The sequence below is a fragment of the Arcobacter arenosus genome, from assembly GCF_005771535.1.
Classification (GTDB): Bacteria; Campylobacterota; Campylobacteria; order Campylobacterales; family Arcobacteraceae; genus Halarcobacter; species Halarcobacter arenosus.
Genome location: NZ_VANU01000001.1, coordinates 230,687 through 288,357, shown reverse-complemented (window position 1 = coordinate 288,357; position 57,671 = coordinate 230,687). Strand labels below are relative to the sequence as shown.

Sequence of the window (57,671 nt, the reverse complement as noted above, 5' to 3'; positions counted from 1 at the left end):
ATATTGGTGATAAGTATCAATTAACTAGACACAACATAGGATTTTTAGTTATCGATGAGATAACTAAAAATCTAACAACTTCAAACATAAATAAATCAAACTTCAAATCAGACCTTTTTAAATCAGGTTACAATCTTTATTCAAAACCTAAAACTTATATGAACCACTCAGGAGAGGCTGTTCATTCAATCAAAGAATATTATAAATTAGAAAATGAAAATATTATAGTTATTCATGATGATTTAGATTTACCTTTTGGAAGTGTTAAATTTAAAATTGGTGGTGGTCATGGCGGTCATAATGGTTTAAGATCAATTGATTCTTATATTGGTAAAGATTATATTAGGGTAAGAATTGGAATTGGTAAGCCGCAAGATAAGACACAAGTGGCAAATTATGTATTATCAAACTTTTCAAAAGAAGAATTAAATAAATTAGAAGATATAATCTCTCATACTATAAAAGCAATAGACGCACTAAAAGTTGAAGATATTGATGTAGTAAAATCAAAATTTACATTAAAATAATATGAGCATATTAACAAAATATATTTTAAAAAAATACCTATTACACTTTTTTATTGTTTTAATTTCCCTAGAACTATTTTTTGTAGGTATGGATTTTTTACAAAACTCTAAGAATCTTCCAGATTCTGCAAACTTGCAATTTTTGTATTTAATGTATAACACGTTATTTTCACTTTTCTTAACACTCCCCTTGTCTTTAGTTTTTGCATGGGTAGTAACCTTGGTAATTTTTATTAGAAATAATGAATTGGTTGCTTTTAGTTCATTGGGAGCTAAAAGACTTAAAATTTATATTCCAGTTATACTTAGTGCTTTTTCATTAATACTTATGCAGATAATGCTTCAAATGACACCTGTTGCCTATTCTTATGAACAAAAAAATAAGATTTTAGATGGAAATTACTTCAGTAGTATGAAATCAGATATTTTTTTAAAATATAATGACAATTTTATATATTTTGAAAATCTATATCCTTTGAAGAAAGAAGCTCAAAATATTCATATATATAAAGTTGTTGATGATGATATCGTTGAAACAATAATTGCTAAAAAAGCAATTTTCCAAAATGATAAATGGTATATAATAGATGCAAAAATTGTAAAAAAGCCAAAAGATTTAGATTTTCAAACTTCTAAATTAGAGGTTAGATATGAAAAATTTTTAAATACACTTGAAGGGTTTAAGCCTAAAATTTTAGATAATGTGTATGAATCAAAATCAAATTTTTCTATACTTGATGCTATTTCAGCATTAACTTTATTAAGTGAGCAGGGTGTTAATACTGATAAGATTAGAGCTGCAATATATTATGAAACTTTTATTCCTTTTTTTATTATCCCTTTAATGATGATGATATTTGCTTTTAGTTCTTTAAATAGAAGATTTTTTAATTTAGGAACCTTTACTTCTTTTTCTGTATTTGGAACCTTAGTTATTTGGGGAATATTTTTTATGTTACACAAATTTTCAAATAGTGGAGTAATAAAACCAGAATTTTCTTTACTTGTTCCACTTTTATTATGGTTTGTTATTTCATTTATAATTTATAAAAAAAGAGTTGGTATAGATGCCTAAAGAGTATGCTTATGGTGTAATCCCTTATAAAATAAAAGATGGGAAAATTAAAATATTACTTTGCAAATCAGTAAAAAGTTATGACAAATGGGGCTGTTTAAAGGGTGTTCAAGATAAGAATGAAACCGCAAAAGAATGTGCTAAAAGGGAGTTTTTTGAGGAATCATCTATAAGAGTTGATATAGATGATTTTGAGGAGTATTTTTCCCAAAAGAATGAATCTAAAGATATTGGAGTTTGGCTTATTAACTCAAAAAATGTTTTAAATATTGATAGCTTCTTTTATAATGATACTTTATATAAATATCTTTTATCTTGGGAAAATTCTAAGGTAAAGTTTTTCGATATTGAAGACTTACCTAGAATCAAAAAGAAACAAAAAAAATTAATTAAAGAGGTTAAGGATTTTTTGCGAAATAAGCATCGATTCCATTAGCAATACCTAAAGCTAAACCTTTTTGATATTTAGAATAAAATAGTCTTTTCCCCTCTTTTGGGTGAGTTATATATCCAACTTCGATTAAAACTGATGGCATTTGAGCTCCAACAAGTACCCAAAATGGACCTTCTCTAACACCACTATCAACTACATCTTTATATATTTTTCTTGCACTATAAAGCATGTTTCTTTGAATATCAATTGAAAGTTTATGGGATGCTGTTATTCTTGGTCTGTTTAATGATTCCAAGAAGGCTTGTTTTGTAGAACCACTCATATTTCTAACATCAGATTTATTTTCTAATGCTGCAACTCTTTTAGCCCTTTCACTTCTTGCAGGACTTAGGAAAAATGTCTCAACACCTTCCATCTCTCTTGCTTTTGATTTTGGAACAGCATTAGCATGAATTGAGATAAATATATCAGCTTTCTTTTTATTTGCTAGTATTGTTCTATTATTTACTTTAATAAATCTATCAGAGTTTCTAGTAAGGTATACTTTGTATCCTCTTTGTTTTAAGTATGATTCTAAGTATTTTGTTATTTTAAAAACAACCACTTTTTCATATTTATTTTTTCCACCAACTGCACCAGAGTCCTTCCCTCCATGTCCAGCATCTAAAACAACAATTTTCCCTTTTCCTGGAAGATATATCTTTTTCTCTTTCGCTATTTTAGCAATAGGTTTTTTAGTAGAACTTTTATCTAGACCAAGTACTGTAATTTTGATAGTGTCTTTATTTACATGATAAACAGTTTTTAAATTTTTTCTATCTTCAAATAAAATCTTTAAAGTGTTTTTATCTTCTTGTTTAATAACTATTTGTTTTACACCATCAATTTTTAATTTAGTTGGAAATGCATCTTTAAAATTACCCTTTAATTCATAAATATCTTGTGTACCATTTTTTATCTTTTTTTCATAAAACTTCACATAATCTTTAGTGACATTTGTGTTAAAAGTTATAATAATTTGATTGTTTTCGTCAACTACAGATTTAATTGAATATATTGAGTTATTAACATTGTGCTTAGATATTTTTACATTTTTAATGGGTTTAATTTTTTTATCAACTTTAATAGGTTCGATTTTAATAGGTTCAATTTTTTTAGAATTTTCAATTTTAATAGGTTCAATTCTTATACTCTTAACCAAAGAACCATTATATTTTTTTAATTCTTTTTCATATTTATTTACATTAAGGTTTAGTTTTTTTCCCGTATTTATAAGGGTTTGTAAACTTTGTATCTCTTTGTCTTGATTATTATTAAGAACAGCTTTTAAATAAGCTATTCTTGCTGAATTATACTCTTCCCTTAGATTATCAGAAGCGTATATTATAGTAGTAATAAGAAATAGTAGAAGAATAAATTTTTTAAAAATTTTATTCTCCTTTAGTTAGTTTTTCCATTAATTCATGTACAGAAATAATTTTGTCAATCTTGTATCCATTTGAACCTGAAAAGAATAATCCAGTATCTTCATCTCCAAGATAAGCTGCTCCAAGTCTATCTGCAATACAATATCCAACTGCTTTTGCCTCAACTCCTCTATTACATGGAGCTACACAGTTTGAAATACATTGAACTTTTGGTGCAGTATTATTTTCTATTGACCATTGAAGATTAGTTCTAACTCCCCTTGCTGGTAAGCCAACTGGAGATTTCATAAGTTTAATATCATCATCATTTGCATTTAGAAGAACATTTTTGAATTTTTCATCTGCATCACATTCAAAGGTACCAATAAATCTAGTAGCCATTTGAACACCCGCACAACCCATATCCATAAATTTGTCAATATCTTTTTTATCCCATACTCCACCTGCAGCAATAATTGGAATATCTCCCCATTTTTTTGCTTCTTCGATAACTGGAGGAATAATATTTTCTAATTGGAACTCTTCTTTAAAGCAATCTTCATATTTAAACCCTTGATGACCACCGCTTAAAGGACCTTCAACAATGATTGCATCAGGAATTTTGTTATATCTTTGCCATTTTTTACAAATAAGTTTTAATGCTCTTGCAGAAGATACAATTGGAACTAATGCAACATCTGGATAATCTTTTGTAAATTCAGGCATATTTGTAGGTAATCCAGCACCTGTAATTATAATATCTGCTCCTGCTTCACAGGCATCTTGAACAACTCTACCATAATCATTAATTGCATAAAGTACGTTACAAGCTAATGGGGCATCACCACAAAGTTTTCTAGCATTGTTAAAAATCTCTTTTAGTGCATCTTTACTATAAAAGTTTGCCACATCTTTTGGTTTATCTTTTTTAGTAATTATGTTAACATTTTCACTTAAGTTTTTATAATAACCAGTTCCAACTCCAGAGATAACTCCTAGGCCACCTTCTTTACTAACACTACCTGCTAATTGATCCCAGCTAATTCCTACACCCATTCCACCTTGAATTATTGGATGTTTGATTTCATATTTTCCTATTTTCAAAATTATTGGCCTTATTTTATTTTATTATTATCTTAGCGAAACTTTTTTTACCCTTTTGTAAAATATACTCTCCAACTTCTAAATTTAGTTTTTCATCTGTTACTTTTTCTTGATTTATACTAACTGCATTTGCTTTTACATCACGTCTTGCTTGTGAAGTTGAATTAACAAGTTTTGCATCAACTAATGCCTGACAAAGCCAAATTCCTGCTGTCATTTCATATTCAGGCATATCTGTAGGGATATCTTTTTTAGCAAATATTTTTTCAAATTCAGCTTTTGCAATTTCCCCTTGTCCCTCACCATGAAATCTTTCAACAATCTCCATTGCAAGTTCTTCTTTTACTTTTTTAGGGTGTAAAGAACCATTTTCCACACCAGTTTTTAAATCTTCAATCTCTTTTAGTGATTTAGAAGATAATAGTTCATAATATCTCCACATTAATTCATCTGAAATTGATAAAGTTTTCCCAAACATATCGTTTGGATTATCTGTTACACCAATATAATTTCCTAAAGATTTAGACATCTTTTGAACACCATCTAAACCTTCTAAAATTGGCATCATTAATACAGCTTGTTGTTTACCTGTATTGTATGCTTTTTGTAAAGTTCTTCCCATAAGTAAGTTAAACTTTTGATCAGTTCCACCAAGTTCAATATCTGTACCCATTGCAACTGAATCATAACCTTGAAGTAAAGGATAAGTAAACTCGCTTACTGCAATTGGTGTATTTGAAGCATATCTTTTAGCAAAATCATCTCTTTCAAGCATTCTTGCAACTGTTAAGTTTGACGCAAGTGATATTAATCCACCAGTTCCAAGCTCTTTTAACCATTTTGAATTAAATTTCACTTCTGTTTTTTCTGGATCTAGAATTTTAAAAACTTGTTCTTTATAAGATTGTGCATTTTCTAAAACATCCTCTTCACTTAAAACTTTTCTTGTTTCACTTTTTCCTGTTGGATCTCCAATTGTTGCCGTAAAATCTCCAATTAAAAATTGTACAATTCCTCCAAATTTTTGGAATGTTGCAAGCTTTTGAATTAATACAGTATGTCCTAGGTGTAAGTCTGGTGCAGTAGGGTCAAATCCTGCTTTAACATAGAAGTTCTCACCGTTTTCATAATAGTTTTTTAGTAATTTTTCAATACCTTCTATATCAATTATTTCAGCTGTTCCTCTTTGAATTTCAGCTAGGGCTTCTTTAATCTTCTCTTCCATTTATCCTCTTTTTATGATTTATATGCATCGTTTTTAGAAAAAAATTCAATCACTTTTGCTTTTTTCTCTATAATTTTTCTAACCTCTTCAACGTTAGAATTGTTCATTTCAAATTCAATATCACAATATTGTCTATATGAATGTTTTTCTCTACCATAATCTATTTTTAATATATAACCCTCATACTGACTCATATGCATTAATAGTTTTGCTAATTCACCTTTTGTATTTGGTAGGCTAACAACCATTTTATATTGATACAATGTATCTTTTGTCCATTGACAATAAAGCATCTCTTCATTACTCATGATTTTTTTGTAAGCTTTATCACACATCTTGTGGTGAATCACAGCTTTGTTACCCTCTTTAAAAGCAACAATTTCATCATTGAATTTTGGATGACAGCAGTGGTCAAATGATACAGAATTAATACTAAAATTTGAATATATAATCATATTGTCAAATTTTAATTTTTTAATTTTACTAGTGTAAATTTTAAATCTTGCTACAAAACCTTGCCCACTAATGATATTTTTTTCAATCTCATGTTTTACATGTTTAAAGTAATCAAGAATATGTGGTACTTTATATAGTGAATCTACTTTGTATCTGCTTACAACATCAGGAATTATAGTTTTAAAAACAGAATTTATGATATTTCTTCCTGTTAATTCATCTATCTCTTTTAATCTTTGTGAACATAAAGCTCTAATTTGTTTTTTTGCTCTATTAGTTTTAACTAAATCAATCCAAGAACATCTTGGAATTGCATAGTCTACAGTTTTAATAGAAACTATATCTGAACTATGTAATTCAGTTAAAAGGGGTTTTTTAATTTTATTAATATTACATTCAACTGCATTTTTACCAACATCAGTGTGAACAGCATATGCGAAATCATAAGCTGTAGCACCCCTTGGCAAGTTAAAAGTATCACCTTGCGGAGAATAAACTGTAATCTCCTCAGAATAAAGGTCAGCTTTTGTATCATGATAAAATTCTTCAATATTATCGTTAGAATATTCTAATGATTCAAGCCAATTTAAATTTGGTTGTTGAGCTTCACCAATTTTGTATTTCCAGTGAGCAGCAACACCATATTCAGCAACTTTATTCATCTCATAAGTTCTAATTTGAACTTCATATATTTTTGAATTATAAAAAACTGTAGTATGGATTGTTCTATACCCATTCTCTTTAGGAGTTGCTACATAATCTTTAAATCTTGAAATTAAAGGTTTATATTCCATATGTAAATGACCTAAAACCTTATAACAATCAATATCATCTTCAACTAAAATTCTTATTGCAAGTAGGTCTAAAACTTCATCAATTGTTACACCTTTTCTTTGCATCTTTAGGTATATTGAGTAATAGTGTTTTATTCTACTATTTATTTGGATTTTACTTAAATCAAAGCCATTTTTCTCTAAAAGCTTCTTAGTTGAAGAGATAAACTTATTGAAAGTTAATTGAATAGCATGTTCATGCTCTTTTATAAAATTATCTATTTTAGTAAATTCATTTGGATAAATATATGTAAAAGCTAAATCTTCTAAGGTATTTTTTATTGTAGAGATACCAAGTCTATGTGCAATTGGTACATAAACAACCATAGTTTCTTCAGCAATTCTAAGCTGCTTATTTTGTGGTAAAGAACCAAGTGTAAGCATATTATGAAGTCTATCACATAATTTTACAACTAAAACTCTAACATCATCAATTGAAGCAATAAGCATTTTTCTAAAAGTTAAAGCTGATGATATTAGTTTTGTATTTGAGTTTGAAGGAACAAGTTCATGTTCTCTAATCTCATCAATTTTAGTAAGTCCATCAACCATATGGGCAATATCTTCACCCCATTTTTCTTTGATGAACTCAAGGTTAAATTTTGTATCCTCTACTACATCATGTAATAGTGCAGTTGCTATGATATCCTCTTCGTTTGAAAAACGTGCAGCCACACAAGCAACTAAAATAGGATGCGTTACATAAGGCTCTCCACTTTTTCTAAATTGACCCTCATGGGCTTCAATAGCAAAGTCAAGAATCTCTTGTAACTTTTGAGTAATTTTAGTTTCTGAATAAAGTAGTTCAATAGCATCTTTTAAATTATTGATACTTTGAATTTTTAGAATAAATGGATCCATAAATTATTGTAAATCAAAAAGTTATAAAAGATTTAATCTTTATAACTATTCTTTATCTACAAGCCCTTCAATTTTTAAAAGTCCACTTGCAATCTCGTCAATTGCAATATCAGTATATTTCATATTCTGAGTATTTTTATCTAAAAGTGGTTTTGCACCTTTACTTAATTCGTCAGCTCTTTGTCCAACAGCAATAGCTAAAATATATCTATCGTTGTTAACTTTTTTTAAAGCTTGTGACATTCTTTCTTCTAATCTCATTTACTATTTCCTTTTATTGGTTCCCAAAAGGGGAACCTTAATTATTTTTATTTAACAATCGAACATTTAGTGTAATCACCTTTGATTATACTAAGTAGATTACCTTTTTCATTCATATTTGCAACAACAATTGGAAGTTTGTTATCTTTTGCTAATGCAATTGCAGTATCATCCATAACTTTGATATGATCCTCTAAAGCTTGATCATATGTTATTGTTTCAAGCTTAACAGCATCATCATATTTCATTGGGTCTTTGTCATAAACACCATCAACTTTTGTTGCTTTGATTAACATTTGTGCCCCAATTTCTGTTGCTCTTAACGTAGCAGCAGTATCAGTAGTAAAATAAGGATTTCCTGTTCCTGCACTAAAAATTACTACTCTTCCTTTTTGTAAGTGTCTTGTTGCTCGTCTTACAATATATGGCTCTGCAATTTGTTCCATCTTAATTGCAGTTTGTAGTCTTGCACTTAAGCCTTTGTGTTCAAGTGCTTCTTGCATAGCAACACCATTTATAACAGTTGCAAGCATTCCCATATAATCAGCACTTGTTCTTTTAATAACACCATCAGCAGCAGCTGTAACACCTCTTACTATGTTACCTCCACCAATTACAATACCAACTTCAATATTATTATTAACTAACTCTTTGATTTCATTTGCAATGTAATCTAAAATTTGAGTATCAATACCATATCCATCTGCACCAGCTAGTGCTTCCCCCGAAAATTTTACAAGTACTCTTTTGTTCATTCCATTCCTTTTAATAGTATGAAAAAGAGTTAATACCCCAGCTCTTTAACTACTATAAATTGTGCGAGTTTATCTAAAATATCCTAAAAAAATCGTTAAATTGAATTAGCTTAATGCCCATTCATAAAAAGGTAAGACTGTTACTTCTAAATTTTGAATAAAAAAATGCTCATTATTTGATACTGTAATTACGTATAATTCTTTTATTTCATGTTCATTTGCAACTTTTTTTATCCTTTTTAATTGACTTTGCATTATTGTTGAATTAAAAAAAGGAATAGAAACAATTGCAATATTTTCATCTGGTATATAAAAGTCTATATAGTCCAGATAATAAAGCTTTTTGTATCGATTTAATAGTTCTAAAAAGATTAGATTAGTAAGTTCATTTTTAAATTTCTTTTTATGTGTAATACTTGAAAATAGGGCACAGTTATAGGTATATATTTTTTTAACAGCCTTTTCTTGCATAAATTTTGGAAGAAAATATATTATCTTTTCATTTTCTAATCTTTTACACTCTTCATAAAATTTATCTTTTGAAATTTTAATTTTTTCTTTTAAAGTTAAAAAAATCTGATTTAATGATTTTTTTTCATCCATATTAAATACTAAGATTTTTAAAATCTCTTCACAAGTTTCATCTTTATTTATTAGTTTTATTAAGTTTTGTAAAGATTCATAGATTTTATAATCAGGGGTTTGAAGAGTTTCAGGTAAATTCCCATATCTCAAGAAATTGTTAAATAAGTGTGTGATATTTTGATTTTTTTTATCATGAAGTAAGTATTCCTCAAAATCTAAAGGGTTTAAAAAAAGGTTTTTGAATCCTTTTTCTTTTCTTGCTTGTTTAGTTGTAATAATTACACTATCACAATATGGAATTTTAAATTGAAAATCAAAGTTTTCTAAAACTATAACTTTTATATTATTTCTTATTACAAACTCTTCTAGATTTTCTTCAATCTCTTGGTAAGTATTTCTTGTATCATTAAAGTCTATATAAATATATTCTTTAGAATCAAAGTTTGATAAATAATCGAAAATTAAAAAACTTTTTCCAGATTTAGGAGGGCCAGAAAGGATAGTTTTTGGGTGGGTAATTCTTATTTTTCTTTCAATAAAATTTATTTTTGAAAATTCTAATTCATGACAAAACTCAAGGCTTGTCATGATAGTTTATTTTCCTGTAGATTTACCGCTTCTTTAACCGCATTAATATAACTTTTATAGTTTAATTTTCTATCATTTTTATATGCAATATCAAAAGCAGTTCCATGATCAACCGATGTTCTAATAATTGGAAGATTTAGACTTACATTTATACTTTGATCAAAATATAATGCCTTTAACGGAGCTAATCCTTGGTCATGGTACATAGCTACAAAATATTTAAAGTTTTTCCTTGACATTGGAGAAAATGCAGTATCAGGTACTAGTGGTCCTTTAAATATCTTTTTATCTAAAGCTTTATTTGCATTTTTAATAGCTTTGAAAATCTCAACCTCTTCATTACCTAAAACACCATTATCACTTGCATGGGGATTTAGTGCTAATACACCAATATTTGGAGAGTTTACATTATTATAAAAGTCAATTAAAAAATTAGTTAGCTTTTTTTCTTCAATTGATTTTGCAACTTTTTTTAAAGGGATATGTTCAGTAAAAAGTCCTACAAATAATTTTTTACAACCTAACATCATAATGGCATCTTCACCAAAAAAGTCCCTTAAAACTTCTGTATGACCTTTATATTTTATATTTGCTTTATTCCAAGATTCTTTATTAATTGGAAGAGTTACTATTGCTTTAACTTTTTTCTTATTTGCTAAGTTAATAGCTTCCGTAAAAGAATCATATGAAAATTTACCACTTCTTTTAGATACTTGACCTGGTTTTATCTCAAATTCACCCTTTACACTAAAGATATCAAAATCATCAGGAATCTCTAGCTTTAAAAGATTCGCAGCTTCTTTTAACATCTTTTTATTTATGCAATATAGAGGTTTACAGTATTTAGAGATTTTTTCATGGGCTTTTAAAGCAATTTCAATACCAATCCCATTTAAATCACCAACTGAAACTGCTATTAAAGGTTTCTCTTCCATTGTTTTACTCATAATAGTTCTTTCATATCTTTTATAGCTTTTTCAAGTCCTGTAAAAACTGATCTAGCTATAATACTTTGACCTATATTTAATTCATCTATTGTTTTTAATTTTGAGATTTCTGTAACATTTTGGTAATTTAATCCATGTCCTGCAGCTACTTTTAAACCTAAATCAACAGCTTTTAAAGCAGATTTTTTTATCTCTTTTTTACTATTATGAAGTAGCTCTTTTAACTCTTCTCTACTTATTTCTAACTCTTTGATACTATGTTGAGAGTTTGAAAGGTTTCCATAAAGCATTGCATATAAATTTGCAAATGTTCCCGTATGAAGCTCTACCCATTCAACTTTTAAATCTTTTGATAACTCTATCATCTTTTTATCTGGGTCAATAAATAAAGATACCTCTATATCATTGTCATGAAGTTTTTTTACAGCTTTTTTGATTTTTGAATATCCTGCTTCTAAATCAAGTCCACCTTCAGTTGTAACTTCTTCCCTTTTTTCTGGAACAAGCGTTGCTCTATGTGGTTTTAATTCACAAACAATATCAATTATATCTTCATCAATTGCGCACTCTAAATTTACAGGTAAAGGGGAAAGTTTACAGATGTTTTTTGCATCATCATCGTTGATATGCCGTCTATCTTCTCTTAAGTGTATTGTTATTTGATCTGCACCGGCAATTTTACAAATTCCCAAAGCATCCATAGGATTTGGGTCATTGATTTTTCTAGCTTCTCTTAATACAGCAATGTGGTCAATATTTACTCCAAGTAACAAAGTAATCCTTTATGATAAATCTTTTAATGTTGAGATATTTGCAGCAAGTTTATTTTGAACTTCTAAATATTCAAGTTCAGGAATAGAATCTGCAACAACTCCAGCTCCTGCTTGGAAAATAATCTCATCTTCTTTAATTAATGATGTTCTAATTGTAATTGCAGAATCCATATTTCCATCAAAACCAAAATAAGCAATACTTCCCGAATAAAAATTTCTTTTAATCCCTTCAAATTGTGCAATTAATTCCATTGCCCTAATTTTTGGAGCTCCTGTCATTGTTCCTGCTGTAAAAGTTGCTGCAAAAAGGTCAAACATATCGTATTTATCATCAATTATTGCTTCTACATCAGATACCATATGCATAACATGTGAGTATTTTTCTACTCTCATTAAATCAGTTACTTTTACTGTTCCTGGACGTGCAACTCTCCCTACATCATTTCTACCAAGGTCAACTAACATTAGATGTTCTGCTTTTTCTTTTACATCAGATAACATCTCTTCTTCAAGCTCTAAGTCTCTATCTATATTTTTTCCTCTTTTTCTAGTACCTGCAATAGGTCTTAAAAGTAGGTGTCCATCTACAAGCTTAATCATAACCTCAGGAGAACTTCCTGCAATTGTAAAATCTTCATATTCAAGTAAAAATAGATAAGGACTTGGGTTTTTACTTCTTAATGCTCTATAAAAACTAAGGTGATCAACCTTTGCTTTTTGGATAAATCTATTTGACATTAGAATTTGGAAAACATCTCCAGATCTAATCATCTTTTTAGATTCTTCTACCATTTCAAAGAATTTTTCTTTTGAATAGTTAAATTTACCCTCGTCAATAATTTCTGCTTTTTTAAGTGGTGTAAATTCATATGGTTTAAAAAGCTCTTCTTCAATTTTTTTTAGGTCATTTTTAAATGATTCAACTGAAGTAACCATAATCAATTTTGATGTCTTATGGGAAAATCCTAAGATGATATTTGGTCTAATTAAGTCTAAATCAGGCATATTTAATTGGTCTTCTAAATTGTTCATTGATTCTTTTAATTTTGGCTCAAACTCTTTACCAATGTCATAACCAACATTACCTATAAAACCATCAACTAAACCAATTCCTAACTCTAAAGCTTTTTGTTTATAAAACTCTTTATCAAAATTTTTATAATATTTTTGTAGAAACTTTAAAGGGTTTGATTCAACTTCTGAAACTTCACCTTTTTCATTTTTGTAAAAACATGTGTTGTTTTCATACCAAACTCGTTCTCTATCTCCAATTACAATAAAAGAGTAGTTTCCATCACTTGAGTTTATTGTACTTTCAAAAAGAAAAGTAATTTCATCTTTGTATAATTTTTTAACTTTTTCATAGATCGAAACTGGTGTGAATTGATCTAGAAAAAGTTCTTTTGAATAAAATTGCATTAAATTAAATACCTTATTAGAATGTCAAAATAAATGCCCCTGAAACATTAAGATTTTTCTTAATATCATCAGTTGCTAATTTTGCTTGTCCTCTACTATTATATGGTCCAATTAAAACTTTATGGAACATTTTCCCATTGATAGAGACTTTATAAATTTTATATGAATAACCTTTTGCTTTAATATTGTTTAAATATTTTACACTTGGCATTTTTGAAAATGCTCCAATTTGAACAAAAGTTCCCTTTGGTTTAGTTGTAATTGTTGACGAAGTTGTAGAAGCTACTTGTTTTACAACTTTTTTTGGTTCAGGTTTTTTTACTACAGGTTTTGGTTCAGGTTGTTTTTTCTCTGGAACTACAATTTGTTCTTCTTTTTTTACTTCAAAAACATCAGGTTTAGTTTCAGGTGTAGTTGGTTCAACTACTAACTCTTTTTCCTCAATTTTTTTAAGGTCAAGGTTCTCTTCAACTTTTTCATCAATTGCTTGTGCTTTTTGATTTTCTTCTTTTATATTTTTTAGTTTTTCATTTATGATTTTTTGGTACTGCTCTTCTATATTTTCATTTTGAACAGATTCTTGTGAGTTTTGAGTTGACTCTTTAGTAAAACTATCATTTTCATTTGGTGAGTCATTTGTTAAAAGACGAATTATTATAACAGTTAATAAAAATAAAATTACTAAGACTAGTCCTAAAACAAGATATTTTTTCTTATTTTGTTCATTAGATTTTCCTTGACCTAACATAATATCTGAATACTCTTTTTCTTCTTGAATCTCAATCTCTCTATCAAGTCTTGAAGTGTTTATTTGACCAGGTTGATGAGGGGCTTGTCTTGGAGTATCATTATTGTTTTCATAAGCAGACTCCGCATCATTTATCTCATTTAACCTTTGTTCAATCTCATTTTTTTCTTGTTGTAACTGAACTTTTTTTATAAAATCTTCGCCTTTTATTTCCATAACTTATACCCTTTTTACTAGCTCCTTAAAAAAGGAGCTTAGAATTATAAAATCCTACGAAAAGCAAAATGCTTTAAAGATTATCCTTATTATAAAGGAAACTAAACTAAAATCTTAATAAGTAGATTGATTGTAAATTACAAAATCTCTTGCTAATTCTTTTAATTCTTGTTTGATTTGAGCCTGTAAGTCTGTATTATTGATATCATCTAATACATCACAAATTTTATTTGCAATAAATGTAAACTCTTCTTCTTTCATCCCTCTTGCTGTTAATGCTGGAGATCCAATTCTAATACCTGATGTTACAAAAGGACTTCTTGTTTCCCCTGGAACTGTATTTTTATTTACAGTAATACCTGCATTTCCTAATGCCGCATCTGCATCTTTACCTGAAAAATCTTTATTTAAGAATGATACTAGTACTAAGTGATTATCTGTACCATCACTTACAATGTCATATCCTCTTGACATTAAAACTTCAGCTAATACTTTTGCATTTGCTTTAACTTGTTTTGCATATTCTTTCCATTCAGGTGCTAAAACCTCTTTAAATGCAACTGCTTTTGCAGCCATAACGTGAACTAATGGTCCACCTTGTAAACCTGGGAAAATAGCTGAATTGATTTTTTTAGCAATCTCTTCATCATTTGTTAAAATAAGTCCACCTCTTGGACCTCTTAATGTTTTGTGTGTTGTAGTTGTAACAACGTCTGCATAAGGGAATGGAGACATATGTTCACCTGCTGCAACAAGTCCAGCGATGTGAGCAATATCAGCAAATAAAATAGCACCAACTGCATCAGCAATCTCTCTAAATTTTGAGAAATCAATCTCTCTTGCATAAGCACTTGCACCACAAACAATAATTTTTGGTTGAGTGATTTTTGCAATTTCCATTACTTTATCATAATTAATTCTACCATCTAATTCAACACCATAATAAAATGCTTGGTAGTTTTTACCTGAAAATGATGGTTTCGAACCATGTGTTAAGTGACCACCATGAGATAAATCCATACCTAAGATTTTATCACCTGCATTTATTAAAGCTGCATATACTGCACCATTTGCTTGGCTTCCTGCGTGAGGTTGAACGTTTGCAAATTTACATCCAAAAATTTCACAAGCTCTATCAATAGCTAATTGTTCAGCTTTATCAGCAAATTCGCATCCACCATAATATCTTTTATATGGATAACCCTCAGCATATTTGTTTGTAAATACAGAACCCATTGTTTGCATAACTGCTGGACTTGTAAAGTTCTCACTTGCAATCATCTCTAAGTGGTCAGTTTGTCTTCCTAATTCTGCCTCAACTAAATCAAAAATCTCTTTGTCTGCTTGTTCTAAAGTAGCATTTGAAATATAACTCATATAATTGTCTCTCCTATGTTTGTTTATTTATTTTATTTTTATTTTTTTAAGAAATGAAATTATTCATTTCCTTCTTCATTTTCTTCATGTAAATCTATCTCTTTAGCAATTGGTTTCATTGCTGGGAAAAGAAGTACATCTCTAATACTGTGTTGGTTTGTTAACATCATAACCAATCTATCTATACCAATACCTTGTCCTGCTGTTGGAGCCATACCATAAGATAAAGCATTTACAAAATCTTCATCCATCTCATGTGCTTCATCATCACCTGCATCTTTTGCAGCAATTTGACCTTCAAATCTTTCAAGTTGGTCAAGTGGGTCATTTAACTCACTAAAGGCATTTGCAATCTCTTTACCTGCAATAAATAACTCAAATCTATCTGTTAAATGAGGTTTTTCATCACTTCTTCTTGCTAGTGGTGAAATCTCAACAGGGTACTCAGTGATAAATGTTGGGTTAATTAATTTAGCTTCAACATATTCATCAAAAAGCTCACCTTGTAATTGTCCTAAGTTCATATTTTCATTTACTTCAAGATTTTTCTCTTTCATAAATGCTATGATTTTCTCTTTATCTTCTGTAATGTCAGCTGGAACACCACCAATTGCTGTAAGTGATTCAATTAATGGAATTTCAGAAAATTTTGTAAAATCAATCTCTAAATCACCATATGGAAGTTTTGTTGGTAAATCTAAATGCTCAAATAAAAAGTCAAAATACTCTTTAGTAAGTTCAATTAAATCTTTATAGGTTTTATATGCCCAATAAAATTCGATAGATGTAAACTCTGGGTTATGTGTTGCATCCATACCTTCATTTCTAAAGTTTCTATTGATTTCAAATACTGCTTCAAATCCACCAACTATAAGTCTTTTTAGATAAAGTTCGGGTGCAATTCTTAAAAATCTATCAACACCTAAAGCATTATGATGAGTTACAAATGGTTTAGCATTCGCTCCACCTGCAATTGGATGCATCATAGGAGTTTCAACCTCTAAGAAACCTTTGTTTTCAAAAAATCTTCTTGTTAAACTAATTACTCTAGATCTAATATGAAAAGTTTTTCTAACTTGAGAATTCATAATTAAATCTAAATATCTTTGTCTATATCTTAACTCTTTATCTGTGATTCCATGAAATTTCTCTGGAAGTGGAGAGATAGCTTTTGTTAAAACTTTTAAACTATCAACGTGTAAAGATAATTCACCTTTTCCTGTAATAAAAGGGTATCCTCCCACTTCAATTATATCACCAACTTCAATGTTCTTTTTAAAAGTTTCATTATAAAAACCTTCAGGTAAATTATCTCTAGCCACATAAATTTGTAAGATTCCACTTTCATCTTCAATCTTTAAAAAACTAGCTTTACCCATAAGTCTAAAAAATTTAATTCTACCAGCTACTATATAATGTCTATGTTCATCTCTTTTTTCTTCAGTTTGAAATAGGTCAGTATTTACATTCAAATATTTTGCAATTGTAGTATTTCTTGCACTATCATTTGCATAAGGATTTATCCCTTTTTCTCTTAAAGTGTTTGCTTTTTCTATTCTTTGTTGTATATATTTGTTTTCAAACAATCTTAAATTCCTTTATTTTTTTATTATTCTGTTTTTTCTGTATTTGTATCTTCTTGTGTTGGTGTTGATTCTGGTAAAGGATTATTTTTAATCTCTTTTGCTATCTCATCAACTTTTTTATTTACAGTTTTTTTAACTGCATCAACAACCTCTTCAGAAGATTTAATTGTAGCTTCTTTCATACCTTTTACTGTATCGCTTAACTCTTCTTTAATAGATTTTTGTTTTAATAAATCATCATCCTCTTCAATCACTTCATTTTCTTTTTTTGGAGTGATTTTTTCTTCTACTTTTTTCATAAAATCATTAGCATCTAATTTAACAATAAATCCACCAGTGCTAAGTAAAAATGGGAAAGTAACAGATTTCCCAACTTTTGTATCCATTAAATCTTTAAATGAATTAACTTGATATAAAGCATAAACAATTACTGAAAAAATTAAAAATATTTTTGCACTACCAAAGAAAAATCCTAAAATTCTATCAAATAAACCTAATCCACTTGCTTGGAATATTTTACTTAAAATAATTCCTAAAATATAAATAATCGCCCAAAATCCTACAAGTCCTATAACAAAACCTATAAGTTTAATTGTTGCTTGATTCTCTAAAGCTAAAAGTGGAGCTATAGCATTACCAATATCTCCTGCTAATCTTGAAGCAATAAAAATACCACCAATAATTCCTACTAAACCAAAAATCTCTTTAATAAATCCTCTTAAAAGGCCTTTAAGTCCAAGTAATACTGTGATACTAACGATAACTATGTCAAAAACTGTAAAATTTTGCATACATACCCTTCTTTATAATATGGCGCAATTATAGCTAAGATTTTCCAAATAAAAGTTTAATAGCCTTTTACGAAGTTTTTAATGTTTTTAAATCAAAGGATATATCAAAAGCTAAACCTTTTAATTTTTTATCTTTATAAGTAAAATTTTTATTAGAAATTGATAATTTACAATTCATATGTTTTACCAAGATTTCTTGTGTCATATACAGACCTATACCAGTTCCTTGTGATTGGTGTTTAGTTGTAAAATATGGTTCAAAGATTTTTTCAATAATTTTTTCATCAACTCCTCCTGCTGTATCTTTTATCCTCAAAGTATCTTTATTAAAAGTAATAAAAATGATTTTTTCTTTTGAATTATTTTTTATAAAAGCATCAATAGAATTATTAATTATATTTAATAAAGCTTGTTGAAATTCACTTTTAAAACTGTAAAGCTTTATCTTCTCATCAATTTTAATTACTGTAGTTATACTTAATGCTATTAACCTATCTTTTAAAAGATTTAAACTCTCATCAATAGATTTTTTTAATCCAAACTCTTCTTGATCTTTTTTCTCTTTAAAAAAATTTCTAAAATCTTCTATTGTTTGAGATAGATAATTTGTATTATTTAAAATCTTTTCACAAGTATAATTTATATCATTTTCTTCTACAAGTTTTAATTCTCCTTTTATTCTTAATCCACTTGCTAAACTTGAGATTGAACTTAATGGTTGTCTCCATTGGTGGGCTATATTATTTAACATCTCTCCCATTGAAGCCATTTTATTTTGTTGTAATAATATTCTATCTTTTTCAATTAATATTTTATTATTTTCAATTTCGTTTGTTATATCTGTTAAAGTTACAATAATATAAGGTATATCTTCTTTTATATCCGTAAGATTTACATTTAAAGTAAAATGGTAAATCTTATCAGCTTTTTTTATTGCTGCTTTAAATTTTTTATCATTATTACTAAGAATGTGTTCAGCCCAGTTTCTACCATCATAATCTTTATCAATTAAGTAGTTGTCATCATTCATTTCAATAAATCTTTCACAAATACAATCATATTTTTCTTTGAATTCATCTAGGCTTTTAAACTCATCAAAGAATTCAATTAATTGTGCATTGGCATTTTGTATTTTTATTCCATTGGTTATTACAATAATATTTTTTTGGGAATCTAAAATAGTTTGTACTCTTTTTTTCTCTATTTGAATCTGTCTTAAATACAAATAATAATTAATAGCTAAAAATATGATACCTATTAATATGATAAATAAAATTAAGTTTTTAATAGAACTTTTCTTTGCATCTACAATAGAACTGACATCAATATCTTTTAAATTCTTTGTTAGTATTATATAACCTATTATTTCGTTTTCAAACTCTATAACTTGTTGTGTAACAAGATAGTTTTCATTAATTATTTTATAATCTTTTATTTCAAGTATTTTTTCAATACTCTCTTTTTTTACTAAATCTATTAAATACTCTTTTGCATTGAAATTTGCAATATAATAATCACCCATAAATTTTTTTGTAAATGGATATTTGATTTTATTTTTGTATTTTTTATCAGCTAAAATTAAAGAATCAATTTTTTGTTTTTCTAACATTTTGGAAATAGAATTAAAGTGAGTTATCACTTCAAAGATACCAATTAACTCATTGTCTTTTAGTATTGGAACCATTGATTTAAAGGACATATCATATCTTCCAACACTAATTGAAGTTTGTATTTTTTTTGTTTTTAAAATTTTTTTGACATCAGGTCTAAATTTTAGTGAATCACTTTTATGATCACTCCAGCTTCTATAAAAACTATTTCCCTCTTTATCTAAAATTTGAAACCATACATTTTTAAACTTTGTGTATTTTCTTAGTTCTAAAGAGTATTTATTTAAATCTAGATTTAGTTTATTTTTTGTGAGTATTGAATTTATTATCTCTTTATTATCTATAAAAGATAGGGCAATAGACAAGGTTGCATTTTTTTTATCTGATATTAAAGTTAAAAGATTTTTTTTAATATATTCAGAACTTGTATAATATTTTTGAAGCAGTTTATTATTTTGTTCTTTTTGAATATAAAAATCAGTAATCATGTATATTAGAACAGAAACTAATACAAAAGAAAATAATTTTATAAATGTTTTTAAATTCATCCCTATTATCCCACATCCCTCAAGTAACTAATTATAGGATAAGTTATGTAATTTTTAAATAAAATAACGTCAATTTACTTGCAGAAAAATATTTATAACAAATTAATTGCAAAAACTTTACTAATAATTAATATTTTTTTGCTAGAATTCGCACATTATGAATAATGTAAAACGATATCCAACAAAAAAAATATATGTAGGTGATGTTGCAATTGGTGGAGATGCACCAATTTCAGTACAATCTATGACTTATAGTAAAACATCAGATATAGAAGCTACAGTAGAGCAAATCAGAAGATTACATTTTGCTGGAGCTGATATTGTAAGAGTTGCTGTTCCTGATCAAGAAGCAGCTGATGCATTAAAATCGATTAAAGAGCAAACTTCATTACCTTTAGTAGCAGATATTCATTTCAATCATAAATTAGCACTTATTGCTGCCCAAGTTGTTGATTGTATTAGAATTAATCCAGGAAATATAGGAAATAAACAAAGAGTTGCAGAGGTAGTAAAAGCTTGTAAAGAAAGAAATCTTCCTATTAGAATAGGGGTTAATTGTGGTTCCCTTGAGGCACAGTTTGAAAATAAATATGGTCAAACTCCAAAAGGTATGGTTGAGAGTGCTGATTATAATATTAAATATTTAGAAGATTTAGGTTTTGACGATATTAAAGTTTCATTGAAAGCTAGTGATGTTCAAAGAACAGTTGAAGCTTATAGAATGTTAAGACCAATGAATAATTATCCATTCCATTTAGGTGTAACTGAAGCGGGAACTATTTTTCACTCAACTATTAAATCTTCAATAGCATTAGGTAGTTTACTACTTGATGGTATTGGAGATACTATGAGAATCTCTATTACTGGTGAGCTTGAAAAGGAGATTGAAGTAGGACGCGCAATATTAAAAGATGCGGGTCTTACTAAAGAGGGACTGAATATAATCTCTTGCCCAACTTGTGGAAGAATTGAAGCTGATTTAGTAAGTGCAGTTGCCCAAGTTGAAGAAAAAACAAAACATATTAAAAAACCTCTAAATGTATCAGTTATGGGATGCGTTGTAAATGCTTTAGGTGAAGCTAAAGCTGCAGATGTTGCTATTGCTTATGGAAAAGGTGTAGGTCTTATTATTAAAAAAGGTGAGACAATTGCAAAGCTTCCAACAGAACAACTTCTTGATAGATTTTTAGAAGAGGTTGAGGCAGAAGCTAAAAAAGAGGATTAATTTTTAAAAAGATATTTAAAAAGTTTTAGAGCAGCTTGACCTGAAGTTAAAGGTTTAGCTGTCCCCTCCCAATATGCCAATCCTCGTCTTTGCAGTTTTTTATTTTGAAAAAATTTAATTAATTTATTCGTCATAAAATCGAAACTTAAAAATATTTTTTGCATTGTTTTGAAAAAATCAAATCTTTTACGAAATTTTTTATTCCATTCTTTTTCATAAAAATAGGGGTCTTCTTTTATTATGGCATTGGCTAAAATATCAGCAGATTTTATTGCATAATAGATACCTTCATATGTAAATGGTAAAACTTGTCCAGCAGCATCACCAAGTAAAAAAACGTTATTTTTAAAAAATATATCATCCTTTTCCCAAATTGGTATGAAAAAACCATTTACCTTTGTTTCATCATTTTTAATAATCTTTTTTTTGAATATTGGAAAAAGTTTTTTTGCATTTGTTCCTTCTTTTAATCCTGCACCAATAGAGAGTTTATTTCCGTGGGGGAATACCCAAGCGTATTCATTTGGGGCATAGTTTTTACCAAAATAAAATTCACAAAAATCAATATCCTTATTTGGGATATTACAGTAGTTTGTTAATATTGCATTTACTGTTGAATTAAATAAATCTTTTCTTACACTTGATTTAACACCATCTGCACCTATTAAATATTCTGTTTTTATAATTAGAGTTTTATTTTTTGTTTCTATTTTTACTAAATAATAGTTTCCTGTTTTTTCTGCTTTTTTATATCTTCCTTCTATTAAAATTGTTCCAGCTTCTTTTGCTAATTCTCTATTTTTTTTATCAAATTCTTGTCTTAATACAATTGAAATTGGTGTATTTGAAATATCAACTTTAACACTATATTTTGGTGAATGAAGTTTACATATATTGATTTTTTTATTTTCAAACTCTTTTGGTAAATCAAACTCCTCAAATACAATCGATTTTACTCCTCCTCCACAAGGTTTGTCATAATTGAGATTTTTTTCTACTAAAATATTTTCAATACTATTTTTTGATAACTTTCTAGCTAAGGTTGATCCAGCAGGGCCTCCTCCTATTATTAGACATTTTGTAGAAAGTTCATATTGATTGTTCATTTTTTACCTTATAAATTAAGTTTTTTATTCTAAAGCAAAGCATCTAAAATTAACTTGAAGATAATGACTCTTTAGCTATAATCTTTAGCTTATAAAAATGGAGATTTAATGGATAGTGTATATAGTATAAATATTGAAAGAGCAGTTTTAAGTTCAATTCTTTTTAATCCTGAAGAGTTAGAAGATGTATTAGGTGTTTTAAAACCAAAAGATTTTTATCTACCTGCTCATCAAAAGATTTTTGCAGTGATGATAAAACTACACGATTTGGCAATGCCAATTGATGAAGAGTTTATTAGAAAAAGAGTTGATTCAAAAGAGGTTGATGATTCAATTTTACTTGAGATTTTATCTGCAAATCCAATAACAAATACTTTAGCATATGTAAGAGAGATTAAAGATGCTTCTGTAAAAAGAGAACTTACAACTCTAGCAACCACTATTAAAAAAGTTTCCCTTGAAGAGGAAACAAGTGCAAATGATGCTTTAGATGTTGTTCAAAGCGAACTTTATAAAATCTCAACTGATAGTGCAACTTCAGAATTAAAGCATATGGAGACAATTACTGCTGATACTCTTTCTTATATTGAGAAGATGAAAAAACTAGGAAATCAACACCTTACAGGTAGAACAACAGGTTTTTTTGATTTAGATAAAAGAACAACAGGGTTTAATGAAGGGGATTTAATTATCTTAGCAGCAAGACCTGCAATGGGTAAAACAGCACTTGTATTAAATATGGCATTAGCAAATGTTGAAGCGGGAAATGGTGTTATCTTTTTCTCTTTAGAGATGCCTGCAGAACAATTAATGTTAAGGATGCTTGCCGCTAAAACATCAATTCCATTACAAAACCTTAGAAAAGGGGATATGGATGATAAACAATGGACTGATTTAACAAATGCTTTTGAGGATTTAAATCAAAAGAAACTATTTGTTGATGATGGTGGTAGTATTAATATTAACCAATTAAGAGCAAGGGTTAGAAAACTTGCACAAAATGAAGCGAATAATATCTCAATGGTAATTATCGATTATCTTCAACTAATGCAAGGTACTGGAAATAAAGATAGACACCAAGAAGTTTCTGATATTTCAAGGGGTCTTAAAATGCTTGCAAGGGAGATGAAAATCCCAATTATTGCACTTTCTCAGCTTAATAGGGGACTTGAAAATAGACCTGATAAAAGACCAATGCTTTCTGACCTTAGAGAATCTGGAGCAATTGAGCAAGATGCCGATATTATTATGTTTGTTTATAGGGATGATGTTTATAAAGAAAGGGAAGAAGCCAAAAAAGAAAAAGAGGCTCAAGATAAAGGGGAAGAGTATAAATCTAAGTTTGTTAATAAACCAGTCGAAGAGGCAGAAATAATAATTGGAAAACAAAGAAATGGTCCAATTGGAACTGTAAAACTTGATTTCCAAAAACAATTTACAAGATTTGTAAACAAAGATAATCCAAATGAAGCCCCAATAGAAGTGGTTTTTGAATCAATTTCAGATTCAGGGAAAGAGACACAAATAGATGTTCCTGAAATATTATAAAATATAAAAATATATTATTTTATTATCTTTATTTAAGAAACCTAAATATATAATTTAAAAATTTACTTTTTAAAGGATATATTATGAAAAAAGGTTTCTCTCTTTTGGAACTAATCTTCGCCATTGTTGTTATTGGAATAATCGCATCTTTTGCAATACCTAAATATTTAGATACAAGAGATGATGCAGTTGCTTCAACTATTCAAAGGGATTTAGCAACAGCTACTACTTCTATTCAAACTTATTATTTGACAAAAAGAAGTATCTCTGATATTTCAGATGCTGTTCAGTTAAATACTGCAAATTGGACTCTTGATAATACAAAGTTAATAATGACATCAAAAAATGGAAATGGATGTGCAAAATTAACTATTGCAAATGAAAAAATAACGATTAATATTGATACTAATGAAGATATTTGTTCTAAACTTTCTAACTTAGGAGTCACTGATGGTACAGAAATTAATCTAATCTAAAACTAAAGAGTATAGTTTTAGCTATACTCTTTACTTAAAAACCTTTTTAAAGACAAATCTATTATACAAACATAATAATTTATTCGATAAAATAATCACCTTACAGAATATTACAAAGAAAAGAGATATAGTATGATTTTAAGTCAAGCTGATAAAGAATTAATTAACAACTCAATTAGAGATGTAAAAGATTTCCCAAAAGAGGGGATTGTATTTAAAGATATTACTACTTTATTAAATAATAAAGTTGCTTTCCAAACCTTAATGAACCACTTAGAAGAAAGATATAAGAGTTATGATTTAGATTATGTTGCAGGTATTGATTCTAGAGGTTTTATTTTTGGAGCTGCTTTAGCTGATAGACTTAATATAGGTTTTGTTCCAGTTAGAAAGAAGGGTAAACTACCTTCAACAACAGTTTGTGAAAAGTATGAACTAGAATATGGTTTTGATGAGGTTGAGATTCATTTAGATGCCTTTCCAATTGATAATGCAAGGGTATTATTAATTGATGATTTAATAGCAACAGGTGGAACTGCAAATGCTTCTGCAAAATTAATTAAAGATGTAAAAGCAAATTTAGTTGAAACTTGTTTCTTAATTAACCTTACTTTTTTAAATGGTGTAAAAAGATTAGAAGAACATGCACCAGTATATACAATAATAGATATTTAAAAAGAGATTATAAATGAAAAAAGATTTTTATATACCAAAAACATCAACATTTGATCCAGATGCTAATGGACATTTTGGAATTTTTGGGGGAAGATATGTCCCTGAGACATTAATGCCTATTTTAAAAGAGCTTGAAATTGAGTATGAAAAATATAGACATGATGAAGATTTCTGGAAAGAGGTTGATGGATATTTAAAAGATTATGTGGGAAGAGAAAATCCCCTATATTTTGCTAAAAATATAAGTGAAGAGATTGGTGCAAAAGTTTATTTAAAAAGAGAAGACTTAAACCATACGGGAGCTCATAAAGTAAATAATGTTATTGCTCAAGGATTACTTGCAAAAAAACTTGGAAAGAAAAAGGTAATTGCTGAAACAGGAGCAGGTCAACATGGTGTTGCAACTGCAACTATTGCTGCTTTACTTGGTCTTGAATGTACTGTATTTATGGGTGCAAAAGATGTTGCTAGACAAGAATTAAACGTATTTAGAATGAAACTACTTGGTGCAAAAGTAATTGCAGTTGAATCGGGAAGTAAAACATTAAAAGATGCTATGAATGATGCAATTAGATACTGGGTTACAAATGCAAGAGATACATTTTATATAATTGGAACAGTAGCAGGTCCCCATCCTTATCCCGTTATGGTTAGAGACTTCCAAGCAATTATAGGATACGAAGCAAGGGCTCAAATCTTAAAAAAAGAGGGTAGATTACCAGACTATGTTGTTGCTTGTATTGGTGGTGGATCTAATGCAATTGGTATGTTTTCACATTTCTTAGAAGATAAAGAAACAACTTGTGTAGGTATTGAAGCTGGTGGATTAGGACTTGATACCGATAAACATGGTTGTTCTTTAGAAAAAGGAAGTCCTGGAATTTTACATGGTCAATGCTCTTATTTACTTCAAGATGAAAATGGTCAAGTTTTAGAAGCACACTCTATTAGTGCTGGACTTGATTATCCAGGGATTGGACCAGAACACTCTTTTCATAAAGATAATAAGACTGTTGAATATGATTCTGTAACAGATAAAGAAGCTATAGATGCTTTTGTATGGTTATCTCAAAAAGAGGGGATTATCCCTGCCTTTGAAAGTGCCCACGCAATAGCATATTTAAAGAAAGCAAAAGATAAATTAAAAGATAAATTAGTAATTATTAATCTTTCAGGGCGTGGCGATAAAGATATGGTTCAAGCAAAAGACCTATTGCATTTTGATTAAGAGTTCTAATGTTAGAAAAATTACAAAATAATTCAGGAAAGATACTCTTTTTAGTTGTAGCATTATTTGTAATCTTTTTAGGTTACAATTTATATCAAGCTCCTGTAGAAGGTTTAGAAAACAAATTTATATATTTACTAAAAACCTATGGATATATAATACTTTTTGCATGGAGTATCCTAGAGGGTGAAGCTGGTCTTATTATGGCTGGACTTTTATCTCATACAGGTGATATGAACCTTTATTTAGCAGTTTTTGTTGCTGGATTAGGTGGTTTTGCTGGTGATCAGATATACTTTTATACAGGAAGATTTAATAAATCTTATGTACATAAAAAATTTAAAGGGCAAAGAAGAAAATTTGCCTTAGCACACTTACTTTTAGTAAAATATGGTTGGCCAATTATTTTTATTCAAAGATATATGTATGGGATGAGAACAATTATCCCTATCTCAATTGGTCTTACAAGATATAGTGCAAAAATGTTTGCTTTTATTAATTTAATTAGTGCGTGGGTGTGGGCTGCAATTACTATTGTACCAGCATGGTATTTTGGTGAAGAGATTTTAGTAGTATTGAAATGGGTAAAAGAACATTGGTATTACGCAGCACCATTTGGAATAATTATTGGTGGAAGTATAATTTATTATTTCCATAGTGTAACTAAGAAAAAGGAGAAAAACTTTGAAGGTTAATTTAGTAGAAAATAGTTTTGAAAAAGAAGAATCTGAAATTGAAATATATATAACTGATGATATTGAAAATACAAAAGACAAAGAACTTTTAGACCTTTTAGGGTTTGAAGAAAAAGATGAAAGTGTTATCTTACTTCCTGAAGTTGGAAGAATTTATGTAGGGTGTGAAGATAATGATTATGATAGTATTGCAATTGCTATTTCATGTGCTATTAAAAAATTCCAATCTACAAAATTTGAAAGTGCAAAAATAAAATTAGATGATTTAAATTTAAAAGCTCTAGTTGAAGGTGCTATTTTAGGTTCATATAAATTTTGTGAATATAAATCAGAAAAGAAAAAAGTAAAAAAACAAGAATTAAATATTTGTGTACCTAAAATCACAAAAGAGATGCAAAAAGAGTTTGATGATTCGAAAATTATTGCAAAATCTGTTAATAAAACTAGAAATATTGTAAATACTACACCAGCAGATTTTTATCCAAAAGTTATGGCTGATACGGCAAAAAAAATTGCTAAAGAGAATAATCTTGATTTTAGAATTGAGGGTGAAGAGTATTTGGAAAAAAATGGAATGTTTGCGATGCTTTCTGTAGGTCGTGCTTCTATACATGAATCAAAATTAATACATTTAACTTATAAACCAGAAAACCCTAAGAAAAAAGTTGTCTTAGTTGGTAAGGGGTTAACATATGATTCTGGTGGATTATCACTTAAACCAGCAGATTTTATGGTTACGATGAAGTCTGATAAAAGTGGTGGAAGTGCTGTTTTAGGTATAATGAATGCTGTTGCAAAATTAGGACTTGATGTTGAAGTTCATGGAATTATAGGTGCAGTAGAAAATATGATTGGTGGAGATGCTTATAAACCGGATGATGTTTTAGTAGCTAAAAATGGTAAAACTATTGAAGTTAGAAACACTGATGCAGAGGGTAGATTAGTTCTTGCTGATTGTTTATGTTATGCCCAAGATGAGATTGAAGATATAGACTATATCTTTGATTATGCAACTTTAACAGGAGCTTGCGTTGTTGGTGTTGGTGAATATACATCTGGAATAATGGGAAGAAATATTGAACTAAAAAGATCAATTGTTGCAAATGCTTTAGAAGCAGGTGAATATGCAACAACTTTACCTTTTAACAGATTTTTAAGAAAAACTTTAAAATCAGAAATTGCAGATATTTCAAATATCGCAAACACAAGATATGGTGGAGCAATAACAGCTGGATTATTTTTAGACAATTTTATATATGAAGAGAATAAAGACAAATGGATTCACCATGATATTGCTGGACCTGCATTTGTAGAAAAAGCATGGGGTTATAATCCACATGGTGCAAGTGGGGCTGGAGTTAGAATGACTCTAGAATTTTTGAAAAATATTGACTAAAAAATTTACTTATAGGAAAAGATATGATTAAAACTGATGTAAAGCCAAAGATATTAGTAATTGGTGATTTGATGATAGATGCTTATTTAATTGGTAGTTGTGATAGAATTGCTTTAGATGCACCTGTTCCTGTTCTTGATATTAAAGAGGAGATTGATGTTTTAGGTGGAGCTGGAAATGTTGTTAGAAATTTAGCCTCTTTAGGTGCAAAAGTTTCAGTTATGTCAGTAACTGGTGATGGTCAAAATGGTAAAGAATTAAAACATTTACTTGACCAACTTGAAACAAAATCTTTTATTTTAGAACAAAAGGGAAGAAAAACTTCAAGAAAAACTAGAATTATGTCAAATGGTAAACAAATTTTTAGATTTGATCATGAAAGTAAAAACAATATCTCTTTTGATAATGTTAAAAAACTTTATTCGAAACTTCAAGAAAAGATTAAAGCATATGATGCAATTTTATTAGCAGATTATGGTAAAGGTGTTCTAACAAGAGACTTTACACAAAAAATTATTCAATATGCAAATAAACATGATGTAAAAACAATTGTTGACCCATATGGAGATGATTATTCAAAATATCAAGGTGCATATTTAATTATTCCGAATAAAGACGAGGCTTCAAAAGTTACTGGAATCGATATTGATAATGATGATAGACTTTTAGATGCTTTAAAAGAGATAAAAAATAAATTTGAAACAAAAGAAGCAATTGTTACTCTATCAGAAGAGGGTGTTGCAGTTTTAAATGAAAATAATAAATTATCAGTTTTACCAACTGTTCCTTTAGAGGTTTTTGATGTAACAGGTTCAGGTGATACTCTATTAGCTTCAATGGGTTATGCCCTTGCAGGAAACAATGATATTATTAGTTCAGTTGAATTTGCTAACTTAGCAACTGGAGTTGTTTTAAGAAAAGCTGGAACTTCTACAGTTTCAATTGACGAGATACAATCTGATCAAACATATCTTGATAGAAAAATTATCGAGAGAAATTTAAGCTGTAAACTTAACTAAGAAGTAGGGTTTATCCCTACTTATAAAAAAATATAAAATAAGAATCTTTTTTATTAAATTATTTGTGATATAATATGTACAATGAAGTATATAGTTATATTAATAGTTTTAACAACTTTATCATTTTCTAAAAATTTAGATAAAGTAAATCTTTACTTAAAATGGAAACATCAATTTCAATTTGCAGGATTTTATATTGCAAAAGAGAAAGGGTTTTTTGAAGAAGAAGGACTAGATGTTAATATTATTGAACCAAGCTCTAATAATCCTATTAATATTGATAAAATTTTGAATGAAGAAAACTCTTTTGGTATCTCTGATTCATCATTAATTAATTCAGTAATGCATGGTGAAAAACTATCATTAATCATGCCTATTTTACAAGAAACTCCTTTTACTTTCTTATTTTTGAAAAGTTCAAATATAAAATCCGTTAATGATTTTAAAAATAAAAGAATAATGTTAGATTTAAATAATAAAGAGAATGCCTTTGCAAAATTGTTTTTAAATAAATTTAATATAAATGAAAAAAATATAAAAGTGATTCCCAGCTCATATGATGTTCAGGATTTAATAAATAAAAAGGTTGATATTTTTAATGCTTATATATCAAATGAACCTTATAGATTAAAAGAAGAGGGGATTGAGTATGAGTATTTAAAAAGCTCCTCTTTAGGAATGAATTTTTATGGAGATATTCTCTTTACTTCAATAAAAAATGAAAAAAATAACCCTAAAAGAGTGAAATCTTTTTTTAATGCAACTATGAAAGGTTGGCAATACGCTTTTACTCACATAGATGAAACAATAAAGTTAATTTTAGAAAAATACAATACTCAAGGATTTAGTTATAGTAAATACCTATTTGAGGCAAATAGTTTAAAAGAATTATCTGGTATCAATGATGGAACTTTTGGAAAGTTTAATTTTACAAAAATTAATCAGATTATTAGCAGCTATTTTTTAATTGATAAAAAACTTACCTTAAAAGATATAAATAATCTTCATATAGACTTCTTGTCAAATGAAAGATTTTTTATAGATGATAAGTCAATAGTTTTTAATAAAAAAGAAATAGAATATTTAGAAAAAAAAGATAAGATTACTTTTTGTGTAAGTAAAGGCATTGAACCTATGGTTTTTTATAAAAATGGGGAATTTAAAGGTATTTCTATAGATTTTTTTAAGATGATTGAAAAAAAAATCAATAAAAAAATCCAAGGGATTCTAACTTTAACGCCAGAAGAGTGTGACACTTTACTAAAAAAGAAAAAGGTGGATTTAAAACCTTTAATTTTAACTGACCCAAATGCTTATAGCTTTTTAAAACCAACAGTACCTTACTATAATGGATACTTAGTATTAGCCACAAAAATTAGTCAACCATATTTATTAGATATTTCTCAATTAGAAGATAAACATTTAGGTTTATTAAAAGATACAGAAAAAATTAATACTCTTATTAAAAAAAGATTTCCAAACCTTAATTTTGTAGAGATTAATGGAACAGTTGAAAATGCATTGGAACTAATAAGAAAAGATGAAATTTATGGCTTTTTAGGTGTTTCAGATATCATCTCATACAATATACAAAAATATTTTACCCATGAATTAAAGATTATGAAAAGATTAAGTGACTTAAAAGATGGAAGTATAGGTGTTGTAAAAGATGATTATATTTTACATTCAATTTTAAATAAAGCAATTTTAAGTTTCAGTGATAGAGAAAAAAGAGATATTAAAAATAAATGGGCTTATGTTAAAGAAGAAACAATAATAAAAAAAGAGTATTTAATTAATATCTTTTTTATTATCTTTATAATCATTTTGGCTTTTTTTTATAAACAATATGTTTTACATAAATCAAATAAACAACTTAAAATAAAAGTTAATGAAGAAGTAAAAAAAAATAGAGAAAAAGATAAAATCCTTTTTCAGCAAATGAAGCTTGCTAGTATGGGAGAGATGTTAAATAACATTGCCCATCAATGGAGAGAACCTTTAAATGTAATAAATTCAAATGTTGCAGTAATTGATTCTATATTTTCCAAATATAAAATTGAAGATAAAAAACTAGAAAATACACTTACTCAAATTGAGTCACAAACAAAATATATGTCTGATACTATTGATAGTTTTAGAACATTTTTTTACCCCTCAAAAGAAAAGAAAGAGTTTATTTTATCTAAAACTATAGAGCATGTGTTAAGAATAATAAAATTTGATTATGAAAAATCTAATATCCAAATAAACACAAAAATTTTAAATGATAAAAAGATCAATGGTTATAAAGGTGAATATATTCAAACAGTAATTGCCATATTGCATAATTCGAAGGATGCTTTTATTTTAAATGGGATTAAAGACCGAAGAATAGATATTTGTATTGATAATATGCTTACAATAGAAGATAATGCCGGAGGGATAGATGATAAGTTAATTGATAGAATTTTTGAACCTTATTTTACAACAAAATATAAAAATAAAGGGACAGGAACTGGTCTTTATATGGCTAAAATGATTATAGAAAATTCTATGAATGGTACGTTAAGTGTTGAACAAAAAAAAGATGGAACAAAATTCAAAATTATAATTTAAACGGAGATAAAATGAGTAAAAATTATTCAATTCTGTATGCAGAAGACAATAAAGACGTTAGAGAGAACTATGTATTGTATCTAGAAAATTATTTTGATTATATATATGAGGCTAATGATGGTTTAGAAGCCTTTGATATTTATAGAGATAAAAAGCCAAATGTACTTTTGCTTGATATTAATATGCCAAATATGAATGGTTTAGAACTTGCAAAAAAAATTAGAGAAAATGATAGTAATATACCTATAGTTATACTTAGTGCTCATTCTGATAAAGAGTTTTTATTTGAGGCTATAAAATTAAATTTAGTGGAATATTTAACTAAGCCCGTTGATAGAAATAAATTTAAAAGTGTATTAGAAAACTCTATAAAGAAAGTTAAAGAAAATGCTCCGAATAATCAATTTATTCATTTTGCAAAAACAACTTATTGGGATTGTTCAAAAAGGTTATTTTTTCATAAAAATAAAATGATTGATTTAACAAGAAATGAAAGAATACTTTTTGAACTTTTATTAAATAATAAAAATGAGATTATAAATCCTAATGAAATTTCAAAGTATGTATGGGACAATGAAACTGAAATTAATGATGCTAGTATTAGGAATTTAGTAAAAAGATTAAGAAAAAAATTGCCTGTTGACATTATTCAAAGTATTTATGGAAGTGGTTATATTTTAAGTCATTAGGGTGCTTTTAAATCAATTTTCAGTATAATCGCGAATTAAAATATAAATAAAGGTCATAAATGGGTTTAGGTGTAGGAATCGTAGGATTACCAAACGTAGGAAAATCAACAACTTTTAATGCTTTAACAAAAGCACAAAATGCAGAGGCACAAAACTATCCTTTTTGTACAATTGAACCAAATAAAGCAGTTGTTCCAGTTCCTGATAAAAGATTAGATGAATTAGCAAAAATTGTTATTCCTAATAAAATTCAATACTCAACAATAGATTTTGTTGATATTGCAGGATTAGTAAGAGGTGCTTCAAAGGGTGAAGGACTAGGGAATCAATTTTTATCTAATATTAGAGAAGTAGAAGTGATTTTACATATGGTTAGATGTTTTGATGATGGAAATGTTACTCACGTAGAAGGTGATGTTGATCCAATTAGAGATATTGAAATTATTGAAACAGAACTAATCTATGCAGATATAACTCAATGCGAAAAGAAAATTGAAAAGCTTAAAAAACAATCTAAAGGTTCAAAAGAAGCAGCGGCTATGTTAGTTGTAGCAGAAGCATTGATGAAACATTTAGAAGAATTACAGCCAGTTAAAACGTTTGAAGATAAAGAGAATGAATTATTTTTACAAATGGACAAAGAGTTAAGATTTTTATCAAATAAAGATGTAATCTATGGTGCAAATATGGATGAAGATTCTTTAATGGATGGTACAAATGAATATGTTGAGAGACTTAAAGAACATGCAGCTTCTGTAAATGCAGATGTGATTACACTTTGTGCGAAAATTGAAGAAGAATTAGTTGGTATGGATGATGACGAAGCAAAAGAATTATTAACTGATTTAGGTGTTGAAGAGTCTGGACTTGAGCAAATCATTCATAAAGCTTTTGATAAATTAGGTTTACAATCATATTTTACTGCTGGAAAAATTGAAGTTAGAGCATGGACTATTAGAAAAAATACAAAAGCTCCACAAGCAGCTGCTGTTATTCATAACGATTTTGAAAAAGGTTTTATTAAAGCAGAAGTTATTTCTTACAATGATTTTGTTACTCTAGGTGGAGAAGCAAAATGTAAAGAAGCAGGTAAACTAAGACTTGAGGGTAAAGATTACATTGTTCAGGATGGCGATGTAATGCATTTTAGGTTTAACACTTAATTAAAATTTTGTTATAATTTATCTAATTTCATAGAGGAGTACATTGTGAGTGATTATATTATTGAAAAAATCGAGTCTTTACCTCCATTACCTAAGACAATAATTGAAATTGAAGAATTTAGGCAAAAGCCTGATAAAGAATCTTTTGAACTATTAAAAATTGTAGAAAAAGATGCTCTTATTGTTTCTACTTTATTAAAAGTTTCAAATTCAGCTATGTTTGGATTTAGAAGTAAAGTTGAAACAGCAAGTAAGGCTATTAACCTTTTAGGGATTAATTTCACTATTTCTATTGCAATTGGTGGAACAGTTCAAAATCTTTTAAAAACAAATTTATCGGCATATGGAATTAATAGTGATGACTTTATGAGAGCTTCAAATCTTGCAACTACTCTTACTTCAACTTGGCTTTCTAAAGTATCATTTGATTTAAAAGAAGAATTAATTTTGCCAGCTTTATTACAAGAAGCAGGTAAATTTATTTTGGCTGATGTTATTGAAAATGAAGGTAAAACTGAAGAATTTAATATTGCAATAAAAAGTGGTAAAGATGTTGCTTCTCTAGAAAAAGAGATTATTGGTATGACTACTTCTGAAATTACTGCAAAAATATTTAAGCATTGGAAATTAAGTGAAAATCTTATTAATGTAATTGAATATGTTGATGATATTGAAAAATGTCCAGCTGAATACTTAGAAAGAAGTCAAATTCTTGAAGTGATTAAAATAATTTGTAATGTAACAGATGCCTTTAGTGATGAAAATATTGAAAAAGGTATTGAAAAAGCAAAAGAATATAATTTTGATGTTAAAAGCCTAGAAAAGGCAATTGAAAAAATTCAAGACAGATTATTAGATGAATAATTAAGACAATATTGTCTTAATTATTTAAACTCATTATATCTATCTTCATTACTCATTGCAAGATCTAAAGAATGCAATGATTTCTCTATAATATTATCTTTATAACCCCATGATACAGAAATTGTTAAATTTGGTTTTATCTCTCCATCTTTAGTAATAAAATTTAACTCTTTTATTTTTTCTATATATTGTTTATAGTCTTCATTTTTATTTAAAATAAAGGCAATTCTAGGACCATAAAATCTATATAAAGGTATGAACTCATTTATTTTTAGTACATAATCTTTAAAAAATTGATTAACCTTTTTGTAGTGAAATTTACTATTTAACTCTATAAAGTCATTGATATAAATCTCTACTAAAATAAACTCTTCATTTTCATCTTTTTGTAAAAGTTCAGCCTGTAGTTTATTTTTATTATAAAGAGTTGTTACTGTATCTTGATATATAGGGATACTTTTTATGTAACTAATTATCAAATTTATAATGTTTTGTTTAATATAGTCTTTGTTTTTTTGATAAATATTTTCAAAAATATGTTTATATACTTTTGAATAAGCTATTTTTAGTTTATATCCTTCAATTAATGGAATCTCTAAACGTTCATAACCTAAATCTATCAGAATACAATCTTTTTCACATAAACCCTCCACAGCAACAAATGTAAGTCCATAAAAGATATCTTTTGAGATAAATTGCTCAATATATGTATTTAAAAGTTGGTTATTTAAACCCTCATCATTAAAAATCTTTGTAACAATATTTGAAAGATCTTGATTGATTTGATATTTTAGATTAATCTCTTCTTGTTTAAAGTATTCATTCATCAATTTTTGACCAATCTCAACATACTTTGAATCTGAAATAAAAACACCTTCAAGATTCATTCTTTGTATATTTGATTTTCCATGATTATAAAGAATATCTTTATTTAATTTTGCATATTCATTTTCCAATAAATCTTTTCCATTTATACTTATATAATAAAAATAGTATAAAGATGAATTTTTGATAGAATCGTAATCATAATAATAAGAAAAATATAGTGATAAAGATAAATATAGTTTTGAATAAATTGACATAAGATGTGATGCAATTTTATTCTCTTCAATATAATCAATTATTTTTTTAATAATCTCTGAATCCAATTTATCTGATTTTTGATTGATGAATTTATTTATAATAACATCACAAATATTTAATTTATAAAACTCATGATAGTCATTTTTAAACTTTTCAAAATCAAGAAGGATTTCTAAAATTTTAAACATTTTATCATCATCAATATTTGATGAATATAGTATTAAAGAATATATAATATGCATGTTTGAACTGTTAAAGTCACAATTTTCTATAAATTCATTTATAATATCTTCATAATTTTTTGTTTCATAATCTTTAAAATAGATATAGCTGTAGTTTGATAAAAGCTCTTCTTTAAAACTATTTAAACTATTAAATACAGGGACATTTTTATGGATAATTATTTGTTTATATAAGTTGATGATTTCTTTAAACTTTTCAACACTATTATAACTATTCTCTTCATATGTTAATTCAAGTTTATATAAAAGATTTAATAACAGAGTAGTTGAAGAGTTTAGAAAAATATAATAGTATTCATCACAATTTGCATCATTTGCAAAGTTTGTATTTTTTGATAAATCATACCCTTCATAAATTTTTTCAAAATTAAAAGTAAATTCTTCTATTAGATATTCACAATTTTTATTTGAGGTATCAATATAAGGGATGTGAGAATAATAAAATAAAAGTTTTCCTAAAATATTGTTTAAAGTATTTATTTTATCTTCATCAAGATTTAGATTAAATTTTACTATATTAATTGTTTCACTAATAACATTAACTAAAGGGTTAATAGTCTTTTTTCTTAAAATATCAATTGAGTTTATGGTACATAATTCATTGATTACTTCTATTAAAATTGTATACAACTCAAATGTTAAATCAAAATTTTCTTCATCCTCTTTGTCTTTTAAATCTTTCAGCACTTTTTCATATTCTCTAAATAAATTCCCAAGAATTTCCATGTTATAAAAATTATAGCTTTCGAAGATTTCAAACTTTTTTCCCATTGATAACAAATTTATAATGATTATAATCTCTTTAAAAACTATTGTTGTACTGTCATCAAGGATATTTTTCATTTTATTTTGAATATATGAAAGTAAATATTTTTTGAAATTAATATTTGAAGTAATCTCATGGGCAATATCATTAGGAATTTTTTCATTATCAATATATAATTCATTAATATAATTTATTAAGGCATTATAATCATCATTTACATTATCTAGGAAAGTAGTATTAGTTTTTATATCATACTTTGAAAGTAAACTTGTAACAACAAAATCTTCTAAATCAACATCTAAAAATTCTGAAGCAGTGCTTTTTTTAATTATAAACATTGGGAATCCTAAAAAAAAGATAATTTATTATATAACTTTAAAACTTACAAACCTTGAAGTATTATGTTCCATAAATAATCTATCTCTTCATCTTCAAAGGAGATTGTTGTCATATCATTAAAAAGTTCTCGTATTTTTTTTATCTTGAATTTTCTACTATAAGCACAAGAAGAGTGTACGGGCATGAAGCTTCTTACAAGTGAAATATCTTTTTTTATATCTTTTTCACATAAAAAACAATTTAATTCAGTATGAAGTCTACCCTCATATTCTAAAAGTTTTAAATAGTTTTTACAAATGGCTCTTTTTGGGTTTTGTTTTATCATTTGATGGGATAATTTGTCTAATAGTTTAAAATAAAAGATATCAATTTCTTCAACGTCTTTTAAGTGAGGATAAAAAAGTTTTATAAATCTTTGCCAACAATATAGCTTTTCATTGTCAAATATCCATTCAAAGCCTAATTGTATAACATCTTTTAGTCGTGGAATAGTACTTTTTAAATTTGATTCTAGTTCGAAATCAATCTTATAACCAATATTTATATTAGAGTGTCTTGCCCCATAAAATCTATAAGTTGTAAATAAATGATTTTCACTCAAAATTGAAACGATTAAATCATCATCTTTAACCGATTTTATGTCTATAATGTACCCTTGCATAACACTTTCTATAAATAATTTAAAAAAATTATATCAAATCTAAAATAGAAACTTGCTTCAAATAAATTTTATGCTAAAATAATTCAAACATTTTAAAAGGGAAAATAAATGGATTTTAGAAACGTTTCTATTGCCAAGGAAGCTAGTATTCTTTATAACGGAAATATTACGAGTAGAGGTATCACTTTTGAAGATGGAAGTAAAAAAACATTAGGAATTATGTTACCTGGTGAGTATGAGTTAAATACAGTTAATAAATCTACTATAGATATTAATTCTGGTTCACTTGAAGTTATGTTACCAGCTGAAGATTGGGTTGAGTATACTGCACCTGCAAGTATTGAAATTTCACAAAACTCAAAGTATAAATTAAAAGTTACATCTTTGGTTGACTATTGTTGTTCTTTTGAGAAAGTATCATATAAAAAGTAAGAGGTAAAGTATTACTTTATCTTTTACTTTTCACACATTAAAATCTTTTCACTTTTTTTATTATAATAAATTTCAATTATCACTAATGATACAATTATTGTAGTTATCATCCAAAATAATGGAATATAAAAAGTTAATACCAATAAAATAAAAAAAAACAGGGTCATTAATAAATATTTCATACCTGAAACCTTAAGTTAAATTAATAACATAATAATATATAAAAGTAAATAAAAAGTAAATTATAAAATAATTTTAGTTAATGGAAAGCTCTAAAATAAATCTTAGAGCTTTTCGTATTTTAAGATTAAAAAAATAGATTATTCAGCTACAGAAACTTCTACTGGAGTAGATTCCCAGATACCATGTTTTGTACAGTAACCATGAGCAACTAAATTTAATTTTTTACCAGTTGGAATAATTGTAAATGTTGTAGTGTTATGAGCTTTAACATTTCCTAATGTTCCTGGAACATATGATGCTTTTGCTAACTGAGTATCACCATTAAATAGTGTTACAGACTCAATATAGTGATCAAAATCATCTGGGTGAGTATATTCATTACCCATTTTTACAGTTACTTCAAATGGTTCACCTTTTTTTGCAGTTTCAGCACAGTGAATAAATGGCGAGTGTCTATCAATTAAGTCTTTTTTTGCTTCTCTCTCAACAGTATCGATGTCAACATATTTGTTAATTTTTGGCATATATTTCTCCTTAATAAAATTGCGTGCATTATACCGAAAAATCTTGAATTAATAAGATAATTATTTTATTAAAATTGTTTTTAAGAAAAATATCAGAAATAAAAGCTTCATTATGATAACATTCCCCAATGAATAAAGAAGATTATTTTATAAAACAATTTGATAAGAACTCATCTTTTATAGGAGATGATGGTGCTTTAGTTGATAATATTGTATACAGCAATGATGCTTTTTTTGAAGATGTTCATTTTAAAAAAAACTGGTTTAGTTTAAAGCAAATTGCAAGAAAAGCAATGTTAGTAAATATTTCAGATGCCATTGCTATGAATGCAGTTCCAAAATATGCACTTCTTACAGTTGCAATTCCTAAAGAATACTCTAAAAAAGATATAAAAGAATTGTCTCAAGGTTTTTTGGAAGTTGCAGAAGAGTATGGGATAGAGATAATTGGTGGAGATACCATCTCAAATATAAAGCTTGATATTAGTGTTACTATTATTTCAAAAACAAATGATGCAAAATTAAGAAGTGGAATTAAAAAAGATGATTTAATTTGCTATACGGGAGATTTAGGTACTTGTAAAAAGGACTTAGAAAAACTTTTAGCTGGAAAGAAAATTTCAAAAAAATCAAAGTTTTATGAGCCTAAATTAAAAGCAGATTTCTTTTATGAAGTTTCAAAATATGTAAATGCTGCAATGGATATTTCTGATGGTTTATTTTTTGAACTTGAAAGAATGTCTAAACAAAGTAAAGTTGGTTTCAAGTTTTTTGATGATATTTCACCAGAAATAGCTTGTTCAGGTGAAGAATATGAACTTTTATTCTCTTTTTCACCTAAAAATATTAATAAAATCGAAGAGATAGCAAAAAAGCATGATGTAATTTTAAACATTTTTGCAAAAGCCAATAAAGGCAAATTTAGATGTGATTGTAAAAATCACCATTTTTAAAAAGGAAAATATAATTTGAAAAATTTACAAAGGTATTTAAATCATTCAAAAATTGATGTTCATTTTAAACAAAGTAAAGAAGACTTTGTTGTTACAGAAGTTCCATTATATGAGTTTTCAGGTGAAGGTGACCATATAATTATAAAGTTTAGAAAAAAAGATTTAACGACATGGGATGCAGTTCAAATTTTTTCAGAGCAACTTGGGTGTAAAAGTAGGGATATTGGGTATGCTGGTTTAAAAGATAAAAATGCAATGACAGTGCAACATATCTCAGTTCCAAAACAATGTGAAGCAAATATAGAAAAATTTGCACATGATAATATTAAAATTTTAGAAAGAACTTATCATAACAATAAAGTTAGAGTGGGGCATTTAAAAGGAAATAAATTTTTTATTAGACTAAAAAGAGTTACACCTTTAGATGCAAAAAAAATTGAAGAGGCGGTTGCAAGTATTGCTAAATATGGTATGCCAAATTATTTCGGTTTTCAAAGATTTGGAATTGAAGGGGATAATTATAAAAAAGGTGAAGCTATTATAAATGGTGAGTTAAAAGAAAAAAATAGAAAACTAAAGCAGATGTATATAAATGCTTATCAAAGTTATCTTTTTAATTCTTGGTTATCAAAAAGAATAGAGATTTCAAAATTAATTGAGGCCTTTGAACCAAAAGAGATATATGAAAAATTACAATTACCATTAGATGTAGTAAAACTTATGAAATCTCAAGAGCATCCATTTAAAATTCTTTTAGGTGATTTAATGAGTCATTACCCTTATGGAAGAATTTTTTACGTTGAAAACATAGAAGAAGAAGCTAGTAAATTTTCAAAATTTGATAGAGTTCCAACTGGTTTACTTTGTGGAAGAAGGGTGAAAAAATCAGAAGATTTAGCCCAAACAATAGAAAAAGAGTTTGATAAAGAGATGAAAGAAGATGGAGCAAGAAGATTTGCTTGGATTTTCCCTACAGAAATTGAATCAAACTATAAAGAGGATAAAAACTGGATGGAATTACAATTTTATTTACCAAAAGGTTCTTATGCAACTGAGTTTATTGCAGAAATTATTCATTAAAAAAAGAAGCTATAAATAGATATTTTACTTTATTATTTTTAAGTTAATTTAGGTTAAACTTTTTCAATGAATGAAAAAAAGGGTTAAATAATGACTTATAAAGAGTTGATAAAAGAGTTATGTGATGTTATAAAAGAATCTGAAGTAAATTCAGTTTCAATATATGAAAACTTAGAAGAGTTAAATTTAAAAATTGAAAACTTTGATATTCCCGCACATGATAAGAATAAAATTCAAGATAATATTTCAAATTCATTAGGTCTTCTTCAACACCAAGATTTGCATAGACAAAAAATAGAAAGAGTTGTAAATTATGTTTGTGAAAAAAATAATATAGATTCTAGTGAGTATAATATATCTAATTCTGCTAAAACTATTTCAAGTGAAGATTGTAATGAGTTTATGTCTCAAGATGAACTTGATGCTCTAATTAAAAGTATGAATTCTTAAAGATAAAAAGGAGTCTCCTTTTTATCTTTTACATACATCTTTTTTAAGATGGTTAAGGTTTCCAAAAATTCTTAATGATTCTATTTCTACCTCTTTAGCTTTTTCATTAATTATTGAGTTGTCTTGTTTTTGTGCATTAACATCAATTAGGTTTTGTAATTTTATTGTTAAATTTTGATTTAATTTCTTTAATTCCTCAATAGATTGATGATTTGCATTTGGATTGATTTTTACATAATTGTCAATCCAAGCTCCTATTGTATCTTTTCTTTCAATTTGATATTGTGAATATGAACCAAGGTTAGAATAGACTTTATCTTTTAAAGATAATATTCCAACTTTTAAACTTGCTGTATCATATACTAAATCAATATTACAAACTTCATCTCTTGCTTCTTGTAAAAACTCTGCTCTAGAAGCTGCTGTTACTAAAGAACTAGACATATGTGCAATTTCAGCAGACATTTTAGAAATTCTATCAGCTACTTGAGCATTTTGTTGAGTTGCTTGATCAAGCATATTAACTGCATCATTAATTTGTGTAATTCCTCTTTCTTGCTCTTTTGATGAGGTTGCTACAAATTCAATTTTTTCAATAGTTGAATTAATATTATCATTTAACACACTATATCCTGAAATCATATCATCAGATATTTTTTTACCATCTTGAGCTTTTTGTGTTGCTTTTTCAACTATCTCTTTAATCTCTTTTGCTGCTTCGGCACTTCTACTAGCTAGATTTCTAACTTCTTGAGCAACAACTGCAAAACCTTTTCCTGCTTCACCAGCAGTTGCAGCTTCAACTGCAGCATTTAATGATAAAATATTTGTTTGGAATGAGATTTGGTCAATCACTTCAATGGCTTCATTTATCGAACTAACTTGAGTATTAATATCATCCATTGCATTTGCGGTTCTGTTTGCTAAACTTTGACCACTTTCAGCAGATTTTGTAACTTTTTGAGCTAATTCTGCCATCTCTTCAGAAGCTCTTGTATTACCTTGAATATTAGCTGTAATTTGCTCTAATGCCGCAGCTGTTTCTTCAAGTGATGCCGCTTGTTGATTTGATGATTGAGATAAGTCATTAGATGCTTTTGAAAGAGTATGGGTATTTTTATCTAAAGAATCACCTGTATTCATAATCATTGCTAGTATCTCTGAAGTATTATTCCCTACTAATTTTATACCTGCAGTTAATGAACCTAAATCTCCATATATACCTTTATCATCAATTTTATAATTAAATCTTGAACTTGAGTATTCTCTTAGAGTTATATTTATTTTATCTAATGTCTCTTTTGTATTTGAGATCATAATATTTAGTTTATTTTTTAAATCTTCAACATATGGGTTAGCAGCTTTTGACTCAACTTTATAAACAAAGAAACCATTTCCTGTTTTTTCTAAAATATCATTTGCTTCTTCTATTACTTTTTCGTCTTGTTTTAAACCTTCTCTTACTTTATCCATATATGAATTAAATAATTCAGCAACCTCTCCAACTTCATCCTTTGATACAACATCTAATTTTATATTTGCATCATTTGATGTAAGTAGATTTTGGAATCCCTCTTTTAGTTTGTTAATTGGATTTGTAGTTCTTTTTACAATGATAAAAATTAATCCAATAGTAATCCATCCAAATAGTGTAGATAAAATTAAAATTTCAACTACTAAATCTGCAATTCTATCATCTGATTCATTAAGTGAAAATGTTAAGTCCATTACCCCAATAACATCACCTTCTTGTTGATTAGCATGGCAGAGTAAACATTCTTGTGTAGCAACCATAGGTTTAATCATTCTTAAATCGTGTACACCATTTTCAGTTGTTTCAATAAGTTGATTCTCTTTTGTTTTAAATGATTTTAAAATATCTTTATCTGTTGTATACTTTGTCCCTGGCGCATACATTTCAATTAAAGCTTTACTTTTTGCAATATTTAATACTTTTACACCCTTAATAGTTCTTGCTTCATCTTCAGCTTTCATTATTTGTGCAGGGTCACCTGTATTCATTGCATTTCTAAGACTTTGAAACATCGCAGTATTTAACATCTCAAGATTCTCTTTTGTGACAATAATAGAATCTTTTTTTACTTGCTGTGTTGTAAAGTAAGTTACAATCAAACTTGAAATCGTCATTAATATAAGTAATGAAAATATAATTTTATTACTTATTTTTTTTGTTATTAATTCTAGCATCTTCCTCATCCCCATGAATTAAGCATATATGCTGTATAATGTACTATTATAATTATTAATAAAATATTAAATTAACTCAAAAGATGTAGAGAATTGTATGATTGTAGGTATTGAAGGAACAATTGAGAAAAAAGAGCCAACATTATTAAATGTAAATGTTGGTGGAATTATTTATGAAGTTTTTGTTTCAGTTAACTGTAGTTCAAAAATTATTGATACAAAAGTCAAACTTTTTATAACACATATTATTAGGGAAGATTCACAAACTTTATATGGTTTTTTAGACCCAAATGAAAAAAAACTTTTTGATACAGTAATAAAAATTAATGGTGTTGGTCCAAAGGTAGCTTTAGCTATTTGTTCAACATTTACTCCTAGCTCTTTTTCAAATATTGTTAGTACAAATGATATTTCAATGTTAAAAAGAGTTCCAGGAATTGGTCCAAAAGGTGCAAGTAGAATCTTAGTAGAGTTATCAGGATTTATAATTGATGGTGAAGATGATGGTAACATTGATTCAAATCATAATATAGAAGCTGCCCTTGCTTTAGAGTCTTTAGGGTTTAAAAAAGATATAGTATCAAAAGTACTTAAAAGCTGTAAATCTACAAACACAAGTGACTTAGTAAGAGAAGCACTTAAATTTTTACAAAAATAATAAAACTATAGGAGACATATATTGAAATTAGCTATCATTTTTGGAGGGAAATCTTATGAACATGAGATTTCAATAGTATCTGCAATTGCTATGAAAGATATTTTAAAACACGAATTGATATATATTTTTTTAAATACAAATAGAGAGTTTTATCATATACCAACAGATACAATAAAATCAAAACTTTTTAGTAGTGGTGAATATAAAAAGAGTGATAAACTTCTTTTAAAAAATGGAGCATTTACAAAAAAAGCAATGTTTGGTGAAAAAACATTAGATTTTGATATTGCTTTAAATATTATTCATGGTGGTGATGGTGAAGATGGGCTTGTTTCATCACTTTTAGAGTTTAATAATATTCAATATCTTGGACCTAGAAAGGGTGCTTGTTCTGTAGCTTTCAATAAGTTTTTAACAAAAGGATATGCATCAAGTGTTGATGTAAAAACTATTCAATATAAATATTATACTAATAAATCACAAATTTCAGTTGTTCAATATCCAGTTATAATTAAACCAGTAACACTAGGAAGTTCAATTGGAGTTTCAATTGTAAAAAATCAAGAAGAGTTAGACTATGCTTTAGATGTTGCCTTTGAGTTTGATGACGCTGTTATAATTGAACCATTTATTCAAGGTATAAAAGAGTATAACCTAGCAGGTTGTAAAATTGATGGGGAGTTTGTATTCTCTATAATTGAGGAACCTCAAAAAGCAGAGTTTTTAGATTTTGATAAAAAATATTTAGATTTTGCAAGAACTTCAAAAGCTATTGAAGCCAATTTAGATGATGAAATGGCAAATAAAGTAAAAGAGACATTTAAAAAAATTTACAATAATACTTTTGAGGGTTCTTTAATAAGATGTGATTTATTTATCCATGAAGGTGAGGTTTATTTAAATGAAATAAATCCTATTCCTGGTTCAATGGCAAATTATTTGTTTGAAGATTTTAATGCCGTTTTCACATCTTTAGCTTCTTCTTTACCAAAACAAAGAAACATTACAATTAACTATGAGTATGTAAATAAAATACAAGCATCAAAGGGAAAATAATTGGCTCAAAAGAGTATAAATATTGATAATAAAAAATTTGATATCTCTTATGATTTAGTAAACCCCTCTTTAAAAAACGACTTTGTTGTCTTACATGGTTGGGGTTCAAATAAAGAGATAATGAAACAAGCTTTTAGTCCTTATTTAAAAGATTTTAGGCATATATATATTGATATGCCTGGTTTTGGAAAAAGTTCAAATGATTATGTCCTTACAACAAGTGATTATGCCAAAATAGTAGATGCTTTTTTAAAAGAATTAAACTCAAATAAAAAAATTATCGCAGGACACTCTTTTGGTGGGAAAGTAGCAACTTTGATAAATCCTGACAATCTTGTTTTACTAAGTACTGCTGGAATCTTAGAAGAAAAGCCACTAGATGTTAAACTAAAAATAAAATTCTCAAAAATCTTAAATGCCTTAGGTTTAAAAGGTATAACAAAAGCTTTTAGAAGTAAAGACGTAAATCAAATGAGTGAATCTATGTACTCAACATTTAAAAATGTCGTTGATGAAGACTTTACAAACTCTTTTAAATCTTATAAAAAAAATGGTATGATTTTTTGGGGTGAAGAAGATAAAGCAACAACTCTTCCTTCTGGGGAAAAAATACATTCATTGATTCAAAACAGTAGTTTTAATTCATATAAAGGTGACCACTACTTTTTTTTGAAACATGCAAATGATATTTCACAAAAAATAGAAAACGGAATTATTTAATGGAATACTTATATATTTTTACACATATAATTTTAATTATGGCATTAGGTTGGTACCTAATAACTAACCTTCAATGGTATAATTATAAAATTGAAAGAGTTGTATTAAAACACCATAAATGGCAATGGCATATCACTTATTTTGTGGCACCAATTGTTTTATTTCATCTTTTACCAGAACTATATTTTACAATCTATTTTTATTTAATATTTATGACAAGCTTTGTTTTATGGAATAAAAAGCTTGATAAGTCTTTAGTTTTAACAGGCAGAGTAAAAAGATTCTTGGCAATACTGTTATTTACTACTTTTGCAATAACCTCATTATGTTTAGCAAGTGAAGCTTGTCATTCAACAGCAGTATTTATTCCTTTGTTTTTAGCATATGGTATATCTGCACTTCTAGAAAAAATGTTTTTTATATCTTTCAAACATAAAGCAAAAGAAAGACTTGAAACCATACCATGTTTAAAGACAATAGCAATTACAGCTTCATATGGAAAAACATCAATTAAAAACTATTTATATCAAGTACTTAAAAATAAATATAAGGTTTATAAAACACCAAGATCAGTAAATACTATAGCTGGTATTGTTTTAGATGTAAACAGAGATTTACCTTTAGATACGCAAATTTATATTGCTGAAGCAGGTGCAAGACAAACTGGTGATATCGCAGAGATTACACTTTTTTTAGAGCCAGAATATTGTGTTTTAGGTTCAGTTGGAGAACAACATATTGAGTATTTTAAAACTTTAGATAATATTATTCATACAAAAATGGAGATTTTACAAAGTCCTAAAATGAAAAGAGGTTTTGTACATGAATCAGTTCCTATTAAAGAGTATGACACTATCACAAAATTTCCAGATAATTTGAATGTTACAATGTCAAATTTAGATGGTATCTGGTTTGATATTTTAATTAATGGTGAACAACAACATTTCCACGCTCCAATACTTGGAAGTTTTAATGCAATAAATTTAACAGCTGTAATCTTAGTTGCATATGAACTTGGAATGAGTATTGATGAGATTAAAATTGCAATAAAAGATTTACCACAAGTTGAACATAGACTTCAAAAAATAGAAGCAGGTGGTAAAATTATTATTGATGATAGTTTTAATGGAAATCTAGAGGGTATGCTTGAAGCAATTAATATTTGTACACACCATGAAGGAAGAAAGGTTATTGTAACCCCTGGACTTGTTGAATCAACTTCTGAAGCAAATATTTTATTGGCAAATGAGATTAATGAGAAATTTGATTTTGCAATTATTACAGGTTCTTTAAATACTCATTTATTAAGTGCAAATATTGATGATAGTAAACTGTTTATTTTAAAAGATAAAGAGAAATTACAAGATACTCTTGCTCAAAAAACAAAGGCTGGTGATTTAATACTTTTTGCAAATGATGCGCCAAACTTTATATAGGAAAACCCATAATGGATAGACTTTATGCTCCTTGGAGATTTGAATACGTAACAGAGGAAAAAATCGAAGGTTGCATATTTTGTCACATACATAAAAATGTTGATAAAGATGAAAAACTTGGGGTTTTATTTCGAGATAAAAACTGTTATGTAGTGATGAATAAATATCCATATTCTCCTGGGCATATGATGATAATACCTAATTTTCATACTGATAAAATTGAAGATTTAGATGAGCAAACATGGATTGATATGTCTATTAGAGTTAGACAAGCTACAAAGATGCTTAAAGAGGTTTTAAATGCACAAGGTGTCAATATAGGAATGAATCTTAGTAAAGCTGCTGGAGCAGGAATTGCTGAACATGTTCATTATCATGTACTACCAAGATGGCTAGGTGATACAAACTTTATCTCATCTATTGGAAATACAAGAGTATATCCAGTTGACTTTGATAAAATATTTTTAAATCTTAAAGAAGAAGCTTCTAAGTATTTTGTTTAAAAAGTTATTCTTTTGTAGACATTAATAACTATTTAGATAATATATTATTAAATCTAGATAGGGAAAAACATGCAATATCCAAAACTTATTGAATCATTAAATAATGTAAAAGTTAAGTTATCTAATCACTTAATAATTAATTTATTATTAAAGCACGTTGGTGACATAGAATTAATTAATAAATATATTAGTTATATAGATTATTTACTTAATAAGGCAAAAGCTGGAAAAATAGAGCAGGATAAAGTAAATGATTTAGATTTATTATTGAGTAGAATATTATCATATTTACAATCAGAAAATACAATAATTAAAGCAAAAATATATATTGTAGATGAAATTAATAAATTATTTAATTTTTATCCAGTAACAATTGATATCTCAAGAGATGAATTTTCTTTGAGATATGATAAATTAATTAATTTATTAAATTTACCAGCACAAGAATCAAATCTTATCCTAGAAACAAAAGTTAAAAATAAAGTTTTTAAAGTATTTAAGAATAGAAATGAATCATTAGTTTTTATAAGCGGAGAAGAAAAAACAGATATGTCTGTATCAAAAGATAGTTTGATGCAAGTTGCATTTGAAGATAAAGAACCAACATATAAATCTTATGAGCCATTAATTATTGAGAAATTAATTGATAATACAATATTTAATGAAATAAAAGATAATAGTTTTATTGATAACCTAAAAAATTCTACTACTGAAGGGCAACGACTTAAAAAACTTGAAGAAAATGGAGATATACTTTTTAGTCAAATTAAACAGTTGGAACTGAAATTAGATAAAGTAAATAATATTGATGAAATTTATGAAAAAGCAAAAGTTGCAGAAGAAAATTTTAAAAATACAGAAGAAAGTATTTTAAGTAAAATAGAAACAAATACTTCAAAAAGTTTTTGGGAAAATCAAGTAAAGTTTTTTGATGAAAAATATAAATGGTATTTGTGGACGACAATCATTACAACTGTAATCTTCGTTATTTTATTAGCTATTTATAAATATGCATATTTAAGTTCAATAATTAATACAAAAAGCTCAGATTTAGGAATAAAAGAAATTATAGCTTATGGATTTATTATTTTATTAATTTCTTTAGCAATTTGGATAATACGAATTTTTATGAAAATTGCTTTAAGTAGTTATCATCTGTCAATTGATGCAAAAGAAAGAGTTACAATGATTAATACATATATTGCATTAATGCAAGAAGGAAATGCTATTAATGAAAATGATAAACGTATTATGATAGAAAGTATATTTAGGCAAACTAACAATGGAATAATTAAAGATGAGAACAGTGTAACGGTTACAGACGTAATTTCTTCTTTAAAAAGTAAATAAAACATTGGGTTTTAAAATGTAAGGAGTTGGGGAATAATGTGCTAAGATTAGAAAAGTCCAGACTTTGTTGAATCCGGAAGTTTTCTAATTATTTCCGAAAAAGACCGAGGACTGTTTGATTGGATAAAAGGTACCAAATGTACCTTTAGGAAGGAGTTCCGCAGGTCAGGAAAAAATTAGCAAACTGTAGGGTAGCTCTGCCTTCAACAATTCGTCTGGTTGTTTTTTGCCATACTTTTTTCAACAAAAAAGTATGAAAGCGTACTCACCTCGTTAGTACAAAATATAAAAGAGGAGTATATAACTCCTCAGAATTTACTCATGGGAATGACTTTCTTTAATCAATCCCTGAATTTTTTCATAAATTTCTTTAGCTTGTTCATCATCAATTTTACCTTCATTTACAGCATAAATAATATTTTGTAACTCCACAAGAAAAGACTCCATATCTCTTACTTCTTCCATATTTTCTTCAGTTTGTTCTTTTTTTTCAATAATCGTATGTAAATCTTCTAAATACGCTTCTACTTCTGGTATCATCATATTTTCTACAACTTCTAATAAATCTTTTTTAATCTGTGTCATAATTTTATATATCCTTATATTTTTTATATTATATCTTATCAATCCCCTTATTTATATTTTTTTATAGCCTTAAAATATAAAAATATAATTTTTTGATTCAAGTAAAATATTTTATTTAAAATAAACATTAACTATATAAACTATATACAATTATTCTACCAATTTACAAAAAAATTTAGTATATTATTCTTTGGGAAAAGTATTAGAAGGATAATATATGAAAAGAGACATAATTATTATTGGTGGTGGTATTGTTGGTTTAACTTGTGCTTATTTTTTAAATAAAGCAGGAAGAGAAGTTACTATTATAGATGAGGGGAATATTACTAATTCCACATCATTTGGAAACGCTGGCTTACTTTCAGCTTTTGATAAATCTCCATTAAGTTATCCTGGTGTTGTAACAAATACTTTAAAATTGATGCTTAAAAATCAATCCCCTGCCATAGTCCATCCCACTACAGATTTAAATGTGTATAAATGGTTATTAAAATTTATAATAAATGCAAATGAAAAAAGAACAAATAAAACAATGATGTTGTTTGAAAAATATGGTGAGATTTCAAATAGACTTTATAAAAAAATGCAAAAAGATGATAACTTAGATTTTGATTTTCATCATGATGGGATGTTATCTATTTTCACAGAAGAAAAAACATATCAAGAAAAATTAAAAAAATACAATTTTGTAGATGAAAAGAGATTTAAGGTTTTAGATAAAGAAGAGATAAATGAATATTTGCCAAGTGGAACAGATAAGATTAAAGGTGGAATTTTATTTAAAAGAAATGCGAGATTTGATCCTAAAAGGGCAATGTCCGAATTAAAAAGACATTTAGAACAAGCGGGTGTAGAGTTTATATTAAATGAGAAAATTGATAATATCAGTTTCAAAGATAGTAAAGTTAGTTATATCCACTCTAAAAATGGTGAATTTTATGAAGCAGAACATTTTATTATGTCAACTGGATATCAAACTCTTTTAGCTGATATCAGAAAAAAACCATTAATGATGACACCTGCCAAAGGTTATAGTATAACTTTTAATATGCCAGAAGAGTTAAAACCCAAAGTATCAACTTTATTTAATGACTTATTTATCGTTATGACTCCAAGACGGGATAATGTAAGATTAACCTCTAAACTTGAAATAGGTAGTGAAAATCCAAATGTTGTTAAAAAGCAAATAGAAAGTATCAAGAAAAATTTTTTTGAATATAATAAAGAATTTGAGATGATTAATGAAGAGTTTTGGAGTGGATTTAGACCTTTAACACCAAACGATATTCCACTTATTGGAAGAGATGATGAGATTAAAAACTTAACATATGCCATGGGATTAGGATGGCTTGGTATGACATTTGCACCAGCTGTTGGAAAAATCATTACAGAATTAATAGTTAAAGATAAATCAAATGCTAAATCTGATGATATATTATTGTTTTCTGGATTTTATCAGTAAGTAAAAGATTTAAATTAGTATTTTAAATTTTGAGTATAAGCTTGTAATTGTTCGTTTATTTTTGGTGTTTGTGTTTCTTTATTTACAATATCCATTATAGAAGCATATGCTGATAATTCAATCTCTCCAGTACCTTGGTTGTTTCCTTTTAAGGATTCAATCAAGCTTGAAGTTAAATCTGTAATATTTTGATTATTTTGTTCATCTACAGAAAAGTTTTGAGGTTTAACACTTAGCTCTTCTAAAGTATTTGTAAAATCTTCATTTGAAATTTTACCTTCTTTTAAATCATTAAAAGATGAGACTATATTATCTTGTAATTCTTGAAATTCTATACTCTCTTGAGATATAGGATTTATAGCAACAGCAGTTGCAGGTAATTCTAAACCACTTACTCTGTTTGTAGTTAGTGATTCTTCATTGGAAGCATTATTAACAATAGCAATGTTATCAGCAGAAATCTCAGATATATCAAATGGATCATAAGCTGAATAGATTGGATCTACAGGTGCAATTTGCATAATTACCTCCATTTTTTGATTTAATTATAGCATAATCAGTCAAAAAAAAGAAATAATACTAATAATACTATTCAATTACATTTAATAGATTTTTACCCTTTGTTGTCAGATAAGGGTAAATCATAAATTCAAAAAAAACCTCTTTTGCTTCTTTAATTGATTCTTTTGTAACATCTCCAGTTGTTGAAGCAAATACTTGCCAATAGGAAGTAATAAACCAATGAAGTCTTGCTCTTTTTTCTAAATGTTGTTTTATTGAAGAAACTAAAATATTTTCATTTACAAAAAACTCTAAAATATCTTGAATTTGTAATATCCTTTTTTGTTGATTTTTTACAAATAGTTCTTTTAAGCTGGGGTTTAATGCCATAATAACCATCGAATCTCTTAATAAAAAACGATATTCATAAAAAAGTTCACCCATCTTGTCAAAATTTAATTGTAGTTGTTTAATAGGATTTGATGAGATTCTTATCATTTCAAAACTTTTTTGAGAAGAGTATATTTGTGATAAATCAATATATAAAGATAAGATAATCTCTTCTTTGTTTTTAAAGTGATAGTAAAGATTTCCCGGAGAAATAGCTGCTGCTTTTGCTATATGGTTTGTACTTATACTTAAAGTGTCATTTTCATTAAACAATTTTAATGCAGTATTTTTTATTTTGTCAATTGTTGATATCTTTTTTTTTTCCATAGTGTATTTTATCATATTAGAGCTTTTACTTTAAAAATTAGAGTGATTACTCTAATTTTAAGTTTAAATATTTTATACTGACAATATACATTTAATCATTATAAAAGATTACAAAGGAGTTTTAATGTCAGAGCCAAAGCCAGGAGCAGGATTACCTTTCTGTGAGAGGAGTTTTATAAAATATATTGGTGTACCATTTGCTAGAGTTTTTTTATCTTGGGATAGTTCTTTAAAATTGCTTCAAAAAGAATCACTTAAAATTAAAGAGTTAATAAAAGATATTCCTCAAGATAAACTTCAAGAGAGGGTAAAAATAGATAGAGTATTTGGTATTGAAGATCATAGTTGTAATTATTCTATAAATATGACATTAGAGCATTTATCAATTGTCATTACAGCAATGGTTTTTTTAATTGATTCTTTGTCAAAAGAGAATGTGATAGAAAAAGAGGTAAAAATAGAAGAGGTAAAACCAAGTCAAAATGGAAAGGATGAAGATAAAAAGTTTTTTCTAAGTGTGCAAAAATATGTATCATTTATTGAAAAACATCCAAAAAATATATCTAAAGCAACTAAATCACACCCTTGGTTTATTGAATTTAACAATAAAGATTGGGCAACATTTTGTTTTATTCATACAGCAGTTCATAGAAGACAAATTGAAGCTATTATAAAAAAACTCTATTTTTAGATTTTTAAAATATTTTCTTTTGTTTATGATGTTATACTTTTATTTATAATTTAGATAAAGGATTAGTATGATTACTAGAAAAATTGTAAATGAAAAAATGAGTAGAATAGTTGAACATAATGGTACAATTTATCTAGCAGGTATTGTTTCGGATGACAAAGAATTAGATATAAAAGTTCAAGCTAAAAGAGCTTTAGAAATAGTTGATGAAAGATTAAAAGAAGCAGGTAGTGATAAACATCACATTTTAAGAACAGAAATTTTTTTAAAAGATATTTATAGGGATTTTAATGATTTCAATGATATTTGGAAAGTATGGATTCCCCAAGATGATAAACCAGCAAGGTCATGTGTTCAAGCAAATATGGCAAGCCATAATACTTTAGTAGAATTGGTTATAACCGCAGCAAAGATTTAAATAAGAGTTTAAATTAACTCTTATTTAAAATATCATTAGCAGCTCTAATCCCAGATGACCAAGCAGCAGTAATACCCCTTGATGTTCCCGCTCCATCACCTATTATATAGTATCCCTCTTTTACACAAAAATTTTTATTTATAAATTGAGGTCTATTTGAGTAGGTTTTTATCTCAGGATAATAAAGTATTGTAGATGGGTGTAAAACACCTGGAACAATTGAATCAAGTTTTTTAAGCGCACTCCAAATATCCCTTAGTATTTTTGCAGGCATACTAAGAGATAAATCTCCTGCAACTGCATTTGATAAACTAGGTTTAAAATCATATAAATCATTGTTAAATGTTTCTTTTTTACTTCTTTGACCTAATCTAAAATCACCAACTCTTTGCATAATAACAGAACCACCCGAAAGTTGCATAACCATTTCCCCTAAGATTTTTCCAAACTGTTGACCACTTACAACTGGTTCAGTTAGTCTTATAGTTTTAAGCATTGCAAAGTTTACAAGTTTATTTGGTTTTTTATCCTTTGACATAGAGTGACCATTTACAGAGTAATACCCTTTATATTTTTCTCTAACTATATGAGCACACCCTGAGTTTGTACAAAATGTTCTAACCTTATTTGGAAATAAAATTTTAGGGTCATAATACTCTTTTACTATTGGATAATTTTCCTCTTTTAATTCAACTCTTATTCCAATATCTACAATATTATCTTTGTATTCAACACCAATTCTATCCATTTGTTCTTGCATCCAGTCATAATCAGCTCTCCCTGGACCAAGAATGATATTATCAAAGGTAATAATCTCTCCAGTAGCAAGAGTTAACTCTTTTTTATTTTCATCTAATTGTTCAACTTGAGTTTCTAAAGCAACACTTACACCAAGAACTTTTAATTTATCAATTAAAGAGTTAATTAATTCTGATGATTTATCAGTTCCTACATGGGCTTGGTCTATTGCTAAAATATCAACATCAAGTTTTTTAGCTCTTTGGATATATTTTTCAATATCAAGCCTAGTTTCCATTTTGGGATTTAGATGTTGTTTTACCTCTTCAAGTAGTTCATCGGCTTCTTCTTTTTCCCAATGTTCAAAGGGAAAACCAACAGGGTAGGTATAGTTCTGTTTACAATCATTACGTAAACCACCAGAGCTTATTTTTTTCTTTTCTATTAAAAGAATAGATTGATTAGAGTTTTCAGCTAGTTTAAATGCAGCTCCTAGTCCAGATGGTCCAGAACCTACAATTATTGAGTTATAGTGTATATTAAAATTTTCCATAAAACTATTATAACGAAAATTGATTACTATAAAGAATCAATTTATATATAAATAAAATACAGACTAAAATACAAAAGATACGTCAATTATACTTATATGGTAAATTTGAACTTTTACTCCAGAAGAATCTAATATAAAGTATTTGATAATTAAATCATTTGGATTTTCCAACTCACTGTTTTTATTTACAAAATTAATATATTTATCCCTATCAATAATAGAATATACAAATTGAGCTTTTTTCTTAAACTCTTCATTATTAATATATAAATCAAAAACCTCTTTTTGTGTAACTTCATCATATTTATCTATAAAATTTGTTTTATATAACTCTTCTACCAAATCAGTTTTTTTGAATTCATTACTATTATATAAATAGTATTCATCATCTAATATCTCTTTTAATCCTTCAGATATCTCAAAATAGTTATATTTTTTGTAACCATTGTCATCTTCTATTAAATGTGTTTTTTGAATCACATTGTCTCCTTTTTAAAAATATAACTTTATATAAATTGTCATAAAAATAGGGTTAAACTTTCATATTGCTTAAAAGATATCACAATTAATACTTATTGTCCTTTTAAAAAGGATAAAAATATTCTAAAATATTCATAGAAATACCATAACTCTTGACATTTAACAAAGATTAAGTTATAATCCGCGTCCACTAAAAGTGGTTAGAGTACTTTTTTCGGTACATCTAACGAGTTCTTTAAAGGAAAAAACATGGAAAAAATTAGATTAAAGCTTAAAGCTTATGATCATAGAGTTTTAGACAGAAGTGTTGCTTCAATCGTTGAAGCTGTTAAAAGAACTGGTGCTGAGTTGAGAGGTCCAATACCTTTACCAACAAAGATCAGAAAATATACAGTTCTTAAAGGTCCTCACGTAAACAAAGACGCTAGAGAGCAATTTGAAATTAGAGTTCACACAAGAATGATTGATATCATTGCTGCAACTCCAGACACAGTTGATTCTCTTATGAAGCTAGACTTAGCTCCAGAAGTTGATGTTGAAGTTAGATCAATGGGTCAAGAATAAGAAGAAAGGGTAATAAATGGAATTTATCGTAGAAAAAATCGGTATGAGTAGAACTGTTTCAGTTCCTGCAACACCAGTTACACTTTTAAAAGTTCTTGATACTAAAGTATGTGACGTTAATGAGGGTGTAGCACTTGTTTCGTATGCTTCAGGGAAGAAATTCAATAAAGCAATCGAAGGTCAACAAAAAAAATTCGGATTAAGCAAAGAGTTTAATAGATTTGCAACATTAAATGTAGCAAATACTGAAGCTGGTGATTTAGATGTATCTGTATTAGCTGAAGCTAAAGTTTTAAAAACAACTTTTAAAACTAAAGGTAGAGGTTTTTCAGGTGGAGTTAAAAGATGGAACTTCGCTGGTGGTAGAGCATCACACGGACACAGAATGGGTAGAAGAGTTGGTTCTATCGGTAACTGTGAATGGCCAGGTAGAGTTATGCCAGGTAAAAAAATGCCAGGACAATACGGAAATACAAATGTAACTGTTAAAAATGAAGTTGTTTCATTTGACGCAGAAACAGGTATATTAGTTGTAAAAGGTTCAGTTTCTGGATCAAATGGTAGATTAGGAAAAGTAAGGATTGCTAAATGAGTAACGCAGTAGCAGTAAACACAAATGAGTTACCAGAGTCTTTTAAAGACATTAACTCACACAATTTATATCTTTATGTTAAATCTTACTTAGCTGCTCAAAGAGCAAACACTGCTAGAGTTAAGAATAGATCTGAAGTAAGCGGTGGTGGTAAAAAACCTAAAGCTCAAAAAGGTTCTGGTGGAGCTAGATGGGGTTCTAAAAGATCACCATTATTCGTTGGTGGGGGTCAAGTATTTGGACCTACAAAAAGAAACTACAACCAAAAGATCAACAAAAAGCAAAAAGCTTTAGCATTAAAATATGCTATTAACGCTCAAGCTGACAATGGTTCTTTATTTGTTGCTGATTCAATCAAAGTTGAATCTGGTAAAACTAAAGATGCGGTTTCAATCATTAGTGCATTAAATGCAAGAGATACATTAGTAATTGTTAATACAATTGATGAAAAAACATACTTAGCGTTCAGAAACGTTAAAAACTGTTACATGATTGAAAGACAAGAAGTAAATGCTTATGTAGTTGCAGCATACCATTCAGTACTTGTTGAAAAAGAAGTACTTGAATCATTAACAAAAGAGGCGTAAGATGGCAGATATTACAGATATTAAAGCAATATTATACACAGAAAAGACAATCGAGCTTCAAGAAAACGGTGTAATCGTTGTTCAAACTAGTCCTAGAATGACTAAAAACGGTTTAAAAGAAGTATTTAAAGAGTATTTTGGTGTTACTCCATTAAAAATCAACTCTTTAAGACAAGATGGTAAAGTTAAAAGATTTAGAGGAAGACCTGGAAAAAGACCAGACTTCAAAAAATTCTATGTTACATTACCAGAAGACGCAGAAATTGCGAACTTATCAGCGTAAGGAGATTATAGATGGCAATTAAAAAATTTAGACCAATAACTCCTGCAAGAAGATTCATGTCTGTTATGGATACTTCTGATATTACTTCT

Annotated in this window: 58 protein-coding genes (2 of these 58 running past the window's edge); 33 read left to right on the top strand and 25 right to left on the bottom strand. The window is 27.6% G+C overall.

The features are described 5' to 3' along the window. The 3 genes in view from pth to FDK22_RS01490 are tightly spaced (at most 1 nt apart) and all read left to right on the top strand, a layout consistent with a single transcriptional unit that may run on beyond the window. Positions 1-527: the 3' portion of an aminoacyl-tRNA hydrolase gene (gene pth, locus FDK22_RS01500; protein ID WP_138151045.1), read on the top strand. Its footprint begins 25 nt before the window's first position; 527 of the gene's 552 nt are visible here — the last part of the coding sequence; the start codon falls outside the window, past its left edge; the stop codon is at positions 525-527. A gap of 1 nt (position 528) precedes the next feature. After that, positions 529-1,602: an LptF/LptG family permease gene (locus FDK22_RS01495; protein WP_138151043.1), complete on the top strand. Its 1,074-nt coding sequence runs from the start codon at positions 529-531 to the stop codon at positions 1,600-1,602. Then, complete coding sequence (locus tag FDK22_RS01490) at positions 1,595-2,038, top strand: NUDIX domain-containing protein (protein WP_138151041.1); 444 nt, start codon at positions 1,595-1,597, stop codon at positions 2,036-2,038. The genes FDK22_RS01495 and FDK22_RS01490 overlap by 8 nt, the downstream gene beginning before the upstream one ends. On the opposite strand, the gene FDK22_RS01485 is transcribed toward FDK22_RS01490, so the two are convergent. From FDK22_RS01485 to FDK22_RS01415, 15 genes are all read right to left on the bottom strand, one after another. Continuing rightward, complete coding sequence (locus FDK22_RS01485) at positions 2,001-3,197, bottom strand: N-acetylmuramoyl-L-alanine amidase family protein (protein WP_228711610.1); 1,197 nt, start codon at positions 3,195-3,197, stop codon at positions 2,001-2,003. The genes FDK22_RS01490 and FDK22_RS01485 overlap by 38 nt on opposite strands. A gap of 229 nt (positions 3,198-3,426) precedes the next feature. Further along, a complete protein-coding gene (locus FDK22_RS01480; RefSeq protein ID WP_138151037.1) occupies positions 3,427-4,506 on the bottom strand; it encodes a nitronate monooxygenase in 1,080 nt (359 codons plus the stop codon). Positions 4,507-4,522: 16 nt separating this feature from the next. Next, a complete protein-coding gene (tyrS, locus tag FDK22_RS01475) occupies positions 4,523-5,731 on the bottom strand; it encodes a tyrosine--tRNA ligase (RefSeq protein WP_138151035.1) in 1,209 nt (402 codons plus the stop codon). Positions 5,732-5,742: 11 nt separating this feature from the next. Continuing rightward, positions 5,743-7,881 (bottom strand): RelA/SpoT family protein, encoded by a 2,139-nt coding sequence (locus FDK22_RS01470; RefSeq protein WP_138151033.1) that lies wholly within the window; start codon positions 7,879-7,881, stop codon positions 5,743-5,745. Positions 7,882-7,926: 45 nt separating this feature from the next. Then, the gene (locus FDK22_RS01465; RefSeq protein ID WP_138151031.1) at positions 7,927-8,142 is read right to left on the bottom strand and encodes a DNA-directed RNA polymerase subunit omega; all 216 of its coding nucleotides are present in this window, start codon (positions 8,140-8,142) and stop codon (positions 7,927-7,929) included. A gap of 47 nt (positions 8,143-8,189) precedes the next feature. Further along, entirely contained in the window at positions 8,190-8,897 is a 708-nt protein-coding gene (pyrH, locus tag FDK22_RS01460) for a UMP kinase (RefSeq protein WP_138151029.1), read from the bottom strand. 105 nt (positions 8,898-9,002) lie between these two features. Then, entirely contained in the window at positions 9,003-10,070 is a 1,068-nt protein-coding gene (locus FDK22_RS01455; RefSeq protein WP_138151027.1) for an ATP-binding protein, read from the bottom strand. After that, the gene (pdxA, locus tag FDK22_RS01450) at positions 10,067-11,017 is read right to left on the bottom strand and encodes a 4-hydroxythreonine-4-phosphate dehydrogenase (protein ID WP_228711609.1); all 951 of its coding nucleotides are present in this window, start codon (positions 11,015-11,017) and stop codon (positions 10,067-10,069) included. Before pdxA ends, FDK22_RS01455 begins: the two co-directional genes overlap by 4 nt. After that, positions 11,014-11,790, bottom strand: a complete 777-nt coding sequence (locus FDK22_RS01445; RefSeq protein WP_138151025.1) for a pyridoxine 5'-phosphate synthase — start codon at positions 11,788-11,790, stop codon at positions 11,014-11,016. The genes pdxA and FDK22_RS01445 overlap by 4 nt, the downstream gene beginning before the upstream one ends. A gap of 9 nt (positions 11,791-11,799) precedes the next feature. Then, on the bottom strand, positions 11,800-13,209 hold the full coding sequence (locus tag FDK22_RS01440; RefSeq protein WP_138151023.1) for an anthranilate synthase component I family protein: 1,410 nt from the start codon (positions 13,207-13,209) through the stop codon (positions 11,800-11,802). A gap of 16 nt (positions 13,210-13,225) precedes the next feature. Further along, positions 13,226-14,173: an SPOR domain-containing protein gene (locus tag FDK22_RS01435; protein ID WP_138151021.1), complete on the bottom strand. Its 948-nt coding sequence runs from the start codon at positions 14,171-14,173 to the stop codon at positions 13,226-13,228. A gap of 114 nt (positions 14,174-14,287) precedes the next feature. Next, positions 14,288-15,550 (bottom strand): serine hydroxymethyltransferase, encoded by a 1,263-nt coding sequence (locus tag FDK22_RS01430; RefSeq protein ID WP_138151019.1) that lies wholly within the window; start codon positions 15,548-15,550, stop codon positions 14,288-14,290. A gap of 59 nt (positions 15,551-15,609) precedes the next feature. Beyond that, a complete protein-coding gene (gene lysS, locus FDK22_RS01425) occupies positions 15,610-17,136 on the bottom strand; it encodes a lysine--tRNA ligase (protein ID WP_138151017.1) in 1,527 nt (508 codons plus the stop codon). Between the two features lie 23 nt (positions 17,137-17,159). After that, on the bottom strand, positions 17,160-17,927 hold the full coding sequence (locus tag FDK22_RS01420; RefSeq protein ID WP_138151015.1) for a CvpA family protein: 768 nt from the start codon (positions 17,925-17,927) through the stop codon (positions 17,160-17,162). Between the two features lie 67 nt (positions 17,928-17,994). Next, positions 17,995-20,085: an ATP-binding protein gene (locus FDK22_RS01415; protein WP_138151013.1), complete on the bottom strand. Its 2,091-nt coding sequence runs from the start codon at positions 20,083-20,085 to the stop codon at positions 17,995-17,997. Positions 20,086-20,242: 157 nt separating this feature from the next. On the opposite strand from FDK22_RS01415, the gene ispG reads away from it, so the two are divergent. Then, a complete protein-coding gene (gene ispG / locus FDK22_RS01410) occupies positions 20,243-21,310 on the top strand; it encodes a flavodoxin-dependent (E)-4-hydroxy-3-methylbut-2-enyl-diphosphate synthase (RefSeq protein WP_138151011.1) in 1,068 nt (355 codons plus the stop codon). Here ispG and FDK22_RS01405 read toward each other — a convergent pair. Next, positions 21,307-22,416 carry a geranylgeranyl reductase family protein gene (locus tag FDK22_RS01405; RefSeq protein WP_138151009.1) on the bottom strand — a complete coding sequence of 370 codons (1,110 nt, stop codon included), beginning with the start codon at positions 22,414-22,416 and terminating at the stop codon, positions 21,307-21,309. The two genes, ispG and FDK22_RS01405, sit on opposite strands and share 4 nt — an antisense overlap. Before the next feature lie 108 nt (positions 22,417-22,524). On the opposite strand from FDK22_RS01405, the gene FDK22_RS01400 reads away from it, so the two are divergent. The 11 genes from FDK22_RS01400 (at position 22,525) to FDK22_RS01350 (ending at position 34,767) form a co-directional block, all read left to right on the top strand. Continuing rightward, positions 22,525-23,964, top strand: coding sequence for a replicative DNA helicase (locus FDK22_RS01400; protein ID WP_138151007.1), 1,440 nt, complete (start codon positions 22,525-22,527; stop codon positions 23,962-23,964). Positions 23,965-24,047: 83 nt separating this feature from the next. Then, a complete protein-coding gene (locus FDK22_RS01395) occupies positions 24,048-24,440 on the top strand; it encodes a type II secretion system protein (protein WP_138151005.1) in 393 nt (130 codons plus the stop codon). Between the two features lie 132 nt (positions 24,441-24,572). Next, positions 24,573-25,115, top strand: coding sequence for an adenine phosphoribosyltransferase (locus FDK22_RS01390; RefSeq protein WP_138151003.1), 543 nt, complete (start codon positions 24,573-24,575; stop codon positions 25,113-25,115). Between the two features lie 13 nt (positions 25,116-25,128). Then, positions 25,129-26,343 (top strand): tryptophan synthase subunit beta, encoded by a 1,215-nt coding sequence (gene trpB, locus FDK22_RS01385; protein ID WP_138151001.1) that lies wholly within the window; start codon positions 25,129-25,131, stop codon positions 26,341-26,343. A gap of 8 nt (positions 26,344-26,351) precedes the next feature. Then, positions 26,352-27,038, top strand: a complete 687-nt coding sequence (locus tag FDK22_RS01380) for a DedA family protein (RefSeq protein ID WP_138150999.1) — start codon at positions 26,352-26,354, stop codon at positions 27,036-27,038. Then, on the top strand, positions 27,028-28,434 hold the full coding sequence (locus FDK22_RS01375) for a leucyl aminopeptidase (protein ID WP_138150997.1): 1,407 nt from the start codon (positions 27,028-27,030) through the stop codon (positions 28,432-28,434). The genes FDK22_RS01380 and FDK22_RS01375 overlap by 11 nt, the downstream gene beginning before the upstream one ends. A 23-nt stretch (positions 28,435-28,457) precedes the next feature. After that, positions 28,458-29,453, top strand: a complete 996-nt coding sequence (locus tag FDK22_RS01370) for a bifunctional heptose 7-phosphate kinase/heptose 1-phosphate adenyltransferase (RefSeq protein ID WP_138150996.1) — start codon at positions 28,458-28,460, stop codon at positions 29,451-29,453. A gap of 81 nt (positions 29,454-29,534) precedes the next feature. Next, positions 29,535-32,051: an ABC transporter substrate-binding protein gene (locus FDK22_RS01365; protein WP_138150994.1), complete on the top strand. Its 2,517-nt coding sequence runs from the start codon at positions 29,535-29,537 to the stop codon at positions 32,049-32,051. 11 nt (positions 32,052-32,062) lie between these two features. Next, positions 32,063-32,740, top strand: coding sequence for a response regulator transcription factor (locus FDK22_RS01360; protein ID WP_138150992.1), 678 nt, complete (start codon positions 32,063-32,065; stop codon positions 32,738-32,740). A gap of 59 nt (positions 32,741-32,799) precedes the next feature. After that, positions 32,800-33,903, top strand: a complete 1,104-nt coding sequence (gene ychF / locus FDK22_RS01355) for a redox-regulated ATPase YchF (RefSeq protein WP_138150990.1) — start codon at positions 32,800-32,802, stop codon at positions 33,901-33,903. Positions 33,904-33,948: 45 nt separating this feature from the next. After that, positions 33,949-34,767, top strand: a complete 819-nt coding sequence (locus tag FDK22_RS01350; protein ID WP_228711608.1) for an HDOD domain-containing protein — start codon at positions 33,949-33,951, stop codon at positions 34,765-34,767. A gap of 20 nt (positions 34,768-34,787) precedes the next feature. Here the strand turns inward: FDK22_RS01350 and FDK22_RS01345 are convergent, their stop codons facing one another. Both FDK22_RS01345 and recO read right to left on the bottom strand, forming a co-directional pair. Further along, complete coding sequence (locus FDK22_RS01345) at positions 34,788-37,196, bottom strand: hypothetical protein (protein ID WP_138150986.1); 2,409 nt, start codon at positions 37,194-37,196, stop codon at positions 34,788-34,790. Between the two features lie 44 nt (positions 37,197-37,240). Continuing rightward, on the bottom strand, positions 37,241-37,858 hold the full coding sequence (recO, locus tag FDK22_RS01340) for a recombination protein RecO (protein ID WP_138150984.1): 618 nt from the start codon (positions 37,856-37,858) through the stop codon (positions 37,241-37,243). Between the two features lie 108 nt (positions 37,859-37,966). Here recO and ppnP point away from each other — a divergent pair, with 108 nt between their 5' ends. Beyond that, positions 37,967-38,290, top strand: a complete 324-nt coding sequence (gene ppnP / locus FDK22_RS01335) for a pyrimidine/purine nucleoside phosphorylase (protein WP_138150982.1) — start codon at positions 37,967-37,969, stop codon at positions 38,288-38,290. Between the two features lie 320 nt (positions 38,291-38,610). Here ppnP and FDK22_RS01330 read toward each other — a convergent pair whose 3' ends face one another. Beyond that, on the bottom strand, positions 38,611-38,997 hold the full coding sequence (locus FDK22_RS01330; RefSeq protein WP_138150980.1) for a class II SORL domain-containing protein: 387 nt from the start codon (positions 38,995-38,997) through the stop codon (positions 38,611-38,613). A gap of 128 nt (positions 38,998-39,125) precedes the next feature. Here FDK22_RS01330 and FDK22_RS01325 point away from each other — a divergent pair, with 128 nt between their 5' ends. The 3 genes from FDK22_RS01325 to FDK22_RS01315 all read left to right on the top strand — a co-directional run bounded on the left by FDK22_RS01325 (position 39,126) and on the right by FDK22_RS01315 (position 41,480). Then, positions 39,126-39,950, top strand: coding sequence for a thiamine-phosphate kinase (locus FDK22_RS01325; RefSeq protein ID WP_138150978.1), 825 nt, complete (start codon positions 39,126-39,128; stop codon positions 39,948-39,950). A gap of 15 nt (positions 39,951-39,965) precedes the next feature. Beyond that, positions 39,966-41,030 carry a tRNA pseudouridine(13) synthase TruD gene (gene truD / locus FDK22_RS01320; RefSeq protein WP_138150976.1) on the top strand — a complete coding sequence of 355 codons (1,065 nt, stop codon included), beginning with the start codon at positions 39,966-39,968 and terminating at the stop codon, positions 41,028-41,030. A 90-nt stretch (positions 41,031-41,120) separates the two neighbouring features. Then, positions 41,121-41,480 carry a hypothetical protein gene (locus FDK22_RS01315; protein ID WP_138150975.1) on the top strand — a complete coding sequence of 120 codons (360 nt, stop codon included), beginning with the start codon at positions 41,121-41,123 and terminating at the stop codon, positions 41,478-41,480. Positions 41,481-41,501: 21 nt separating this feature from the next. Here the strand turns inward: FDK22_RS01315 and FDK22_RS01310 are convergent, their stop codons facing one another. Further along, a complete protein-coding gene (locus FDK22_RS01310; protein WP_138150974.1) occupies positions 41,502-43,688 on the bottom strand; it encodes a methyl-accepting chemotaxis protein in 2,187 nt (728 codons plus the stop codon). A 97-nt stretch (positions 43,689-43,785) separates the two neighbouring features. On the opposite strand from FDK22_RS01310, the gene ruvA reads away from it, so the two are divergent. The 6 genes from ruvA to FDK22_RS01280 all read left to right on the top strand — a co-directional run bounded on the left by ruvA (position 43,786) and on the right by FDK22_RS01280 (position 49,411). Then, positions 43,786-44,346 (top strand): Holliday junction branch migration protein RuvA, encoded by a 561-nt coding sequence (gene ruvA / locus FDK22_RS01305; protein WP_138150972.1) that lies wholly within the window; start codon positions 43,786-43,788, stop codon positions 44,344-44,346. A 21-nt stretch (positions 44,347-44,367) separates the two neighbouring features. Further along, positions 44,368-45,402, top strand: coding sequence for a D-alanine--D-alanine ligase (locus tag FDK22_RS01300; protein ID WP_138150971.1), 1,035 nt, complete (start codon positions 44,368-44,370; stop codon positions 45,400-45,402). Further along, positions 45,403-46,122, top strand: a complete 720-nt coding sequence (locus FDK22_RS01295) for an alpha/beta fold hydrolase (RefSeq protein ID WP_138150970.1) — start codon at positions 45,403-45,405, stop codon at positions 46,120-46,122. Next, positions 46,122-47,558 (top strand): Mur ligase family protein, encoded by a 1,437-nt coding sequence (locus FDK22_RS01290; protein WP_138150968.1) that lies wholly within the window; start codon positions 46,122-46,124, stop codon positions 47,556-47,558. The genes FDK22_RS01295 and FDK22_RS01290 overlap by 1 nt, the downstream gene beginning before the upstream one ends. An 11-nt stretch (positions 47,559-47,569) precedes the next feature. Beyond that, positions 47,570-48,061, top strand: a complete 492-nt coding sequence (locus FDK22_RS01285; protein ID WP_138150967.1) for an HIT family protein — start codon at positions 47,570-47,572, stop codon at positions 48,059-48,061. A gap of 69 nt (positions 48,062-48,130) precedes the next feature. Then, positions 48,131-49,411, top strand: a complete 1,281-nt coding sequence (locus tag FDK22_RS01280) for a DUF6161 domain-containing protein (RefSeq protein WP_138150965.1) — start codon at positions 48,131-48,133, stop codon at positions 49,409-49,411. A 315-nt stretch (positions 49,412-49,726) separates the two neighbouring features. Here the strand turns inward: FDK22_RS01280 and FDK22_RS01275 are convergent, their stop codons facing one another. Next, on the bottom strand, positions 49,727-49,996 hold the full coding sequence (locus tag FDK22_RS01275; RefSeq protein ID WP_138150964.1) for a hypothetical protein: 270 nt from the start codon (positions 49,994-49,996) through the stop codon (positions 49,727-49,729). A 217-nt stretch (positions 49,997-50,213) separates the two neighbouring features. Between FDK22_RS01275 and FDK22_RS01270 the strand changes: the two genes are divergently transcribed. After that, entirely contained in the window at positions 50,214-51,458 is a 1,245-nt protein-coding gene (locus FDK22_RS01270) for an NAD(P)/FAD-dependent oxidoreductase (protein ID WP_138150962.1), read from the top strand. Between the two features lie 14 nt (positions 51,459-51,472). Here the strand turns inward: FDK22_RS01270 and FDK22_RS01265 are convergent, their stop codons facing one another. Then, entirely contained in the window at positions 51,473-51,979 is a 507-nt protein-coding gene (locus tag FDK22_RS01265) for a hypothetical protein (RefSeq protein ID WP_138150960.1), read from the bottom strand. Positions 51,980-52,046: 67 nt separating this feature from the next. After that, positions 52,047-52,691 (bottom strand): TetR/AcrR family transcriptional regulator, encoded by a 645-nt coding sequence (locus tag FDK22_RS01260; RefSeq protein ID WP_138150959.1) that lies wholly within the window; start codon positions 52,689-52,691, stop codon positions 52,047-52,049. A gap of 109 nt (positions 52,692-52,800) precedes the next feature. Between FDK22_RS01260 and FDK22_RS01255 the strand changes: the two genes are divergently transcribed. Together FDK22_RS01255 and FDK22_RS01250 are read left to right on the top strand one after the other, a co-directional pair. Continuing rightward, positions 52,801-53,367 carry a hypothetical protein gene (locus tag FDK22_RS01255; protein WP_138150957.1) on the top strand — a complete coding sequence of 189 codons (567 nt, stop codon included), beginning with the start codon at positions 52,801-52,803 and terminating at the stop codon, positions 53,365-53,367. A 67-nt stretch (positions 53,368-53,434) separates the two neighbouring features. Further along, entirely contained in the window at positions 53,435-53,785 is a 351-nt protein-coding gene (locus FDK22_RS01250; protein ID WP_138150955.1) for a RidA family protein, read from the top strand. Positions 53,786-53,798: 13 nt separating this feature from the next. Here the strand turns inward: FDK22_RS01250 and FDK22_RS01245 are convergent, their stop codons facing one another. Then, positions 53,799-55,076 carry an NAD(P)/FAD-dependent oxidoreductase gene (locus FDK22_RS01245; protein ID WP_138150953.1) on the bottom strand — a complete coding sequence of 426 codons (1,278 nt, stop codon included), beginning with the start codon at positions 55,074-55,076 and terminating at the stop codon, positions 53,799-53,801. 63 nt (positions 55,077-55,139) lie between these two features. Then, positions 55,140-55,556: a hypothetical protein gene (locus tag FDK22_RS01240; RefSeq protein WP_138150952.1), complete on the bottom strand. Its 417-nt coding sequence runs from the start codon at positions 55,554-55,556 to the stop codon at positions 55,140-55,142. Positions 55,557-55,805: 249 nt separating this feature from the next. On the opposite strand from FDK22_RS01240, the gene rpsJ reads away from it, so the two are divergent. The 5 genes in view from rpsJ to rplB are tightly spaced (at most 16 nt apart) and all read left to right on the top strand, a layout consistent with a single transcriptional unit that may run on beyond the window. Next, positions 55,806-56,120, top strand: coding sequence for a 30S ribosomal protein S10 (rpsJ, locus tag FDK22_RS01235; RefSeq protein ID WP_044415638.1), 315 nt, complete (start codon positions 55,806-55,808; stop codon positions 56,118-56,120). A 16-nt stretch (positions 56,121-56,136) separates the two neighbouring features. Beyond that, positions 56,137-56,712 (top strand): 50S ribosomal protein L3, encoded by a 576-nt coding sequence (gene rplC / locus FDK22_RS01230; RefSeq protein ID WP_138150951.1) that lies wholly within the window; start codon positions 56,137-56,139, stop codon positions 56,710-56,712. Further along, a complete protein-coding gene (rplD, locus tag FDK22_RS01225; RefSeq protein ID WP_138150950.1) occupies positions 56,709-57,299 on the top strand; it encodes a 50S ribosomal protein L4 in 591 nt (196 codons plus the stop codon). The genes rplC and rplD overlap by 4 nt, the downstream gene beginning before the upstream one ends. 1 nt (position 57,300) lies before the next feature. Beyond that, complete coding sequence (locus FDK22_RS01220; RefSeq protein WP_138150949.1) at positions 57,301-57,582, top strand: 50S ribosomal protein L23; 282 nt, start codon at positions 57,301-57,303, stop codon at positions 57,580-57,582. An 11-nt stretch (positions 57,583-57,593) separates the two neighbouring features. Beyond that, positions 57,594-57,671 carry the start of a 50S ribosomal protein L2 gene (rplB, locus tag FDK22_RS01215; protein WP_138150948.1) on the top strand. The gene runs 750 nt beyond the window's last position, so only the first 78 of its 828 coding nucleotides appear in the window; its start codon is at positions 57,594-57,596; its stop codon lies off the right edge, out of view.

Excerpts from the sequence above, each read along its gene's own strand:
- FDK22_RS01270 (WP_138150962.1), top strand. The coding sequence starts at position 50,214 with ATGAAAAGAGACATAATTATTATTGGTGGTGGTATTGTTGGTTTAACT.
- FDK22_RS01380 (WP_138150999.1), top strand. The coding sequence starts at position 26,352 with ATGTTAGAAAAATTACAAAATAATTCAGGAAAGATACTCTTTTTAGTT.
- FDK22_RS01435 (WP_138151021.1), bottom strand. The coding sequence starts at position 14,173 with ATGGAAATAAAAGGCGAAGATTTTATAAAAAAAGTTCAGTTACAACAA.
- FDK22_RS01280 (WP_138150965.1), top strand. The coding sequence starts at position 48,131 with ATGCAATATCCAAAACTTATTGAATCATTAAATAATGTAAAAGTTAAG.
- tyrS (WP_138151035.1), bottom strand. The coding sequence starts at position 5,731 with ATGGAAGAGAAGATTAAAGAAGCCCTAGCTGAAATTCAAAGAGGAACA.
- FDK22_RS01495 (WP_138151043.1), top strand. The coding sequence starts at position 529 with ATGAGCATATTAACAAAATATATTTTAAAAAAATACCTATTACACTTT.
- trpB (WP_138151001.1), top strand. The coding sequence starts at position 25,129 with ATGAAAAAAGATTTTTATATACCAAAAACATCAACATTTGATCCAGAT.
- FDK22_RS01345 (WP_138150986.1), bottom strand. The coding sequence starts at position 37,196 with ATGTTTATAATTAAAAAAAGCACTGCTTCAGAATTTTTAGATGTTGAT.
- FDK22_RS01285 (WP_138150967.1), top strand. The coding sequence starts at position 47,570 with ATGGATAGACTTTATGCTCCTTGGAGATTTGAATACGTAACAGAGGAA.
- FDK22_RS01310 (WP_138150974.1), bottom strand. The coding sequence starts at position 43,688 with ATGCTAGAATTAATAACAAAAAAAATAAGTAATAAAATTATATTTTCA.
- FDK22_RS01370 (WP_138150996.1), top strand. The coding sequence starts at position 28,458 with ATGATTAAAACTGATGTAAAGCCAAAGATATTAGTAATTGGTGATTTG.
- FDK22_RS01440 (WP_138151023.1), bottom strand. The coding sequence starts at position 13,209 with ATGCAATTTTATTCAAAAGAACTTTTTCTAGATCAATTCACACCAGTT.
- FDK22_RS01470 (WP_138151033.1), bottom strand. The coding sequence starts at position 7,881 with ATGGATCCATTTATTCTAAAAATTCAAAGTATCAATAATTTAAAAGAT.
- FDK22_RS01255 (WP_138150957.1), top strand. The coding sequence starts at position 52,801 with ATGTCAGAGCCAAAGCCAGGAGCAGGATTACCTTTCTGTGAGAGGAGT.
- FDK22_RS01265 (WP_138150960.1), bottom strand. The coding sequence starts at position 51,979 with ATGCAAATTGCACCTGTAGATCCAATCTATTCAGCTTATGATCCATTT.
- ppnP (WP_138150982.1), top strand. The coding sequence starts at position 37,967 with ATGGATTTTAGAAACGTTTCTATTGCCAAGGAAGCTAGTATTCTTTAT.
- FDK22_RS01365 (WP_138150994.1), top strand. The coding sequence starts at position 29,535 with ATGAAGTATATAGTTATATTAATAGTTTTAACAACTTTATCATTTTCT.
- pdxA (WP_228711609.1), bottom strand. The coding sequence starts at position 11,017 with ATGAGTAAAACAATGGAAGAGAAACCTTTAATAGCAGTTTCAGTTGGT.
- FDK22_RS01430 (WP_138151019.1), bottom strand. The coding sequence starts at position 15,550 with ATGAGTTATATTTCAAATGCTACTTTAGAACAAGCAGACAAAGAGATT.
- FDK22_RS01290 (WP_138150968.1), top strand. The coding sequence starts at position 46,122 with ATGGAATACTTATATATTTTTACACATATAATTTTAATTATGGCATTA.
- rpsJ (WP_044415638.1), top strand. The coding sequence starts at position 55,806 with ATGGAAAAAATTAGATTAAAGCTTAAAGCTTATGATCATAGAGTTTTA.
- rplC (WP_138150951.1), top strand. The coding sequence starts at position 56,137 with ATGGAATTTATCGTAGAAAAAATCGGTATGAGTAGAACTGTTTCAGTT.
- FDK22_RS01220 (WP_138150949.1), top strand. The coding sequence starts at position 57,301 with ATGGCAGATATTACAGATATTAAAGCAATATTATACACAGAAAAGACA.
- FDK22_RS01260 (WP_138150959.1), bottom strand. The coding sequence starts at position 52,691 with ATGATAAAATACACTATGGAAAAAAAAAAGATATCAACAATTGACAAA.
- recO (WP_138150984.1), bottom strand. The coding sequence starts at position 37,858 with ATGCAAGGGTACATTATAGACATAAAATCGGTTAAAGATGATGATTTA.
- rplD (WP_138150950.1), top strand. The coding sequence starts at position 56,709 with ATGAGTAACGCAGTAGCAGTAAACACAAATGAGTTACCAGAGTCTTTT.
- FDK22_RS01455 (WP_138151027.1), bottom strand. The coding sequence starts at position 10,070 with ATGACAAGCCTTGAGTTTTGTCATGAATTAGAATTTTCAAAAATAAAT.
- ispG (WP_138151011.1), top strand. The coding sequence starts at position 20,243 with ATGAATAATGTAAAACGATATCCAACAAAAAAAATATATGTAGGTGAT.
- FDK22_RS01415 (WP_138151013.1), bottom strand. The coding sequence starts at position 20,085 with ATGAATTTAAAAACATTTATAAAATTATTTTCTTTTGTATTAGTTTCT.
- FDK22_RS01360 (WP_138150992.1), top strand. The coding sequence starts at position 32,063 with ATGAGTAAAAATTATTCAATTCTGTATGCAGAAGACAATAAAGACGTT.
- FDK22_RS01390 (WP_138151003.1), top strand. The coding sequence starts at position 24,573 with ATGATTTTAAGTCAAGCTGATAAAGAATTAATTAACAACTCAATTAGA.
- FDK22_RS01250 (WP_138150955.1), top strand. The coding sequence starts at position 53,435 with ATGATTACTAGAAAAATTGTAAATGAAAAAATGAGTAGAATAGTTGAA.
- FDK22_RS01245 (WP_138150953.1), bottom strand. The coding sequence starts at position 55,076 with ATGGAAAATTTTAATATACACTATAACTCAATAATTGTAGGTTCTGGA.
- FDK22_RS01400 (WP_138151007.1), top strand. The coding sequence starts at position 22,525 with ATGGATAGTGTATATAGTATAAATATTGAAAGAGCAGTTTTAAGTTCA.
- FDK22_RS01275 (WP_138150964.1), bottom strand. The coding sequence starts at position 49,996 with ATGACACAGATTAAAAAAGATTTATTAGAAGTTGTAGAAAATATGATG.
- FDK22_RS01420 (WP_138151015.1), bottom strand. The coding sequence starts at position 17,927 with ATGCAAAATTTTACAGTTTTTGACATAGTTATCGTTAGTATCACAGTA.
- FDK22_RS01490 (WP_138151041.1), top strand. The coding sequence starts at position 1,595 with ATGCCTAAAGAGTATGCTTATGGTGTAATCCCTTATAAAATAAAAGAT.
- pyrH (WP_138151029.1), bottom strand. The coding sequence starts at position 8,897 with ATGAACAAAAGAGTACTTGTAAAATTTTCGGGGGAAGCACTAGCTGGT.
- FDK22_RS01395 (WP_138151005.1), top strand. The coding sequence starts at position 24,048 with ATGAAAAAAGGTTTCTCTCTTTTGGAACTAATCTTCGCCATTGTTGTT.
- FDK22_RS01465 (WP_138151031.1), bottom strand. The coding sequence starts at position 8,142 with ATGAGATTAGAAGAAAGAATGTCACAAGCTTTAAAAAAAGTTAACAAC.
- ruvA (WP_138150972.1), top strand. The coding sequence starts at position 43,786 with ATGATTGTAGGTATTGAAGGAACAATTGAGAAAAAAGAGCCAACATTA.
- ychF (WP_138150990.1), top strand. The coding sequence starts at position 32,800 with ATGGGTTTAGGTGTAGGAATCGTAGGATTACCAAACGTAGGAAAATCA.
- FDK22_RS01405 (WP_138151009.1), bottom strand. The coding sequence starts at position 22,416 with ATGAACAATCAATATGAACTTTCTACAAAATGTCTAATAATAGGAGGA.
- FDK22_RS01315 (WP_138150975.1), top strand. The coding sequence starts at position 41,121 with ATGACTTATAAAGAGTTGATAAAAGAGTTATGTGATGTTATAAAAGAA.
- FDK22_RS01330 (WP_138150980.1), bottom strand. The coding sequence starts at position 38,997 with ATGCCAAAAATTAACAAATATGTTGACATCGATACTGTTGAGAGAGAA.
- FDK22_RS01325 (WP_138150978.1), top strand. The coding sequence starts at position 39,126 with ATGAATAAAGAAGATTATTTTATAAAACAATTTGATAAGAACTCATCT.